At 40.9% G+C, this 57,671-nt stretch carries 42 protein-coding genes and 1 tRNA gene (2 of these 43 cut by a window edge); 21 read left to right on the forward strand and 22 right to left on the reverse strand.

Features of this window, described 5'->3' with window-relative positions:
- The 7 genes from I5M19_RS11215 to I5M19_RS11245 form a co-directional block, all read right to left on the reverse strand.
- A protein-coding gene (locus I5M19_RS11215) for an alpha/beta hydrolase (protein WP_200066423.1) crosses the window boundary here: on the reverse strand, positions 1 to 1,085 show its 5' portion. 55 nt of this gene lie to the left of the window's left edge; only the first 1,085 of its 1,140 coding nucleotides appear in the window; its start codon is at positions 1,083 to 1,085; the stop codon falls past the left edge of the window.
- A complete protein-coding gene (locus tag I5M19_RS11220) occupies positions 1,082 to 2,116 on the reverse strand; it encodes an SAM-dependent methyltransferase (protein WP_200066424.1) in 1,035 nt (344 codons plus the stop codon). The genes I5M19_RS11215 and I5M19_RS11220 overlap by 4 nt, the downstream gene beginning before the upstream one ends.
- Positions 2,117 to 2,234: 118 nt before the next feature.
- Positions 2,235 to 3,029 (reverse strand): DUF1295 domain-containing protein, encoded by a 795-nt coding sequence (locus I5M19_RS11225; protein WP_200066425.1) that lies wholly within the window; start codon positions 3,027 to 3,029, stop codon positions 2,235 to 2,237.
- Complete coding sequence (locus I5M19_RS11230; RefSeq protein WP_200066426.1) at positions 3,022 to 3,357, reverse strand: DUF1475 family protein; 336 nt, start codon at positions 3,355 to 3,357, stop codon at positions 3,022 to 3,024. Before I5M19_RS11230 ends, I5M19_RS11225 begins: the two co-directional genes overlap by 8 nt.
- A complete protein-coding gene (locus I5M19_RS11235) occupies positions 3,357 to 3,893 on the reverse strand; it encodes a peroxiredoxin (RefSeq protein WP_200066427.1) in 537 nt (178 codons plus the stop codon). The genes I5M19_RS11230 and I5M19_RS11235 overlap by 1 nt, the downstream gene beginning before the upstream one ends.
- 139 nt (positions 3,894 to 4,032) lie before the next feature.
- Positions 4,033 to 4,905, reverse strand: a complete 873-nt coding sequence (locus I5M19_RS11240; protein ID WP_200066428.1) for a sugar phosphate isomerase/epimerase family protein — start codon at positions 4,903 to 4,905, stop codon at positions 4,033 to 4,035.
- A gap of 80 nt (positions 4,906 to 4,985) precedes the next feature.
- Positions 4,986 to 6,218, reverse strand: a complete 1,233-nt coding sequence (locus I5M19_RS11245) for a DEAD/DEAH box helicase (RefSeq protein WP_200066429.1) — start codon at positions 6,216 to 6,218, stop codon at positions 4,986 to 4,988.
- A gap of 171 nt (positions 6,219 to 6,389) precedes the next feature.
- Here I5M19_RS11245 and I5M19_RS11250 point away from each other — a divergent pair, with 171 nt between their 5' ends.
- The 8 genes from I5M19_RS11250 (at position 6,390) to I5M19_RS11285 (ending at position 20,411) form a co-directional block, all read left to right on the forward strand.
- Positions 6,390 to 7,397 (forward strand): hypothetical protein, encoded by a 1,008-nt coding sequence (locus tag I5M19_RS11250; RefSeq protein WP_200066430.1) that lies wholly within the window; start codon positions 6,390 to 6,392, stop codon positions 7,395 to 7,397.
- A 142-nt stretch (positions 7,398 to 7,539) separates the two neighbouring features.
- The gene (locus I5M19_RS11255) at positions 7,540 to 8,211 is read left to right on the forward strand and encodes a 3-keto-disaccharide hydrolase (protein ID WP_200066431.1); all 672 of its coding nucleotides are present in this window, start codon (positions 7,540 to 7,542) and stop codon (positions 8,209 to 8,211) included.
- Between the two features lie 46 nt (positions 8,212 to 8,257).
- Positions 8,258 to 9,991 (forward strand): GMC family oxidoreductase, encoded by a 1,734-nt coding sequence (locus I5M19_RS11260; RefSeq protein WP_200066432.1) that lies wholly within the window; start codon positions 8,258 to 8,260, stop codon positions 9,989 to 9,991.
- A 6-nt stretch (positions 9,992 to 9,997) separates the two neighbouring features.
- Entirely contained in the window at positions 9,998 to 10,642 is a 645-nt protein-coding gene (locus tag I5M19_RS11265) for a gluconate 2-dehydrogenase subunit 3 family protein (protein WP_200066433.1), read from the forward strand.
- 321 nt (positions 10,643 to 10,963) lie between these two features.
- Entirely contained in the window at positions 10,964 to 11,707 is a 744-nt protein-coding gene (locus I5M19_RS11270; RefSeq protein ID WP_200066434.1) for a YdcF family protein, read from the forward strand.
- 10 nt (positions 11,708 to 11,717) lie between these two features.
- Complete coding sequence (locus tag I5M19_RS11275) at positions 11,718 to 12,704, forward strand: glycoside hydrolase family 43 protein (RefSeq protein ID WP_200066435.1); 987 nt, start codon at positions 11,718 to 11,720, stop codon at positions 12,702 to 12,704.
- Positions 12,705 to 12,717: 13 nt separating this feature from the next.
- Positions 12,718 to 16,560, forward strand: coding sequence for an NHL domain-containing protein (locus tag I5M19_RS11280; RefSeq protein ID WP_200066436.1), 3,843 nt, complete (start codon positions 12,718 to 12,720; stop codon positions 16,558 to 16,560).
- A gap of 35 nt (positions 16,561 to 16,595) precedes the next feature.
- A complete protein-coding gene (locus I5M19_RS11285) occupies positions 16,596 to 20,411 on the forward strand; it encodes a T9SS type B sorting domain-containing protein (protein WP_214653056.1) in 3,816 nt (1,271 codons plus the stop codon).
- 60 nt (positions 20,412 to 20,471) lie between these two features.
- On the opposite strand, the gene I5M19_RS11290 is transcribed toward I5M19_RS11285, so the two are convergent.
- Positions 20,472 to 21,866, reverse strand: a complete 1,395-nt coding sequence (locus I5M19_RS11290; protein WP_200066438.1) for a Gfo/Idh/MocA family protein — start codon at positions 21,864 to 21,866, stop codon at positions 20,472 to 20,474.
- A 219-nt stretch (positions 21,867 to 22,085) separates the two neighbouring features.
- On the opposite strand from I5M19_RS11290, the gene I5M19_RS11295 reads away from it, so the two are divergent.
- Positions 22,086 to 23,990 carry a beta-N-acetylhexosaminidase gene (locus tag I5M19_RS11295; protein WP_200066439.1) on the forward strand — a complete coding sequence of 635 codons (1,905 nt, stop codon included), beginning with the start codon at positions 22,086 to 22,088 and terminating at the stop codon, positions 23,988 to 23,990.
- Between the two features lie 59 nt (positions 23,991 to 24,049).
- Here the strand turns inward: I5M19_RS11295 and I5M19_RS11300 are convergent, their stop codons facing one another.
- The 4 genes from I5M19_RS11300 to I5M19_RS11315 form a co-directional block, all read right to left on the reverse strand.
- On the reverse strand, positions 24,050 to 24,427 hold the full coding sequence (locus I5M19_RS11300; RefSeq protein ID WP_200066440.1) for a DoxX family membrane protein: 378 nt from the start codon (positions 24,425 to 24,427) through the stop codon (positions 24,050 to 24,052).
- 31 nt (positions 24,428 to 24,458) lie between these two features.
- Positions 24,459 to 25,001, reverse strand: coding sequence for an SRPBCC family protein (locus tag I5M19_RS11305; RefSeq protein ID WP_200066441.1), 543 nt, complete (start codon positions 24,999 to 25,001; stop codon positions 24,459 to 24,461).
- 71 nt (positions 25,002 to 25,072) lie between these two features.
- Positions 25,073 to 25,384 carry a DoxX family protein gene (locus I5M19_RS11310; RefSeq protein WP_200066442.1) on the reverse strand — a complete coding sequence of 104 codons (312 nt, stop codon included), beginning with the start codon at positions 25,382 to 25,384 and terminating at the stop codon, positions 25,073 to 25,075.
- 25 nt (positions 25,385 to 25,409) lie between these two features.
- Positions 25,410 to 25,820: a VOC family protein gene (locus tag I5M19_RS11315; RefSeq protein WP_200066443.1), complete on the reverse strand. Its 411-nt coding sequence runs from the start codon at positions 25,818 to 25,820 to the stop codon at positions 25,410 to 25,412.
- 334 nt (positions 25,821 to 26,154) lie between these two features.
- Between I5M19_RS11315 and I5M19_RS11320 the strand changes: the two genes are divergently transcribed.
- Together I5M19_RS11320 and I5M19_RS11325 are read left to right on the forward strand one after the other, a co-directional pair.
- Positions 26,155 to 27,141, forward strand: coding sequence for a GlxA family transcriptional regulator (locus I5M19_RS11320; protein ID WP_200066444.1), 987 nt, complete (start codon positions 26,155 to 26,157; stop codon positions 27,139 to 27,141).
- A 99-nt stretch (positions 27,142 to 27,240) separates the two neighbouring features.
- On the forward strand, positions 27,241 to 27,888 hold the full coding sequence (locus I5M19_RS11325) for a DUF47 domain-containing protein (protein ID WP_200066445.1): 648 nt from the start codon (positions 27,241 to 27,243) through the stop codon (positions 27,886 to 27,888).
- Here the strand turns inward: I5M19_RS11325 and I5M19_RS11330 are convergent.
- From I5M19_RS11330 to I5M19_RS11340, 3 genes are read right to left on the reverse strand one after another with little or no spacing between them, the layout of a single operon-like run.
- The gene (locus I5M19_RS11330; protein WP_200066446.1) at positions 27,875 to 29,065 is read right to left on the reverse strand and encodes a glycosyltransferase family 4 protein; all 1,191 of its coding nucleotides are present in this window, start codon (positions 29,063 to 29,065) and stop codon (positions 27,875 to 27,877) included. The genes I5M19_RS11325 and I5M19_RS11330 overlap by 14 nt on opposite strands.
- A gap of 31 nt (positions 29,066 to 29,096) precedes the next feature.
- Positions 29,097 to 30,269, reverse strand: a complete 1,173-nt coding sequence (locus tag I5M19_RS11335) for a glycosyltransferase family 4 protein (RefSeq protein ID WP_235985828.1) — start codon at positions 30,267 to 30,269, stop codon at positions 29,097 to 29,099.
- The gene (locus I5M19_RS11340) at positions 30,253 to 30,432 is read right to left on the reverse strand and encodes a hypothetical protein (RefSeq protein WP_200066447.1); all 180 of its coding nucleotides are present in this window, start codon (positions 30,430 to 30,432) and stop codon (positions 30,253 to 30,255) included. Before I5M19_RS11340 ends, I5M19_RS11335 begins: the two co-directional genes overlap by 17 nt.
- Positions 30,433 to 30,596: 164 nt before the next feature.
- Between I5M19_RS11340 and I5M19_RS11345 the strand changes: the two genes are divergently transcribed.
- From I5M19_RS11345 to I5M19_RS11365, 5 genes are all read left to right on the forward strand, one after another.
- Positions 30,597 to 30,965: a hypothetical protein gene (locus tag I5M19_RS11345; protein WP_200066448.1), complete on the forward strand. Its 369-nt coding sequence runs from the start codon at positions 30,597 to 30,599 to the stop codon at positions 30,963 to 30,965.
- Between the two features lie 633 nt (positions 30,966 to 31,598).
- Positions 31,599 to 32,174, forward strand: a complete 576-nt coding sequence (locus I5M19_RS11350; protein ID WP_200066449.1) for an RNA polymerase sigma factor — start codon at positions 31,599 to 31,601, stop codon at positions 32,172 to 32,174.
- Positions 32,175 to 32,235: 61 nt separating this feature from the next.
- Positions 32,236 to 33,435 carry a FecR family protein gene (locus tag I5M19_RS11355; RefSeq protein WP_200066450.1) on the forward strand — a complete coding sequence of 400 codons (1,200 nt, stop codon included), beginning with the start codon at positions 32,236 to 32,238 and terminating at the stop codon, positions 33,433 to 33,435.
- Between the two features lie 250 nt (positions 33,436 to 33,685).
- Positions 33,686 to 37,042 (forward strand): TonB-dependent receptor, encoded by a 3,357-nt coding sequence (locus I5M19_RS11360; protein ID WP_200066451.1) that lies wholly within the window; start codon positions 33,686 to 33,688, stop codon positions 37,040 to 37,042.
- 25 nt (positions 37,043 to 37,067) lie between these two features.
- Positions 37,068 to 38,723 carry a RagB/SusD family nutrient uptake outer membrane protein gene (locus tag I5M19_RS11365; RefSeq protein WP_200066452.1) on the forward strand — a complete coding sequence of 552 codons (1,656 nt, stop codon included), beginning with the start codon at positions 37,068 to 37,070 and terminating at the stop codon, positions 38,721 to 38,723.
- A gap of 289 nt (positions 38,724 to 39,012) precedes the next feature.
- Here I5M19_RS11365 and I5M19_RS11370 read toward each other — a convergent pair.
- Both I5M19_RS11370 and metG read right to left on the reverse strand, forming a co-directional pair.
- Positions 39,013 to 39,084, reverse strand: a tRNA-Arg gene (locus tag I5M19_RS11370).
- Positions 39,085 to 39,167: 83 nt separating this feature from the next.
- Positions 39,168 to 41,237 carry a methionine--tRNA ligase gene (metG, locus tag I5M19_RS11375; RefSeq protein WP_200066453.1) on the reverse strand — a complete coding sequence of 690 codons (2,070 nt, stop codon included), beginning with the start codon at positions 41,235 to 41,237 and terminating at the stop codon, positions 39,168 to 39,170.
- 138 nt (positions 41,238 to 41,375) lie between these two features.
- Between metG and I5M19_RS11380 the strand changes: the two genes are divergently transcribed.
- A complete protein-coding gene (locus I5M19_RS11380; RefSeq protein ID WP_200066454.1) occupies positions 41,376 to 42,302 on the forward strand; it encodes a S66 peptidase family protein in 927 nt (308 codons plus the stop codon).
- 94 nt (positions 42,303 to 42,396) lie between these two features.
- On the opposite strand, the gene I5M19_RS11385 is transcribed toward I5M19_RS11380, so the two are convergent.
- The 4 genes from I5M19_RS11385 to I5M19_RS11400 all read right to left on the reverse strand — a co-directional run bounded on the left by I5M19_RS11385 (position 42,397) and on the right by I5M19_RS11400 (position 48,642).
- The gene (locus I5M19_RS11385; protein WP_200066455.1) at positions 42,397 to 42,756 is read right to left on the reverse strand and encodes a hypothetical protein; all 360 of its coding nucleotides are present in this window, start codon (positions 42,754 to 42,756) and stop codon (positions 42,397 to 42,399) included.
- 147 nt (positions 42,757 to 42,903) lie between these two features.
- Positions 42,904 to 43,866 carry a DUF1735 domain-containing protein gene (locus tag I5M19_RS11390; protein WP_200066456.1) on the reverse strand — a complete coding sequence of 321 codons (963 nt, stop codon included), beginning with the start codon at positions 43,864 to 43,866 and terminating at the stop codon, positions 42,904 to 42,906.
- A 25-nt stretch (positions 43,867 to 43,891) separates the two neighbouring features.
- On the reverse strand, positions 43,892 to 45,517 hold the full coding sequence (locus I5M19_RS11395) for a SusD/RagB family nutrient-binding outer membrane lipoprotein (RefSeq protein WP_200066457.1): 1,626 nt from the start codon (positions 45,515 to 45,517) through the stop codon (positions 43,892 to 43,894).
- Between the two features lie 11 nt (positions 45,518 to 45,528).
- Positions 45,529 to 48,642, reverse strand: coding sequence for a SusC/RagA family TonB-linked outer membrane protein (locus tag I5M19_RS11400; RefSeq protein WP_200066458.1), 3,114 nt, complete (start codon positions 48,640 to 48,642; stop codon positions 45,529 to 45,531).
- A 183-nt stretch (positions 48,643 to 48,825) separates the two neighbouring features.
- On the opposite strand from I5M19_RS11400, the gene I5M19_RS11405 reads away from it, so the two are divergent.
- The 3 genes from I5M19_RS11405 to I5M19_RS11415 all read left to right on the forward strand — a co-directional run bounded on the left by I5M19_RS11405 (position 48,826) and on the right by I5M19_RS11415 (position 53,599).
- Positions 48,826 to 49,161: a PadR family transcriptional regulator gene (locus I5M19_RS11405; protein ID WP_200066459.1), complete on the forward strand. Its 336-nt coding sequence runs from the start codon at positions 48,826 to 48,828 to the stop codon at positions 49,159 to 49,161.
- A 22-nt stretch (positions 49,162 to 49,183) separates the two neighbouring features.
- A complete protein-coding gene (locus I5M19_RS11410; protein ID WP_200066460.1) occupies positions 49,184 to 50,845 on the forward strand; it encodes a PspC domain-containing protein in 1,662 nt (553 codons plus the stop codon).
- Between the two features lie 312 nt (positions 50,846 to 51,157).
- A complete protein-coding gene (locus I5M19_RS11415; RefSeq protein ID WP_200066461.1) occupies positions 51,158 to 53,599 on the forward strand; it encodes an outer membrane beta-barrel family protein in 2,442 nt (813 codons plus the stop codon).
- An 86-nt stretch (positions 53,600 to 53,685) separates the two neighbouring features.
- Here I5M19_RS11415 and I5M19_RS11420 read toward each other — a convergent pair whose 3' ends face one another.
- Positions 53,686 to 56,181, reverse strand: a complete 2,496-nt coding sequence (locus tag I5M19_RS11420) for a M14 family metallopeptidase (protein WP_200066462.1) — start codon at positions 56,179 to 56,181, stop codon at positions 53,686 to 53,688.
- 182 nt (positions 56,182 to 56,363) lie between these two features.
- Between I5M19_RS11420 and recQ the strand changes: the two genes are divergently transcribed.
- Positions 56,364 to 57,671, forward strand: partial view of a DNA helicase RecQ gene (gene recQ, locus I5M19_RS11425; RefSeq protein WP_200066463.1) — the 5' portion only. It continues 825 nt past the right edge of the window; 1,308 of the gene's 2,133 nt are visible here — the first part of the coding sequence; the start codon lies at positions 56,364 to 56,366; its stop codon lies off the right edge, out of view.

The following is a 57,671-nucleotide window of genomic DNA, read 5'->3' on the forward strand; positions in this document are numbered from 1 at the left end:
CCCGGCCCGTTCATATTAAAATCGAAGCCGTGCGTTGCCCAGGGCAACTTAAGCCAATAATGTGGTACATCATAATGCTTTAACTTCGCGTTTAATCTGCGGCTATGTTCCGGAGAAACCAACACATCATTACCACCATGAATAATTAGTGTAGGAACCGTTTCCTGGTTAACAAACTCTAACGGGGAGCAGGCAACATACTTGCCAGGTACTGCGTTGTAAGTTCCGCCAATGTAATCTTCCATCACTTTGCGTGAATCCATAATTAACGGATTGGAAGGAATAGAGTACCCCCAAACCATATCGGCAGGGCCGTAAAAATCCACAACGCCCCTTAATCCCGGAAATTTTTGTGTATATGCAGCAAGCAGCGCTATCTGTGCTCCTGCCGAACGCCCCAGCAACACAAATTTATTGGTATCAATATGCAGTTCATCAGCATGATGTTGTAAATAGCTGATAGCTGCCTCAACATCCTCTATCGGCGCCGGAGTTTGATATTCTGGTGCCAAACGATAATTGATGGCAGCCACATTATATCCCCGTTGGGCCAAGTAGGTATTCAGCTCTGGCAGTTGGCGGCTATCGCCGCTGCTCCATGATCCACCATGTATGACCAGCACACATGGGCGCTTACCCGAAATTTCAGACTGATAAAAATCAAGCGTTAGCGAAGTATCCTGATATTTTACGTAGGTAAATGTTTTAAACGGCCCCTTATCTCCAACAGTAAACAATTTAAAAAAGTTGCCCGGACCTTCTTTAGGTAAAACATCCGGCGAGCTGTTGGCATACATGCTTCTAAAGGCATATAACATATTACTTTTTATATCCCTTGCAATAATTGCCGTTCTCACAATTGGTGACAGGTATAATAAAATAGCCAATACACCCACTAAGTTACCTGCAACACGGTAATGGTTAACCCATACACCCAAAAAAGTTAAAATGGACGTTATAGTTACAAATATGAGCGGGAAATCAGTAACCAACACAGCCAGCAACCATACATAATAAGCCGGCGCCTTAAATACCGAAAGCAGGGAGATCAGGAAAAATATAAAAAGTAATATCAGTCTGGTCATACGCCGGCCTTATGAAATAAATAATGACTTACCATCCACTCATTCCCTTTATTATAGCTCCACAACTCGGCGCAGGCTAAATAAAATAAACGCCAGTACACCCACCACTTTACCGCGTTGGCTTTACTGTAGGTATCTTCAAATATGTGCATTATTTGTTTTTTATGGCTGTCCATATTCTTGAGCCAAGCCTCTGCAGTTTTAGCATAGTGGGTACCGTTTACATGCCAATGCTGCTCCACCAGCAAGTCATCGTTAAAATAAAACATCAGGTCGTCGCTGGGCATAATTCCCCCGGTAAAAAAGTATTTGCTCATCCAGTCTGTCTCATCCTTCACCTCAAACAAGTACGCGTACTCTTTATGGGTAAAAATATGAATAAATAACTTTCCATCGGGTTTCAGAAATGAGGCCACCTTTTTCAAAAGCAACTGGTAATTGCGCATATGTTCAAACATCTCTACTGATACCACCCGGTCAAATTTATCCGAAATTTCAAAAGTATTCATGTCAGCAGTTAGCACGGTTAGGTTATTAATGCTGCGCAACTTTGCCTGTTTATCAATATGCTTTTTTTGCGTGCGGGAGTTAGATACTACCTTAAAATTGCTTTCCGGATATTTTGCGGCCATGTAAAGCGATAAGGAACCCCATCCGCATCCCAGCTCTAACACATCCTGGCCATTTACCAATTCGGCGCGCTGACAGGTAAGCTCCAGCATATCAACTTCAGACGTATCAATGTCCAATACACCGTTTTTCCAGTAACCACTGGAGTACTTCAGGTTTTTGCCTAAACAGTATTCATAAAATTCCGTTGGTACTTCGTAATGCTGTTCGTTTGCATCGGCTGTGTTTACGGCAATTGGCGAAGCTTTTAAGCGGGCTATCAATTTCATCAGATGCGCCTGCTGGGCTTCCACATTGCCCATATCCTCATCTATCAGTCGTTGTCTCAACAGGGTACGTATTCCTCTGCGCAATAAAAAATCGGGGACTTTGTTTTTTTCTACTAATTTATCGTACCACATTCCGGGCTTATATTGTATTATTGGTTTATAAGGGTTAGTTTAAAGTATACGTTTTGATAGCCTCGACGGATTTTTTAATGTTATTTTATAATTCGCGCCCACCACGGTATTCCAACTTCTATTTCTTTTTAGGCAGCGGTATAAACACACTGGTGCTTGCCTGATATTTTTTATACGCCTCCCCTTTTGAACGTACAGATTGCTGCTCGGTAGCGGGTATGCCTGTTACTTTTAATAATAGATATAAAATAACAGCCGGGCTTATTATAGCTAAATAACCATAAGGAGATGCGAGCGCAAAAATGAAATAAGACGTCCACATGAGCCATTCAAAAAAGTAATTGGGATGACGCGAATAATACCACAAGCCTGTGTCACAAACCTTACCTTTGTTTGATGCATTCTTTTTAAAATTGGCCAGTTGTTTATCGGCTATGGCTTCCCCTGTTACACTTAACAGCCACAAAGCTACCCCGGCATATTCCAACACAGATAATTCCGGATCGGTATTGATGGCGCTGATAAAAAAAGGAATAGCTAACAATACATTTGATACCCCCTGCATCTGAAAAAACCAAAAGAACTTTCGTTCGGCGTTGGGTTCCCACTCGTTGCGCAATTGCTTGTAACGGCCTTCTTCTTCATCTAAATGTTTTATGATGCGCACCGCCAAGTGCGTACCCAAGCGCAAGCCGCCCAGTATTACCATACCGCAAATAAACAGCCGGCGGGTTTCAAAACCGGGCGCGAACAAAAGCAGGATTATACCAATAACCGGAAAATTGTACGACCAGAAAATATCTACCACGCCCGCATTTTTTATTTTATGCGCCCATAGCCAAACAAACCCCATAATGCCGCAACAGGCAATTAATGCGTATAATACCAAAGCTAAAAGTGAATGTTCATCCATTGCGTTTGCTAAAAAATTCTTTTAGTCCCTCGTTGGGCTTTAACCTGAAAAGCTGTATCAAAACAAAAGCGCAACTGGCAATACTACCCAGTGCTACTAATAAAATAAGCCATATAATTTTTGCGGGAATACTTCGCTCCTTATAGCAAACCCATATGTATATAACCGATACATTAGCATAAAAATCCCATAGGGTAGCACGCATCCAGGGGATAGAGCCCAGGTAATCCCACTGTTTAAACAGGTTGCTTTGCATGCTGGTGCTTATTACAATATAACAAACCCATACAAAAACGATACTGAAAATTATTTTTAATGTGGTGATCATCAATTCTTTTGCGCTGCCTTAATAAACTTTAAGGCATCATCAGCATGCTCTTTACCCTGTAGCATTGCTGCATGGGTGTATACCACCTTGCCTTTTAAATCTACAACAAACGTTTCACGACCGGGCATGAACATTTTCTTTTTAACACCGAACATATTGTAGACCTTGTTATCCGGATCGCTTAATAATGTGAACGGCAATTTATAATGGTCGGCAAAGCTTTTATGACTTTCAACAGTGCCTCCGTTTATTCCGATAACTTTTGCCCCGGCCTTTGTAAACCCATCAAAGCTATCGCGGAAAGCGCAGGCTTCCTTTGTACAAACCATGCTTTCATCCTTTGGGTAAAAGTAGATCACCAAGATATGCTTGCCGATCTCCTGATTGATATTGAAAAGTTTCCCGTCCTGATCATATAATGAAAATCGGGGCACCATATCACCCGTCTCTATGTGTTTTTGCGCGCTCAGCTTTAAGCTAAAAATACAATTTACCGCCAATATCAACAGCAAATACTTAAATGTTATTTTGTACATGTTTTATATACGTTGATAAGGACAATAAACGATTTAAAACCCAAAAATAAATTTTTTGGTATCCTGCAACTTAGGTATCGGCTTTTTAAACAAAAAAAGGCCGGACGCAAACGCCCGGCCCTTTAGTATCGGCAAATATTTATACCAAATTCTTTTTGATGTAATTATAGCTTTGAGTGATGCTGTCAAACGGATCGCCCGGGCAAATATCCTGTTCGTTAAAGAAGTATTTCATTCCTGCTTTGCCGGCATGGGCAAATATCTTTTTAAAATCAATAACACCATTACCTACCTCGGTAAACATTTGTTTCGGAGTATTATCCATATCCTTAACATGCCATAGCGGGAAACGTCCCGGATAACGGTTAAACATGGTTATAGGATCTTGTTTTGCTTTATACATCCAGTAAATATCCATTTCCATTTTTACCAGGTCAGGATCGGTATGTGTAAGCAGCGCTTCGTACGGAAGCTTGCCATCCTCCTTTATAAATTCAAAATCGTGATTGTGATAGCAAAGCTGTATGCCCGCTTTTTTACATATCTCGCCACCCTTGTTTAACCTTTCGGCAACTTCGCGATAATGACTAATAGGACCCCTTTCGTTATCCAGTAAATAAGCGCATACCATATATTTAAGACCAACTGCTGCGGCATCATCAACTGCTTTTTGCCAATCGTTTGATATGGTGCCCTTGGCATCCAATTTTTCACCAAGCATATAGTGGCTGCTCGGCATAATCAGGCCATTATCTTTTAAAACCTTTGAAAACTCCGCAGGCTCCATTCCGTAAAATTTTTGAGTGCCGGTGTAAGTAGCACCCTCCACAGAGTTAAACCCGATTTTTGCAACTCTTTTTAATGCAGCTATTGGATCGGCCTGCATAGCATCACGCACTGTATACAATTGTAAACCGATGTATTTTTTGTTACGTGCAAAAAGCTGTGGGGCAACTAACAGCCCTGCAGACAGCATAGCCGTATTTTTAAGGAACGAACGTCTGGTAGTCATTTTTTTTGATTTTAATTGGTTTGTGTAAAAGTAACGCATTGACCATATATTAACAACAGACGTCCAATTTTTTTAAAGGTTTAATTTGAAGCGGGTTTGGGTTTGTTGCCTTTGTATCGATTCGGCCTTCTGCGCTTATCGCCATATGCTCCTCCATGCGGGCGCTCCTGCTTAACAGGTTGTATCCCTGCAAGCACTTCCGGCAACTCCTTTTGGCTAATAGGCCTGTCTATTAATTGTTCTATATTTTTCAATCTTTTCAGATCGCGGTCGTTCACAAAGGTAATGGCAGTACCGGTAGTTGCCGCGCGCGCCGTACGACCAATACGGTGTACATAATCTTCCGGGTCGCCGGGCACATCATAGTTAACCACAAGGTCAATTCCTTCTACATCTATTCCTCTTGACAGGGCATCAGTACCAATAATAACCGGCAATAACTTGTTTTTAAATTTAAGCAGTATCTCTTCACGCTCACCCTGCTGCAGATCGGAGTGGAAGGCTTCTGCATGAACATGCGCTGCCTTTAGCTCCTTGTAAAGCGATTTTACGATCTCCTTACGGGATGCAAATATAATGGCGCTTGCATAGGCGCTATCTTTAAGCAGTAATTTTATCAGCGGTGTCTTTTGCTGATCGTGCAGGCGGTAAACTTGCTGATCAATACCGGCTGCAGGCTGCGAAATAGCGATATTTATTTGCTGAGGATCGGTAAGTATCGCTTTTGCCAGGGTACGTATACGTCCGGGCATAGTGGCCGAAAATAAAAGTGTTTGTCTTTTTTTAGGCAGATAACTGATGATCCGCATAATATCGTCCTGAAAGCCCATATCCAGCATACGGTCGGCCTCATCCAATACTAAATGGGTAATATGATTTAACTTAAGTACCCCCGAAGTGAGGTGGGCTATAAGCCTGCCGGGCGTAGCAATAATAATATTTACATTATTTTGAATACCACGTCGTTGTTGCTCATAAGCCATGCCATCGCCGCCGCCAAATACCGCCAGCGAGCTGATGCCTGTAAAATAGGCTAAGCCTTCTACCTGTTGATCTATTTGTTGGGCAAGTTCCCGTGTAGGTGCAAGTACCAGTGCCGATATCTGATGTTTATGAGTGTTACTTATATAATTAAGCACAGGCAGCAAGTATGATGCTGTTTTGCCGGTTCCGGTTTGCGCGCATGCTATCAGGTCTTCACCATTAAGTATAATTGGTATAGTTTTTTCCTGGATGGGTGTTGGAGTAGTATACCCCATACTTAATACGCCCTCGAGTAATTGTTCGTTGAAATTAAAGTCGTGAAATGTCACAATATTGTTAAAGGTGAGCCTGCAATATATAAATTTTTGTTGTTTAAACCTACTTTAAAGCCTTTATGTTTTGCTTACTTGTACTTTTGCCACTACCGCCGCCAGCGTCAAAAACAATTTTTGATTTATTCGCTTATCAACGGTAATTATTTAGAGCTCGCTTAGTTTACTATGATTAAACTTTTAACCAGCGCTGTAAAAACATTTATATGCGCAATAGTTTTACTTTTTTTTACAGCCCTTAATGCACATGCGAGCTCCATAGCCCACCTGCCAAAAGCTGATACTACCGATACGGCACGCATTACCACGCGCACTATTAACCGAAATTTTGATGACATCTTTAAACAGAATCTGAGGCCGTCTTTTTTAGGTAACGAATATTTTCAGCCCGAAAAAACAATGCTCGTGGGCGATATAAATGCCCATTTTATATTATTTGATACACCTGCCTCACGTTTCTTTTTTGATGTTGCCGCACGAATTAAGGTAAGGCTGCTGAGTGAATATGGTGCTCCTGTAAAGTCTCCGAGTTATATGCCCGGCGGCACTCTCTATTTCAGAGCCAACCGCGACATTTATAAGCCGCAGTTTTTATCGCTCTCCTATACGCATCACTCCAATGGTATACGTGGCCCGACTTTAAAAGCTGACGGGAGTTTTAATCGTGACAGCGGCAAATTCAGCACTAATTTTTACTCACTGAATTACACTATAGGTAAACGTACAGATAAGGAAAATATCATTATTAACAGGTTTGCTACAGCCGGCATTGAAGTTCATGCGGGGCTTTTTGGTGTAGGTGTTGCCGAAGGATTAACCGACCACTATGGATTTGTACGGCTGAACGGCAGCTATTTGTTTAACATAGCAAAAAAATATGCTGACCCCATTGACCCGGGTAAAACCGAAAAGGTATTTGATAACTGGCAGCGCATACAATTTGATGTGAGTTACATTGCTGATAAATATAATGATTACGACGCTTTCAATTTAAAAAAACGGTTAAACATTGGGCTAAAATATTATTATCAGTTGCCATTCATGCAAAATGCGTCGGTTGTGGTGGGTGGTGGTTACCGCGGGCAGGACGATTATAATATATTTTTCGAAGATAGTTATGGTTATGTAACCATCGGCATAGCCTCCGGGTTCTCCTTTATTTTCAACAAAAATTAATTTACCGGACCGGATTTTTTCATTCTGTAATATTTTAATTGATATATGTGCGTTAATTTAGTATCATAAAAAATTATGTTACTTTTACCATTGTAACCACATGCAGGTGCCCCCTTGATCTGCTAAAACATTTTAACACTCAATGAAAAAATTGCTATTAGGCATGCTGGCTGTAACAGCATTACACTATTCTTCTTCGGCTCAGACTAAAGGCTGGACAACACTTTTTGACGGAAAAACTACTGATGGCTGGCACGCTTACAACAAGCAGGGAGCAGGTGCATGGTCAGTTGTTGATGGCGCATTGCAACTGGATCCGAACGCCCCTGATCAGGCCGACCTGGTAACCGACAAGGAGTACGAGAATTATGAACTTGCTTTAGACTGGAAGATCGCCGAAGGCGGAAACAGCGGTATTATTTTTGGTGTTCATGAAGATCCGTCGTTAGGTGCCACTTACCTGAGCGGAATAGAAATGCAGGTACTGGATAATGAAAAAGCTGAAGACAATAAAAAAGCGAATCATCTTGCCGGATCGTTATATGACATGAAAGCACCGTCAAAATCAGTTGCCAAACCTGCTGGGGAATGGAACGCGGTTAAAATACGTAAAGATAACGGGCATCTTACTTTTTGGCTTAACGGTTCAAAAATAATTGATGTGCAAATGGGCAGTGCTGAATGGCAGGAGTTGCTGAACAACAGCAAATTCAAAACCTGGAAAGATTTTGCCAAATATCCGAAAGGACATATTGCGCTTCAGGATCACAGCGCAGTTATAGCGTTCCGTAACATCAAACTCAAACAATTATAATAAATTCCCCCCTGATAAACTATTCAGATAACCCGTATAATAATTAATGGAAGATTTGCAGATCAAAAAATCAGGCACAACCTATGATGTAGTTATAGTAGGTTCTGGTGCCGGTGGTGGTATGGCCGGCTATGTTTTGGCCAATGCCGGTGTAAAAGTTTTAATGTTAGAGGCCGGTCCGTTCTTTGACCCGGCAAAAGATTCGCTTCAGCTAAAATGGCCCTGGGAATCGGCACGCAGAGGTGCAAGCACAACCCGTCCCTTTGGCGATTTTGACGCCGCTTATGGTGGCTGGGAAATTGAAGGCGAGCCCTATACAACAAAAGACAATACTGAATTTTACTGGTTTCGCTCACGCATGCTGGGCGGGCGCACCAATCACTGGGGCAGGATATCCTTACGTATGGGGCCACATGATTTTAAAGCCAAAGATGGCCTTACTGATGACTGGCCAATAACCTATGATGAGGTAAAACCTTATTACGACCGTGTTGACCGTATGATAGGTGTTTACGGCACAGTTGAAAACTTAGAGAATGAACCCGATGGTATATTTTTACCACCTCCCAAACCCCGTCTTAATGAACTTTTTATAGTAGACGGTGCTAAAAAATCTGGTGTTAAAATCATACCGGGCCGCGGGTCGATATTAACCGAGGCCTTGCCCGGCAATAAAGACAGGGGCGCATGCTTTTTTTGTGGCCAATGCGGCAGAAGCTGTAAAGTATATGGCGATTTTTCCTCATCATCCTGTTTAGTTATCCCAGCCATTAAAACCGGTAATTTAACAGTAATACCTAATGCTATGGTGCGTGAGGTTCTTACAGATAAAAATGGTTTGGCTACCGGTGTATCTTATGTAAATAAGGACGATATGCAGGAATACCAGGTAAATGCCAAAACTGTAGTACTGGGAGCAAGCGCAGGTGAATCCGCGCGTATATTGCTAAACTCAAAATCTGCAGCGCATCCGGGTGGTTTAGCTAACAGCAGCGGTGTAGTGGGCCATTATATTCACGATTCTACCGGATCGGGCGCGGGTGGCTTTTTACCGCAATTAATGGACCGCAAGCGTTATAATGAAGATGGTGTTGGTAGTGTGCATATCTATTCGCCCTGGTGGCTTGATAATAAGAAACTGGATTTCCCTCGCGGCTACCACATTGAATACGGCGGCGGCATGCACATGCCAAGTTACGGTTTTGGTTTCGGCATGCAATACATGAACGGTGCAGTACCTGCGCGCGATGGCAAAATGAAGGATGCTGGTGGTTATGGCGCATCGTTAAAAGATGATTACCGCCGTTTTTATGGCACACAGGTGGGTATGGCCGGCCGTGGTACCGCCATTGCACGTTACGATAACTATTGTGAGATAGACCCGAATGTGGTTGATAAGTTTGGTATTCCTGTTTTACGTTTCCATTATAAATGGAGTAATGAGGAAATTAAACAGGCTAAACACATGCAGGATACCTTTGAGGAAATATTGCATAATATGGGTGCGATACATGGTGGAAAACAAGGTCCTGAAACCAACTACGGACTGGAAGCTCCCGGCAAGATCATCCATGAGGTAGGTACAGTACGTATGGGCGACGATCCGAAAAAATCGGCGCTTAATAAATGGTGCCAGGCGCACGACTGTAAAAACCTTTTTGTGGTTGACGCGGCTCCGTTTGTACAACAGGGCGATAAAAACGCAACCTGGACCATTCTGGCATTATCCATGCGCACAGCAGAATATATTTTATCACAACGTAAAAAATTAAATGTATAAGGCATCATGAACAGACGCGAATCCCTAAAAGCAATTGGCTTAGGCACCTTATCAACAACGGTATTACTTGGTGCCTGCAATACGCCAGATAAAACTGATAAAACCGCCGCCGATGCGAAACCTGAAGCAGTTCCCGGAAGGCAACCGTATGAAGTGGCCCGTGAAAACAAATTAAAGGCCGATACTTTTTTTACTGATCACGAAATGGCAACTATTGCCGTATTAGCGGATATCATCATTCCGAAAGATGAAAAATCAGGAAGTGCGACAGATGCAAAGGTGCCTGATTTTATTGAATTTATAGTAAAAGATATACCTGATCATCAGTTACCAATGCGCGGTGGTTTACGCTGGCTCGATATGCAATGCCTTAACCGTTATAACAACGCGTTTATAAAATGCACTAAGGCACAGCAATTAGAATTAATTGACCAGATAGCATACCCCACAAAAGCTAAACCCGAAATGCAGCAGGGAGTTGCCTTTTTTAATCGCATGCGCGATTTAACCGCAACCGGCTTTTTTACCAGTGAAATGGGTGTTAAAGATATAGGCTATGCAGGTAATCAACCTAATAAGTGGACCGGTGTACCTCCGGACGTATTAAAAAAATACGGCATGGAACAGTTACAACATGACATGTATAGTTAGCATATAAAAAAGCGCGGGAAAATTTCCCGCGCTTTTGGCTTTAATTTCTGCTATTCCCCCTGAATCTATATTAGGGCAGTTATTTTTTGTTTCTCATTCGCGGGTCGGCTGTACACCAGCACATTTCCAGTTAGTGTGAGCTGCCCGGTTTATAGCCCCGCCCTCAAGGAGTAAACAAAAGTTAACGATCATTTAAACGATAGTATCCATCCGGATTTGCGCCCTATCCCTATTAACGCCCACGTTAATATTTGCATATCATAAGCTAATTCTTCGGAGTATATTAAAAAATGAGTTAAATTGTACCGCTATATATAAGCCATGTACTTTATACTCTCTAAATTGCTTATTGTATTTGTCTCGCCCTTTGCATGGGCGTTTTACTTGCTTATATATGCGCTTGTTACTAAAAATCAAAAAAAAAGGTACAGGATAGTTATGCTATCCGTTGCTATACTGTATTTTTTTGGCATCGGGTTCCCTGTCAGATTGTTCGCCCACGTGTGGGATGTACCTCCCCATCAACCTAAATCTATTAAATACAGCGCGGTGATAGTTTTAGGGGGCTTTGTATCGGAAAGGGAAGATGGCACCGGACATTTTAATGATGCGGAAGACAGATTTATACAGGCTACGCGGTTATTAGCCAATGGAACGGCAAGCCATTTATTATTTACCGGAGGGAACGCAGACTTATTTCCGGATGGTTTTACTGAGGGAGCCTTTGTTAAAAATGAATTAAAAAAGCTTAACTTTCCGGATAGTGTTATAATAATTGAAAGCCACGCCCGTAATACCTTTGAAAATGCGGCGTTTTCAAAAAAAGCACTCGTTAAAGCCAATTTAAAACCGCCTTATTTACTGGTAACATCAGCGTATCATATGAGGCGTTCGTTATTGATATTTAAAAAAGCGGGATTAGCTGTAGATGCTTATCCTTGCGATTATATGGTAAGCAAAGGAACTGTATCTTTATCGGAATTTTTGCCCGGTACCGATGCATTTGGTAAATGGAATACGTATTTTAAAGAAATAATAGGCTATGTTGTGGCCTGGTTTAAATAATTAATAACAAATGAAAAAACACACACTACTTATCTTAATTACAACATTTTGCATAACTGCCTCTTTCGCCCAAAAAAGTAATAGTAAAAAAACATCGGGGAATCCAATTTTTGATGGGTGGTATGCAGACCCGGAGGCGACAGTATTTGGTAAAGAATACTGGGTATATCCCACTTATTCCGCGCCTTATAATCAGCAAGTACATTTTGATGCTTTTTCATCACCTGATCTGGTAAACTGGACCAAACATAATGACGTGCTCGATTCGGCTAATGTTAAATGGGCCAAACGCGCCATGTGGGCGCCTGCCATTGTTAAAAAAGATGGTAAGTATTATTTCTTTTTTGGTGCCAATGACATTCAGAACAATGATGCTGTTGGCGGCATAGGAGTTGCGGTAGCGGATAAGCCGGAAGGGCCGTTCAAAGACTACCTGGGCAAACCTTTAATAGATAAGATTTATAATGGCGCCCAACCGATAGATCAGTTTGTTTTTAAAGATACCGATGGCCAGTATTACATTATTTACGGTGGATGGGGCCACTGCAATATAGCCCGCTTAAAAAGTGATTTTACCGGCATTGTGCCCTTTAAGGATGGTACAATGTACCGTTCAATAACCCCGGAGGGTTATGTAGAGGGGCCGGTAATGTTCATCAGAAAAGGAAAGTATTACTTTATGTGGTCAGAAGGTGGGTGGACCGGCCCTGATTACCGTGTTGCCTATGCCATAGGTGATAATATAAACGGCCCGTTTAAAAAAATAGGCACCATACTTAAGCAAGATCCTACCGTAGCGACAGGTGCTGGGCACCATTCTGTTATACAGGTACCCGGCAAGGACGAATGGTATATCGTTTATCATCGTCGCCCGTTAACGGAGACCGATGCCAATCACCGCGTAACCTGTATTGATAAAATGACCTTTGATGCAAACGGACTTATTAATCCGGTTAAGATAACTAACAAAGGTGTCGCTCCAAAAAAATTGAAATGATGAATCAGGAACGGTGAAAAGGGCCTTAAATATCATTGTATTCCTGCTCCATGTTATAGGGATCAGTGATATTTATGCCCAATCTCCGGTTATTAGCTATCCATCACCACAATCTTATATGGTAGGTACAGCAATATCCCCCCTTGTCCCTGAAAATACAGGCGGAGCCGTACCACCAAATATATTTGCAGACGTTACCACTTTTGCAGGTAACGGAACAACAGGCAAAGCTAATGGGCCGCGAACACAAGCGAGCTTTAATGCACCTCATGATATAAAAATAGATGCTGCCGGCAATTTATATATTGCTGATGCGGGAAATAACCTTATCCGTAAGATCACACCTGACGGCATTGTCAGTACCGTTGCCGGAACCGGAATCGCTGGTTTTGCGGACGGACCGGTCGCGACAGCTACCTTTAACACGCCAAAAGGTATTACAGTTGATAAAAATGGAAATATCTTTGTGGCTGATACCAAAAACCACCTTATACGCAAAATAGATGTCAATGGCATAGTAAGCACCCTTGCAGGTAATCCGGGTGTTAGCGGAGCCAGCAACTCACACGGAAGCTTTGCAACTTTTAATTTACCAACAGGTATAGCAGCAAGCGATATAGGCTGGTTGTTTGTAGCCGACTACGGCAATCAAATGGTACGGCTGGTAGCACCCGATGGCAATGTTAGCACATTAGCCGGCAACGGTACAAAAAGCTGGATTGACGGAAAGGGCGATGCAGCAACGTTTATAAGCCCGAACGCAATCACAGTTGGATCTGATGGTATTATTTATATGGCCGATAATTCCCATATCAGAACAATAGATATTGATGGTAATGTTATTACAATTGCGGGCAGTTTTTTTAATGGAAACTATGATGGCACCGGCAAAGCATCCAGGTTTGATATACCTGCGGGAATCGTAAGAGACGGCGCCGGTGTTTTGTTTATAGGCGATCAAAACAATAACTATATCCGCAGAATGGATCCTGTCGGCGCGGTTAATACAATAGCCGGTTCAACGCGCGGTTCAACAAACGGGGTAGGTACTGCAGCAACTTTTAATGCGCCGGCGGGTGTAGCAATTGATGCCGAAGGCAATTTATATATCGCTGATGAAGGGAATAACCTTATCCGTAAAGTGGTAACAACCGGATATAGCATAAGCCCTGAGCTACCGCCGGGTTTAATTTTCGATAGTAAAACAGGAATAATAAGCGGTACTCCTACCGCAACGATACAGGCTAACAACTACAGCATAACCGCTTATAATACTGCAGGCAGAAGCGTTACCACAGTAAGTATAGAGGTAAGATCAGCAAATTTACTGTCACAAAAAATTACTTTTGGCCCCTTACCTAACAAAACCACCGGCGATCTGGATTTTGATCCAGGCGCCACCACCAGTAACCCTACGATACCTATTACCTATACCAGCAGCGACCTTTCTGTAGCATCAATAGCTAATGGTAAAATTCATATTGTTGGAGCAGGTATTGTTACCATAACTGCAATACAGATGGGGAATATTAACTATAAAGAAGCCGAGCCGGCGTCGCAACAATTAACTGTTATACAAGGCCCCGATCTAAAAAAGCCCGGTGTAACACCAAAGCCTGGCCCACTTACCCTGCCGCTTGATCAGTTTGGGAGTTATACTATTAAACTCGACGATATTGCAACAATTACCCCCGGAGAAAACACACCGCCATTAAGTATTAAAATAAAACCCGCAATAGTAGATTGTAGCAATTTAGGCTTACAAACCATTAAGGTAAGCGCCGGTTACGGCCCCGACCCTGCAGACCCTTTAAACTCGGAATTTAACTATCCCTCAGGTTTATCGTATGATGCGCTGACAGGTAATATTTATATATCCGATCTGGGTAATTTCAGGGTGCGTAAATTTAGTCCGGAAGGGAGGGTAACTACATTAGCCGGTAACGGAATAATTGGCAGTAGTGATGGCACCTCCCTCAATGCCAGTTTTAGCCGCGATCTGTTATCGCTTGCCAATGATGATAGTGGCAATACTTTTGTTTGTGATGTATTAAATATGCTGGTACGAAAAATAACGCCCGATGGCCTGGTAAGCACCTTTGCTACCAATGCTTTAAAAGCGGCCAATTCGGGTAGCTTTTTTGTAGTTCAATCCATCGCCATTGACCGTTTCAACAATATTTTTGTTGCAGATAAATCAAGGATTTTAAAGGTAACCCCCGACGGGAAAACAGTGACCGTATTTGCCGGAAACAGTTTGCAAAAAAATGTGGATGGCGTAGGTGTTGCAGCGGGGTTTAGTGGAATTTTCGGATTGGCATTTGATAAGAACGGCAATTTATTAGTGAGTACCAGCGATAACGACTATGCCAATACTATCCGGAAGATAACACCACTGGGTGTGGTAACTACAGTTTTTCAAACAACTGCATCTGCATTGCGATTTTCAAGTTTGGTTGTGGATAGTAATGGAAATATCTTTGTGGCGTCGGCTTCGCACAAAATATATAAGGTAACAGCCAACGGTGATTTCTCAATATTTGCAGGCAATACCAGCGGATACGCAGACGGCAAGGGGGCAGCAGCCAAATTCAACAATCCGATAGGAATTACCATTGACGGTAATGATAATTTATACATTGCTGACACTGACAACCAACTTATCCGAATGATTACCCCACAGGGAATTGTTACCACCATAGCCGGGAACCACCAAGCCGGCTTTTTTGATAATGCTGCCGAAAGTAATGCCACCACTAAAGAAGTTCATGTAAATATTATCAGTCCTGTTAAATTTATCAGCACATATAGTGATGTCAGCATTCCGGTTGCCGCGGCTTGTCCTGCCACGTTACCTGACTATACTAAGGACGCGGCGGCATCCAGTACCTGCGCAAACAATATTCAGTTTATGCAATCGCCTGCGGCCGGAACAATGTTAGCGACTGACCAGCCCGTTAATGTAACTTTAACTGCTACAGACAACCTTAACCAAACCGCTACGGCTACTTTTAGCGTAACGGCTATTTTAGTGAAGCCGCCAAGTGTTAAAATCACCCAGCAATCCGGTTCGTTGTGCGAGGGATCACCGGTTACTTATATTGCAGAAAGCGAAAATGCAGGCAAAACGCCAACTTATCAATGGAAGATAAACGGAGTAAATAGGTATTCGGGAGGGCCATCATTCCTCGTAACATCAATAAACAACGGCGATAAAATAAGCTGTATAGTAACCAACAATGATGCATGTACACCGGTTGCATCGACGCCATCAAATATTATAACAGCAAATGCGGCAGCCAACATAAGTGCATCGCTACAAATAACCTCTTCGGTAAGTCAGGCAATATGCCCCGGGGTTGAGGTAACATTTACAGCAATACCTGCAAACTTGCAAAGCACCACGGCAGCATCATTCCAATGGAAAGTGAACGGGCAAAATGTGGGTACTAACAATGCCGAATTTACTACTAACCGACTGGCAAGCGGTGACCTTGTTACCTGTGTAATGACAGTGAGTGAAAAATGTATCGCTAACCCGGTAACCCCATCAAACATTATAACGGTTAATGTAAGGTCTGACCTGGAATGTGCTATTAAAATTAATAATACATTTACCCCTAACGGCGATGGCGTAAATGATTATTGGGAAATACCGGAACTTTCTAATTACCCCAATTGTGATTTCTATATTTACAACAGATATGGAAAGGTCGTCTATCACTCCATTGGATATACCAAGGCGTGGGATGGCAATTATAAAGGAAAACTTTTAACGGCCGGAACGTATTATTATGTTATAAACTTAAAGAACGGTGGTACCCCCCTGTCAGGCCCGTTAACCATATTAAGATAAATAAAAGCAGATCTGTGAGAAGTGTGTTACATTATATGCTATTGGTAATTGTTTTATCAACAATAAGAATGGGGTATGCGCAGGCGCCAAGGTTTCGCGATCCATCGCCACAGGTGTATACCATTAATACGCCAATTACACCTTTAGCTCCTGATAATCGAGGTGGTAGTGTACCACCAACCATATTCGGACAGGTTACTACCTTTGCAGGCAACGGCACTACAGGCTTCGTAAATGCAAATGGAAGGAACGCCAGCTTTAACACACCGAGAGATGTAAAAATTGATGCCGCCGGAAATTTGTATGTAGCTGATGCCGGAAATAACGCGATAAGAAAAATTACTCCCGATGGAACAGTAAGCACTTTTGCAGGGAATGGCACTGCAGGTTACGCTGATGGATTGGGCAATACCGCACAATTTTCGAGGCCAACGGGTATGACCATAGATCCGGACGGCAACCTGTTTGTGGTGGATCAGGGTAACCAACTCATTAGAAAGATATCTCCGTTAGGTTTAGTTAGAATATATGCGGGTGTGCCAGGAACAAGGGGAATAACCAATAATACTTTTGATAATCCCATATCTATATCTATTAATAATGCCGGGCTTTTATACGTCACCGATTTTAACAACTTGCGGATAAGAGAGGTTCATGACGGATATATTACTGCATTTGCCGGTGGCGGGCCCTCCGGTAACCTTCCAAGTAATGGTACAGGTCCGCAAGCCAGTTTTTCATCGTTGTGGGGAATAGCCATAGCGCCCGACAATAACTTTTATGTAACAGACAGCCATTATATAAGAAAACTTACCCCCACACCTATAGTAAGTACCTTTGCCGGACAGCCATTGCCAAGCGCATATGATGGCTTTGGCACAAGCGCTACCTTTACCAGTCCGAAAGGCTTAATTTTCGACCAGGCTCAAACTGGTTTTGTTGCCGATGCAGGTAATCAACTCATTCGCAGGATAGACGCTAACTCTTTTATATCCAAAATCGCAGGTGGTACAAGGGGTTCTGCAGATGGCATTGGCGCTGGGGCTTCGTTTAACGATCCGTCAGGTGTTTGTTTTGATAATAATGGAAACCTGTATGTGGCGGATGCAGGAAATAACCTGATAAGAAAAATTTCCTACACGGGATATTCTATTTCACCTGCATTGCCACCAGGCTTAAATTTTGATGCAACAACCGGGATTATAAGTGGTACTCCAACACTGGCATCACCGGCAACTAATTACACTATAGCAGGTTACAACCTTTATGGAAAAAGTGTTTATACCGTAAACATTCAGGTTAACGAAGCCAGCCGCACACCTCAAACCATCACATTTGGGCCATTACCACAAAAAAAACAAACCGACCCGGATTTTGAACCGGGCGCTTACAGTAATACCAATCTTCCTATTACCTATACCACAAGCGATATTAGTGTGGCATCTATTGCTGATGGTAAAATACATATCGTTGGCCCCGGCACGGTAACTATTTATGCAGATCAGAAGGGGGATATAAATCATAGTGACGCACCTACTGTTTCCCAGGTGCTTGTAGTAACCGCTGTACCGCCTGATCTTAAATATCCAACTATCACACCAAAGACAGGACAAATACTATTACCGCTTGATGGAACAGGAAACTATACCGTTAAAGTAAGCGATGTTGCTACCGTTACAGGCGAAACTGATTTACCCGAGCCCATTGTTAAATTAAAAGATAGTACATTTAGTTGTATTGATATAGGCCCGCAGGTTATTACCGTAAGTGCGGGATACGGGCCCGACCCGATAGACCCTTTAACCGCGCAGTTTAATTATCCGTCAAACATCACCTACGATGCTTTCGGTAACTTGTATATATCTGATTTAGGTAATTACCGGGTGAGGAAAATAGCTCCCAATGGAAAGGTTTCAACACTTGCGGGCAGCGGCGCGCCCGGAGATGCGGACGGCAAAAGCCAGGAAGCTCGTTTTAGTCGTGATTTATTATCGATTGCTACCGACTCGCACGGTAATGTCTATGTATGCGATGTGGCCAATTTTAAAGTAAAAAAGATAACCCCGGCCGGTGATGTAAGCACCTTCGCCTATGAAGAACTTAAATTTTTTACCAGCGAACAGGCCTTTGAGGCAAAATCAATCGCCATTGATAAAAACGATAATATATTTGTAGCCGATAATAACATTATTATTAAAGTATCTCCTGATGGCAGCTCGGCGACCCTTTTTGCAGGCAGCGGGCGATTTGATACAGCTGACGGTACGGGCAGCGGCGCCAGTTTTAATGGTATAACAGGTTTGTTTTTTGGTGCAGATGGTATATTGTATGTTAGTTCATCCGATCAGCAATATGTAAATACCATCCGAAAGGTTACACCTGCCGGCGTGGTAACTACTTTGTTCAGACGAACCGACCCGCTTTTAAGATTTACACGCCTGGTGGTTGACAGTAAGGGCAACATTTTTGTAGGATCGGAACAAACAGAGATCTATAAAATAACGCCAGATGGCACATTCTCCATATTTGCGGGTGGCGTAGCAGGCTATGCGGATGGTACAGGTACCGCGGCAAAACTTTATAATCCCGCAGGTATCACTATTGATCCGTCGGATAACCTTTATATAGCGGATATGAATAACCATCGTATCCGGAAGATCACTCCAACAGGCGTGGTAACTACCATAGCAGGCAGCGGGGAAGCAGGTTATTTGGATAATACAGACAAAACCAACACAGCGAGTAAAGATGTAAATATTATTATAACCAGTCCTATTACTATTACCAAAACTTATGCTGCGGCTATTATTCCTTACATTGATGCCTGCCCGGCGGTAGTTCCGGATTATACCGTTGACGCTACAGCCAAAAGCGCATGCAGTACCAATTTTCATTATACGCAAAGCCCGGCAGCGGGTACTGTGATAAATAACGGGCAAACCGTTGCTGTTACGTTAACCGCTAATGACGACCTTAGCATATACGATATGGCATCTGTAACTTTTAACGTAACTGCAATTAAACTGCCTACACCTATCGTAAAAGTTACTCCCGAGTCTCCGGCTTCCTGTGCGGGAGCTTCAATTACTTTTACCGCTGCAGCACAGAATCCCGGTAATAATCCAACTTATGAATGGTCGGTTAACGGGGTTAATGTATATACGGGAGGTCCGCAATTCATGAGCAATACTTTAGCTAATAATGATCAGATCACCTGTATTGTTGTTAACAATGATGGCTGTGCGCCCCTACCTTCGGCGCCGTCAGCACCGGTTACGCTTACGGTAAGTGAAGTAACCGACGCGTCAGTTAATATTTCTGCATCAATAACGGACGCCATCTGCCCCGGCACTCCGATTGATTTTACTGCAACCACACCTAACTCAGCAATAAGCGGTACTACAATTACTTATCAATGGAAAGTGAACGGGATAAATGCAGGGCATAACAGTGCAACATTCAGCAGCAGCACATTAAGTAACGGTGATAATGTTACCTGCACTATAACAGCTAATGGGAATTGTTTGGCTAACCCCACGGTTGAGTCAAACACTATAACTATAAGCGTTTTAACCAACAGCGAATGCGCAATTGTTATACCCAATACCTTTACGCCAAATAACGATGGAATAAATGATTACTGGCAAATACCCATATTGCAAAGCTATCCTAAAAGCACAGTATATATTTATAACCGTTATGGCAAACTTATCTATCAGTCTGTTGGGTATAGCAAACCCTGGGATGGCAACTATCTGGGAAAGGCCTTGCCTGCGGGCACCTATTATTATGTAATTGACACACACATTCGTAACAACGTAATATCAGGCAGCGTAACTATTTTAAGATAAAAACGGCCATAGGTTTAAAAGCCCATGACCGTTAATAAAATGTGTTTTAATTAATGTGTGTTATACTATTTTCATGTTTTCCGCATCCCAGTGTATTACCTTGTTTTCAAAGTAGCTATCGTTACAGGCAAGGCAGGGTGCAGCGGCCCTAAAACCAAATACCGCGTCTTCTACTACCGGCATACCATTCCGTACAGCATCCATAAAATTAGCGAAGTGGTCGTTGGAAGCATTATACCCCTCCGGTGCCCGGTAAGTAAGTCCCGGAATATTAGGTTCCTGCTGGTCGGCCTGCGAATAGCGTTTGTTATAATCATCCATCAGTGCTTTTTGCTGGGCTTCGGTAAACGTGTATAATGAATCCCAACCGCCTATGCCCGGAGCAACCGGCATCTTACTTTTACGGATAGTAAACCCGTCGCCTTCACCACCCAGATCCATCACCCCCTCCGATCCTACAATCTTTGTGGTACTATGATCACCTTCGCCGCTTATAAAATTAACGCGGAGCGTAACCTGAAATGCCGGATGCTCTTTCGTTTCTCCGTAATGGATAACCGCACTCATTACATCTGGCACGTTACGGCCGTCTTTCCAGTACGCCAGGTCGCCAATGGAGTATATTTTTTCAGGCCCTTTGGAACTGGTAATAAAATGTATCCCGCTTAACAGGTGCACAAACAGATCGCCTGCCACGCCTGTACCGTACTCGCGGTAGTTGCGCCATCTGAAAAAACGCTTACTGTCATAATCGTATTTAACAGGTGCGTTAGCCTGAAAACGTGCCCAATCAACTGTTTGTACCGATGCGTCAAAAGGAATAGTATACTGCCAGGCACCCAAAGCGCTTTGGCGGTTAAATGACGCCTCAATGGAATTTATTTGTCCTATCGCGCCGGCCTCGTATAGCTCTTTTGCCTTTTTATATGCAATGCTGCTTACCCGCTGGCTGCCCACCTGAAAAACAGATTTGGTTTGCTTTTGAACCTTGATCTCCTCAAGTCCCTGGCTTATTTTATGCACCATTGGTTTTTCGCTGTAAACGGCCTTGCCTTTGTGCATGGCATCAATTGCTATGGCGCTGTGCCAATTATCGCTGGTGGCAATAATAACCGCATCCACATCTTTACGATCAAGTATCGCACGATGATCGTCGGTAGTAAAAATATCTTTCCCGAAAACCTCCTTGGCACGCTCAAGCCGTCCTTTATACAAGTCGCAACATCCCACCAGTTCAACACCGGGCACAGTTAAGGCAGCACGAGTATCATTAAACCCCATTATCCCCATGCCAATGGTGGCAATGCGGATCTTATCGTTTGGCCCAACACGCTTTTCAGCGCGCAATATTCTTAATTCGTTTTCTTCCCTTGCCGCCAGACTGGTTAGCGACGCGGAAGTAAGTAATACCGAAGTACCCAGATGTTTTAGAAATTTTCTGCGATCAGTTGACATTGTTTTTTAATTAAGATTACTAATTGGTTAAAAATTCAGCTACAGGCATAGCTATCAGGTTTATTATAAGGCAATTTAATAAAAAAAATAGAACGATAGATTTATATTGAGCATCACGAACGTTTTATTTTTATTGAACATAAAAAAACTTTTTAATATAATTTAAAAAGTTTAAATTGCATTCTGTTAGCCTGCATTAAACCACTATAATTTTACTTTATGAAAAAAATATTTTTACTATTTATCGCCTGTTTTTGTATAGCTCCGGCATTTAGCCAAACGGCAAAAAGCGACATCGCTATAATCCCTGAACCGGTGAAGACAACTACTCATTCGGGGCAATTTGTACTCCCAAAAATAGTAACCATACAATCGGGCTCGGGACAGGAAATGAACCCTGTGTTAGATGTTTTGAAACAGAAAATATCAACTGCTACAGGTAGGGCTATCTCTATAAAATCAAAACTCACAACAGCCGCCATTAAGTTAGTACTTACCAAAAAAGCTGATACTTTAATTGGCAACGAGGGGTATTACTTGTCGGTTAAGCCTAAGGGAATTATTATTACGGCCAATAAACCTGCCGGGCTGTTTTATGGTGTACAAACTTTATTGCAGTTGATGCCTAAAGAAATTGAAAGTTTACAGATTGCCAAAAATGTAAAATGGACCGTACCTGCGGTTGATATTACGGATTACCCCAGGTTTAAATGGAGGGGGCTGATGTTTGATGTTGCCCGTCACTTTTTTACCAAGCAGGAAGTAATGCATTACATTGATGATATGGTGCGTTATAAATTCAACTTACTGCATCTGCATTTAACTGACGATGAAGGCTGGAGGGTTGAAATTAAAAGCTTGCCGCGCTTAACTACCGTTGGCGCTTATAATGTTAAAAAGGTTGGACAATTTGGATCCTTCACTCCGCCAAAACCGGATGCGCCACGCACTTATGGTGGTTTTTATACACAGGATGACATACGCGAACTGGTTAAATATGCTAAAGACCGATTTGTAAACATTATGCCCGAGGTTGATGTGCCGGGGCACAGTTTGGCCGCTGTAGTTGCTTATCCTGAGCTATCATGCACGCCCGGCGCAGAAAATTATGTGGTACGGTCAGGAGAGCATATCATGGATTTTAAATCGACAGGTTTAACCGCCCTGGTAGATAACACCTTATGCCCCGCAAATGAAAAAGTTTACGACTTTTTAGATAAGGTAGTAACAGAACTTGCCCAGCTATTCCCTTTCGATTATATACACATGGGTGGCGACGAATGCGCTAAGAATTTTTGGGAGCAAAGCGACGCTGTAAAGGCGCTGATGGCCCGGGAAAATCTTACCACTATGGAACAAGTGCAAAGCTATTTTGAAAAAAGGCTGGAAAAGATAGTAGAATCAAAAGGTAAAAAATTTATGGGCTGGGATGAGATATTGGAAGGTGGCTTAGGCCCCAACGCGGCGGTTATGAGCTGGCGCGGTATAAAAGGCGGTATTGAAGCCGCTAAGTTAGGCCACGAGGTGGTAATGAGCCCTACTACCTTTGCCTATTTGGATTATATGCAGGCCGACAGGATAACAGAACCACACGTTTACGCTACCCTGCGTTTAAGTAAATCGTATCAGTTTGAGCCGGTGCCCGATAGTGTTGATGCAAGTTTAATACTTGGCGGACAAGCCAATTTGTGGACCGAGCAGGTTTACAATTTCAGGCAGGCAGAGTATATGACATGGCCACGCGGATTTGCCATAGCTGAGACGCTTTGGTCGCCAAAAGAAAAGAAAAACTTCGCCACGTTTTTCCCGAAGGTGGAGAAGCAATTTGAAAGATTTAACGAAGCGGAGATCAAATATGCCCCAAGCGTCTATGATCCCATATTTACAGCGGGCATGAATGCCGACAGCTCCCTAAATGTTACCCTGAGTACAGAAGTACCTGGATTAGACATCTATTATAGTTTTGACAACTCCTTTCCGGACAGGTTTTATCCTAAATACACCGGAACTATCACGGTACCCGAGGATGCTACCCAGTTAAGAGTGATAACCTACCGGGGTAAAAAACCAATTGGACGAATGTTAACCATGCCGATAGATGAGTTAAAGAGACGTGTCAGATAAAGACGTGTGATTTAAATTTTAAAGGCTGCACCAAAAAAGTGCAGCCTTTGTTTTAAGTGTTATTTTGCCGCGAACAGCGATATATAATTTTTACGGTAATAATAGGCCAGGAACAGATCGCCTAACAATAAGAACAAACCGGCCGGCAAACCGCTTGGCGACAAATAAGCGTGAAAAAGAACAATATTAATGATAATAGGAAACAACACCACAGCTACTAACGTATTGTAACGACCTATTAAGAGTAAAAAGCCGCCTATTAACTCAATTACCTTTACTAAAGGCATAAGGTAAACAGCAGCTGCCAATCCTTCATTAAAAGTTTTTACACCCCCTTCCATAGGTGGTACAGGCATCAACTTAAATAAATAAGTTATTGAGGCAAAAAGGAATAAAAGCCCCATTAATGTGCGTACAACAATTACTGCAATTTTCATGATAATTTGGTTTTATTTGATAGGTTAAACTCTATATTTTTTCTAAAATTTGCTTAAGCTTGTTTAAACTTAACTCCAGATCGCTGCCAAGCATTTTATCCATATTTATAAATAGCATCATCACGTTCATGGGGTAAGGCATCTTACTTTTAAATCGCCATTTTACGCTGGTTTTATCTGGCGCAACCGTTTCCGTAGCAATGCAGCTATCTGCTATTCCTGAAAATGGCCTTATAAATTCAATGCGTATGTCTATTTGCTTATTATCGGTTATTTTTTGAATTACCTGTTCGCCTTTACCTGCCTGTTTATTTTTACTATCCCAGGCATATGCAAACCCTACGGTGCCGTCAATTCCTCTGTAGTTCTTTTGCATAGCCGGATCAATCATCACCCACTTGCTATAATTATCCTGGTTTTTTATGTACTTAACGTATTCAAATACTACAGCAACAGGCTTATTTATAATCACTTGGCGTTCAATTTCGTATTCATTTTTTGTAATAAGCGCAAGTACCAAAACAAGTAGAATTATTACCGCAATAACCGTTAATATAATAGTTAAAATGTTCATAGCTAAGTATTTTTATAATGTATTATACTTCTTCCACGTAAAATAAACAGCAAACATTACAGCCACCATTATTAACGGCGGCAATAACAAGCCCAAATCATCGCCAACAAAGCTTCGGGATGCAAATGCTCCAATAAAGTTAATAGTAAATCCGGCAAAGGCCCACGCTTTATAGTTTTAAATTGATTTTGAATGATTGCGAGCGCACCTGATATTTTAGCCGCCCCGGTAATTACCATCAGGTGAACAGGATATCCGAGGTGCTGCATTACCTCACGCCCGGTTTTTTCTTTAGCTATACCTGCGGCACCATCCATCAGCATTGCTATAACGAAAAGCGCAGTTAATACCCAATAAATTATTTTTACTCTTTTAGGTCGCATTTTATAAGTACAGTTTATGAATTATTTATTTTTCGTTGGTAAAAGCGCCCCACATTATTCCGAACTTATCAATAAAACTACCCATAGTTCCGGCATAAAATTGCTCAATAGGGTGAAATGTTTTACCACCTGCCGAAAGCTTATTAAATTGTTCATGGAGTTCGCTTATTGAATCACAAATCAGCATCAAAGAGATGGAGTGCCCCTTTACTTCGGGTTCAAGAGAAGGCATTTCAGACCCCAGCAATGTTAGTTCAGCATTCTCCAAACTGGCATGTAAAATATTGTCTTTCAAATGTGGAGGAAACATATCTGCCATGGGCGAATCTTTAACCACCTGGAGCTTCAGCTGTCCTCCTAAACAATCCCGGTAAAACGCCATCGCCTCACGGCAATTTCCATTAGCAAAATGAATGTAAGCGGTAATTTTTGGCATGATGATCTATAGTTTTTCAGATTAGTACTTCACAGTAGTGGCCATTTAGATGTAAAACCTCAATTATTCGCTGAGTACAAAATTGCGCTCCCTCAATTCTCAATATATTGTCGCAATCCTCCAGATCAAAGTTCACCCTGCAAACCGGAAAATCACGCTTTATTAATTCAACAAGAAGCCGTGACCGGTTAATATCTTGAACGTTTGTTTTAAATACTTCAACCATTTTAAAATATTGCCTTACAAATATGCGCCGGACGCAGGCAATCAAAGGGGTGTAATTACGACAATCTAAGGGGTTGATTGCGACGCGCTTTAGCCATATTTTTGATATATGAAACACATATCAGTACTTATACCGCAGGGCGAAACCAGCCTCAGTAATATTGAGGCCACTTATAAAATGTTCACTAAAGTAAATGAAGCTTTAGAGCGTGTAAATAAAGCCCCATTGTTCAAAATTCAACTGATAGGGCTTAACAAATCCACCACTCTTAGTAATGGATTATTTACCATAAAACCGGAACTCACTATAAACGAAGTTTTCCATACTGATTTGATCATTATCCCCGCGGTACATGGCAACGTAAACAAAGTTTTAACTGATAACAGCGACTTTACGCCATGGATAATAAAACAATACCATAACGGTGCCGAAGTAGTATCGTTATGCATCGGCGCTTTTATATTAGCAGCAACCGGTTTATTAAAAGGCCGCAGCTGCACTACACACTGGCTCGCGGCTGATGAGTTCAGTAAGATGTTCCCAGATGTAAACCTGATGCCTTATAAAATAATTACCGATGAGAGCGGCATTTACACCAGCGGCGGAGCATACTCATCATTGAATCTGATACTTTATCTGGTTGAAAAATTTGCAGGTAGGGACATGGCAATTACCTCATCAAAAATATTCGAGATTGATTTTGAACGCAATACGCAATCATTATTTATGATCTTTCACGGGCAAAAAGACCATACCGATGAGGTGATAAAAAAAGCGCAGGAATATATTGAACAGCATTACTCTGATAAAATTACGGTAGATCAGTTAGCTTCTGCATTTGCAATAAGCCGCAGACACCTGGAGCGCAGATTTAAGAAGGCAACTTCAAATACAGTAGTAGAATATATGCAGCGTGTACGTATTGAAGCAGCCAAAATGGGGCTCGAAAAAATGCGCGAAAATGTTAACGAAGTAATGTTTAATGTGGGCTATACCGATACCAAAGCCTTCCGTACCATATTTAAAAAACTGACGGGACTGTCTCCCGTGGAATATCGGAATAAGTATTACAAAGAAGCGATTTCAGTAGCCTGATATGATGTGTCTGCACTTATCTTCTATTACATAAATTAAACGTGACATTACACCTACTTAATACGCCGTTGATAGCTTTACTGCAAATTATAGCTTGTAATGGCGACTTCACTTTTAACCTTCTTTATACCGCAGAATAAGGTTTTCTTCGGCCTGTTCAACCAAGCATCTGCTAACAACATAGAAATGGCCGATATGCTGTATAAAGCAGTAAGTGCGGAAGTACCGCATGAAGAAACATTATTGTTCAACCAGATAAATCGCTTAAAAATTAAGGGTAATGAATTAAAGCATCAGGTTTACCTGGAATCTGCTAAAGCTTTTGTTTCTCCTTTTGAACGTAATGATATGTATGCTTTGGCGTCGTCCATAAACAGTATATGCGATCACATCCATGTATCGTCGCGTCGTATCAGCCTTTACCGGTCAGACTACATCAGCACACCATCTGTAAAAGAGCTTTGCGGCCTGGTTATTGAAACCTGCATGGAACTGGACAAGGCAGTAAGGGGTTTGGACAACCTGATAAATTCAGATTTGATAATAGCATGCTGCAACAAAATCAAACAACTTGAACATTATGCCGACCAGGTTTGTGGAAAAGCAATATCTTCAATTATGATAAACGAAACCAACTCCGTTGAACTTATCAAATACACAGAAATTCTATCGGCTCTTGAAATAACTACCGATAAATGCGAAGATGCGACCCCTGTAATAGAAAGCATTATTATTAAAAACAAATAGTCACCTCTTTATTCATACTAAGCCGCTCAAACCAGGCTAAATATTCGCTTATCATTTTTTTATTACTAAAATTACGTATGTTGTAATCCCTGATATCATCGGATCTAAGTTGATAATAGTCAGGATTGTCTACTAATTTATTGAGGGATGATATCCATACTGCCGCATTACCCGATGGTAATAAAATGCCATTTTTATGGTCATGAATAGCGTCAGTAATGCCCCCAATGGCCGAAGCAAATACCTTTGCACCACATAGCCCGGCTTCCACACACACCAATCCAAATCCTTCAATATCTCCCTTAGCAGCAATATTAGGCATTACAAAACCTTCTGAAATGCTCAATACATTTAACATATCTTCCAATTCCAGCTTACCCATTCGTTTTAAGCGTGTTGCAAATAGCGGATCTGCAGATAGCTTTTCAAGTTCGCCCTCATCCGCAGGGAAACCTAAAAATAGTTCAAGTTTATTTTTGATGAGTGATGGTAATAAATTCATTATCCTTGCGCTCTTGCTTTTTTTATTGCCCACAGGACCAATCAACAGCAATAAAAAATCAGGATGTAATTCTGGCAAAACCTCTTTAATAAACCAGGAGAAACCCTTACGTTTAACCGGCCGGCCTATGGCAACCAATAAACGCCTGGTATTTATATCAATGCCAAATTTATGCTGCAGCATCTTCTGCGTGGTTATACCATCATATGAAGGCTTCATACTCTCATCCACGCCATTATTTACTACCACCACCCGCTTAGCCGCAATGCCTGCATTAATGCAAACCTGAGCGGTAGCATGGCTAACAGCAAACACGATTTCAAATCGGTTAAATTGCGGAACTATGTATTTTTGATAAATTTTATCAGGGAACACTATATCTAAACCATGTACTGTAACGGTTTTTTTTAGATGTTCATAACCTGAGTGCACAAGGCTACAGGACGCTATAAGGGCATCGTTGAAGTGTATGATGGAAATGCCCGGGTTTAATTTACATATGGCATTGATACGCCTGTTAAGTAAACGAAAAAAATTGAATTTGCTTTCTGTGCCATGATAAAGAATGCTGTGTGTTTTTACGTGACGGCCAACGCCATTTATTAGCTCAAAACTCTGCCTTTCCATACCACCAACAGAAGGCGGGTATTTATGACTAACAAATAAAATTTCCATTTTGCAATGGCAAGTTGCTTTACGGAGTAAATTAAACCACAGTTAACATATTCTTAACTGACATTGCGTTTATATCATCAAAATATGTTTCGGCCAGTTTATCCCAGCTAAAACCACTACTATAGGTTAGGCCCTCTTCTATAAATTGCTTTCGCAGATGGTGATGGTTAAGCACGAGTTGTATTTTTTCGAAGTAATCATTTTCATTTTCGGGCTCACATTTAAATCCGTTTACGCCTTGCTCAATAAAATCCTGCGAGCCCCCGCCATCTGCAATTACACAGGGTAAGCCGGATGCCATTGCCTCTAAAACTACATTACCGTATGCTTCGGAAACGGAAGGGAATAAAAACACATCAGCTGAAGCATATAATATTGCAAGTTCGTAATGAGAAATCGTTCCGGTAAATACCGCCTTTTTCATGTGATCTTCACATGCCTTCCGTGCCGTACCGTCACCCACTATCAGGAAATTAACCTTAACGTTCTTTTCCTGAAAAACATCATATATACGGAAAAGCGTTTCCAGGTTTTTCTCCCAAACCAAACGACTTGCGAACATAATAGTAGGTTTGTTGTTCCCCGTTAATTTTTTCATTTTTCTGGCATCTTTCTTTTCCGGCGAAAACAACTTGTTATCTATCCCGCGTTGCCATAATTTCATAACGGAAGGTTTTACACCCCATTCGCATAGTTCCTGTTGTATGCTTTTTGAAGGTATATACACCATATCACATTGGTTGTAAAAGTTTTTATGGCTGTCTGCAAGAATTTGTTTCGCCTTATTAATAAGAAACGGAACGTGTTTCAGATAGTAATTAAGGTAAGAGATAAAATGGGTGTGATAAATTGATATCACCGGCACTCCCCGCTCTTTAGCATAATTCAACCCAAAACTACCTAAAAATGAAGGGGTGGCTATATGTACTATATCCGGAGAAAAAGCCTCGAGTTTATCGTTAAGTTTAGTTTGGGACAGCACAGGCAATGCCATAGTGTAATTCGCATTTATTGGTAACGATACAGAGGGGATCTTCAAGCTCTCAAAATCATCTATCTGATCCGGTCCGGTGCCATAGATAAATAGAAAATCGAATCGAGCTTTATTTATCCGCCTTATTAACTGAAACATTGTCCGTACTGCGCCGTCAAAGTCTTCAATTAACATTTCTGCAAAAAACGCAACTTTAATTTTTTTCATCATTAGATGATATATTGTCGTTATCATGATCCACCGGTTTTATTTCCGATTCAATAACTTCCTTTTCAAACTTTTTTTCATCTCGTTGATTACGTACAACCAGCCATATTACCAAAATGGTTAATGCAAATAATACAATCCCTAAAACCCAATAATTAATTTCCATTTTTAAGTGATTATGCTAAAATTAATATTCAATTATTAAAGCATTATTAATTGAATATTACCCTTTTACAATAACAATTATGTTAACATTTGTTCTGTATGTTAACATAATAATAACATTGAATTAACTTGAACATAACATATCTTTGATATCAAATTGCAGATATGAAAAAACATAAAATAAAAATTTTAGCTAAAACGGCTAAAAAAGAAGCTCAGGAAAACTTAAGGTCAGCTATTGCGTCTGATTTAAAACAGATTACTGAAAAGCTGGGATTAAATGGTAAAAAAACAAACAAAGAAATAGCTAAGAGTGCCAAACATTTAGCTAAAAAGTTAGCTAAGGGTATCAAGATAGATAAAACTGCTTTGATGGAAATTGCTAATGAAAAACCTGCTAAAGCGCCGGCTACCGCCCCGACAGCCGATAAAGCTGAAGAAACACCAAAAGCCGCACCAGCTTCGGCAAATAAGGCAACGAACGCGACAACTCAAAAAACTGCACCGGCAAAACCGGCCGCTGCAAAAAAATAACAGATTAATGGTCCCGGAAAGCGGCTTGTTTGTAATTCAGGCTTGCCGCTTTTTAATTACTTTCACTTCCAGACTAAGCAGTTTACATATACTTCCTTATTATTTTTTGCTTAACAAACAATACCACTCGTCACAACTAAGGTTAATAAAATTAATATTAACAATCCTGTTTTCATTCCGTTCTTTGTTCTGTTCCGCTGGTGTGTATATACAAAACGGAACAAGCGGAACACCCTGTATATCAAATTATTAAACTTTATCTAACTAACAATAATTACACCCTCAACTTTATATAAATTCCACATAAATCTGATTAGCAGTTAATTAAAAAAAATTTAAAAAGTGTTCCGCTTTTTTGTAAAAAGATATTATGAAACCTGTTTATGCCCGCGATATGCTGTTTGTCTTTCGCTTAATATGCTATAAAAATTGATGTCGTGTAACTTTATTGTACCTGAAATATTTATTTGTATTATTTGTTAAAATAAAGATAACTTCAACCTAACTTTTAAACCAATTCTAATCCTTTTTTTTGCACGGTAGGTTAATGTTAACATAAGTTTGTTTTCTTATCGGATCTGCTTAAAAAACGATTGACCATTTTATACTAATTATTGCTCATCTGTTAATTCAATGATAGCTAAAAGCTCTTATTCGGATCAGGAATTGATCGCTTTTTTAAAGGCAGATCAGGCTTTTGCATTTAATGAAATTTATGACAGGTATTGGAAAACTCTTTTCGGAATTTCATATAACCGTTTAAAAGACATACAAGCTGCTGAGGATGTTGTACATGACGTGTTGCTTAGCATCTGGAACAACAGGGACAGGTTGGAAATAATTAATTTAAAAGCCTATCTGGCTACCGCTACAAAATACATGATTTTGCGGAAGCTACGCAAAGAGCAACACCAGATGAGCTATTTACAAGACCTGAAAGGTGTACCTGAGGCGGAAAGCGCCTCACTCGAAGATCGCTTGCATTATAAAAATATCCTCCTGATGCTGGAGGAAGAGATAGACTGTCTTCCTGAAAAATGTAAACTGGTATTCAAATATAGCCGCACTGAAAACTTATCAATCAAAGAAATTGCTGATAAATTAGAGATATCATCCAGCACGGTTGAAAACCACCTTAACAAAGCGCTCGGCAGGCTTCGCCTGGTGCTAAAGCACGCTAACACCACACTCTTCTCTTTTTTTTTATAAATATTTAATTATGGAATAGGTGCTAAGGGCCGGTAAGTACACTTACCTTAAAAGAACACATATGAACCCTGCTGAAAAATTGGCTAATGCCATTGATAATTACCTTAAAGGGACTGCCACACCTGAGGAAACGTCAATGGTTAACGAATGGTATTATTCTTTTAATGATGAAGAAGTAAATATACCCGCTCAATTTAAAGTGCTGCACTCCCGCATTGAGGAAAGACTAAAAAACAGGATATATGCAAGTACCGGTATCAAAGTAAACCACGTAAAGCCTTTTTATCAAACAAAAACCGCGCGTTTTGCTGTAGCAGCATCCATATTGTTATTTATAAGTGTCGGTCTGTATTTTAAATTAAAAACTGCTGCAGTTGACAAGACCAATCCTGCCCAAGTGGCGGCAAATGATGTTAAACCCGGGGGTAACAATGCTGTGCTTACCCTCGCTAATGGCGAAAAGATAAATCTTACCAGCACTAAAGTTGGCTATATAACCCAACAGGTCGGCAGCAAGTTATCAAAAACCAAAGATGGCCTTTTAACCTATAACGCTTCAGGGTCTGTGGCACATGATTCACCTATAAGTTACAATACCATTGAAACTCCAAATGGCGGCCAATATCAGGTCAACCTACCCGATGGAACGAAGGTTTGGCTAAACGCGGCATCTTACCTGAAATACCCTGTTCAGTTTACGGGTAGTACCCGAGAAGTGGAATTAAAAGGCGAAGGCTATTTTGAGGTGGCAAAAGATAAATCGAAACCATTCAGGGTAATTACCGACAAACAAACCATTCAGGTATTAGGAACGCATTTTAACATAAACAGTTATGCCGATGAACAATACGTTACTACCACCTTACTTGAGGGATCGGTAAAGGTATTACCTCAAAAACCTGACAGGGGTAACAAAGCGGCATTGCTGTTAAAGCCCGGCGAGCAGGCATTGATCGACGATCACACCGCACAGGTGAAGGCTGTTAACGTTGATAATTTTGTGGCATGGAAAAACGGCAACTTTATATTCGACGGGGAAGACCTGCACAGTATAATGCGTAAAATATCCCGATGGTATGATGTAAAGATCGAATACAAATATAATCCAAAGGATGCTTTGTTTACCGGTATTGTATCCCGGGCAAAAAGCCTTACCACATTATTACACGCGCTTGAAGCCACCGGCAAGGTACGGTTTAAGATATCCGCCGAACAAAAACTAACTACTGTATATAGTCCTGTAGATAACAACTCTAATTAATTAAAAATAAAGATGAAAAAGCCCACTTAAGCAAACCGTTTGTGGCTAAAAAAACCGGAGTGTTGGAGCACCCCGGTTACAATGTCCGGCCAATCAATATTGTCGCAACAACAAAAATTAATTATCAGCATAGCAATCCTTTAGTTAAAAAGGCCGGCTATGTAAAAACCAAACAACCAAATGTATGAAATTTTACACTTCCACTAAGGCACAGCTTAAAGCTTATCGGCCCGAACAATTTATCCGAATTATGAAGCTCACAACTATTATAATAATAACCTGCCTGCTACAAGTAAGCGCTGCGGGGTACGGACAAAAAATAACATTAAACGAAAAAGATGCTTCCTTATCCTCCGTTATCAGCAAGATCAGGCAACAAAGCGGATATGATTTTTTAGGCGATACCGAATTATTAAAAAAAGCGGGCCCTATTACCGTAAACGTTAAGAACGTTAGTATAACCGATGCCCTAACCGCTTGTTTTAACGGTCAGCCGATAACTTTTTCCATAACCGACAAAATTGTTGTTTTTAAGAGCAAGGCTCCTCCCGAAACCGATGTGGTAAAAACAACTATAGATATCACCGGTACCGTTTTAGATGAAACCGGGCAGCCCCTGCCGGGTGCCACTGTACAGGTAAAAGGCACAAACATTGTTACGGTTACCAATACCAACGGTACATTCTCTTTAAAAAATATAGACGAAGATGCAGTGTTATCGGTATCGTTTATCGGCTTTGCATCGCAAGAGGTTAAAGCAACCGCCATACTGAATATACAGCTAAAGCCATTGGTTAGCAGCTTGAACGATGTTGTAGTGGTTGGCTACGGAACTTTAAAAAAGCAAAATATATCCACCGCTATCTCCAGCGTTTCTTCTAAAACTATTGACAAATTATCAGTTAGCCGTGTAGAGCAAACGCTGCAGGGTACCGTTCCGGGTGTTTTGGTGCTAAACCAGAACGGACAGCCGGGCGATAAACCCATGATACGCATACGCGGAACCGGAACTAATAATGATCCTAATCCGCTTTACATAGTAGATGGCTTTCCGGTTAGCACTATAGAGTATCTTAATCCCGGCGATATTGACCGTATAGATGTTTTAAAAGATGCTGCATCTGCTGCGATATACGGAGCCCGCGGAGCTAACGGAGTTGTTTTAATTACCACAAAAACGGGTAAACCCGGCGCTACAACCCTAAGTTATGATGGGTATTATGGTGTGCAAAATACCTGGCGCAAATTGCCTGTACTAAATGCAACGCAATACGCCACCATGATGAACGAGGGAGCAATAAATGCCAACCCCACCAATCCCCTGCCTTATCCGGATCCGGCATCACTTGGCGAGGGTACCAACTGGCAGGATGCTCTGTTTCAGAAAAACGCCCCGATTTCCAACCATCAGTTTACAGCATCAGGCGGTACCGATAAGGGTACTTATCTGGCCGAATTCTCTTACTTCGATCAGCAGGGTGTAATTGGCGGCGATAATTCTAAATTTGACAGATATACCTTCAGACTAAATGTTGATCAGAAATTGAATAACTTTCTAAAGATCGGCACAAACCTGAATTATATTAACAGTAAACGAAACGCCATATTTGACAACGGCGATCAGGGAGGGCAGGTTTTAGGTAATGCCGTAAATATTGATCCTATCACTCCACTTTACGAAACCGATCCGGCTAAATTAGCAGCATATAATGTAAACGCAGTTACTAACGGCACGCAGGTTTATGGCATATCGCCCTTAGCTACGTTTCCGAACCCGCTGGCGCAGATAGCCATTTTGAACGGCACTAATAAAATTGATAAGCTGATAGGAAATGCATATGCTGAATTAAGTATCTATAAAGATCTTAAGTTCAGAAGCTCATACGGAATGGATCTGGGGAACTATAACAGTTCAAGCTACAGGCCGCCATACTACCTGCTGCCAACCTCCGTGCAAAACTATTCAACGGTAAGTACAAGCTTTGCCAGAGAGTACTCCTGGCAAATAGAAAACGTGCTATCCTATTCACACGATTTTAATAAACACAATATTCAGGTGGTGGCCGGGCAGTCGGCTTTTAAATACACATATGAGAATCTGGGTGGGTCCCGAAACGACCCTGCACCTATTGATCCGAACCTTGCATACCTGGATGTTGCTACTGACATTACTTCCAGCAAAAACAATGGCGGTGCCGATACCAGAACATTAGCCTCATACTTCGGCAGACTGGCATATAATTATGATGATAAGTATTTGCTGTCAGGTGTTATCCGTCGCGATGGTTCTTCGCGTTTTGGCCGCAATCATCCCTATGCAGTGTTTCCGTCGGTTTCCGGTGCCTGGATCGTTTCCAAAGAAGATTTCTTTAAATCATCATTTATTTCCTTTTTAAAATTACGCGCTTCATGGGGTCAGAATGGTAACGAAAGCCTTGGCAGTTCATTCCCATGGGCTTCTACTATTGTTACCGGGAACAACGGTTATACGTTTTTAGATAACGGCACAGAGTACCTGGCCAGTGGTGCATCATTGGGAGCCATAGCCAACCCCGATCTTAAATGGGAGACCAGCGAACAAACGGACTTTGGCATTGATATTAATTTACTGAACGACAAGATATCCATCTCTTCAGACTACTATGTAAAAACCACCAAAGACCTGCTCATCCGCCCAAATATACTTGCGAGTGTAGGCTACTCTGCCCCTTATGTTAATGGCGGAAATGTACAAAACAAAGGGATTGAATTGGGGATAACTTATAACGACAAGATTGGTAAGGATGTTGGCCTTAACCTATCGTTTAACATATCACACAATGTTAATAAAGTTACCCAGATCAATAATACAGCACAGGCTATACCAGGTGCGGGCTACATTAGCTTAGGAAGCATAACACGCATGGCTGTGGGTGAGCCTATAGGCTATTTTTGGGGACAGCGAACTGCGGGGATCTTCCAAACTCAACAGGAAGTGGATGCTTATACATTTACCAATGCTGATGGCACCACCAAAAAGATACAACCGAATGCAAAACCCGGAGATCTTAAATTCATTGATGCGAATGGTGATGGTGTGATTAACGACCTGGACCGTACAAATATCGGCGATCCTAACCCTAAATACATCACCGGCTTTACGGCGAATGTTACTTACAAAAATTTCGACTTCAGCTTTTTTGCTATTGGCATGTTCGGTCAAAAGATCTTCAACGGTAACTACAGGTTTGATAAAACAGTATCCAACTTACCTGCTACCATGCTTGACCATTGGACCCCTGATAACACGGATGCTAAATTCCCGAGATTTATTAGTACCGACCCTAATAAAAACTACGCTACCGTATCTGATCTGCTGCTGGAAAACGGATCATTTGTGCGCGTAAAAAACATCCAGTTAGGCTATTCGCTTCCAACCAATTTAATAAGAAGAGCAAAACTAAGCAGGCTGAGGTTATTTGCAGCTGTGGACAATGCCTTTACCATAACAAAATATACAGGGTTCGATCCGGAGCTTGGGGCAACCAGTCCGTTATCATTAGGAATTGACAGAGGCGTTTACCCGCAATCCAGAACATTCAGGTTCGGCATAAATGCTAAATTATAAGTTGTTCAGTCAAAAGAAAATTTTTATGAAATCAATAAATAAAAAACAGTTCGGCATATTTGCCATTTTACTGCTCATTTTAACAGCGGGGTGTAAAAAATCATTCCTGGAAGTTTCTCCCCCTTCTCAAATTGAGGAGAGCAATTTCTTTAAAACAGAGTTACAGGCCAACCAGGCACTTGCAGGTGTTTACCATGTACTGCAATGGGGTAATATCAATCAAGGGCACACCCCGTTAATGGGCTGGGCCGAAGCTGCATCTGATGATGCATACGCAGGAGGTGGCAGCTCATCTGACGCTGTTGGTGTAAAGGGTCTTGATAATTTTAAAGCAACAGCCGCCGCACCATTTAATGCTAACGACGGCACCTACGGCAGCGTTTGGAGTATATACTTCCAGGGTATTGCACGAGCTAACACTTATTTAGCTAACGTAGACCGTGTAGAGGCAAGCGATGATTTTAAAAACGAAACCGCCGCTGAGGCTAAATTTTTAAGGGCGCATTTTTACTTTGATCTTTTTAAATGGTTTGAAAACGTACCACTGATTACCACACAGCAAACACCTGATGAATATAATCAACCTCAGGCCCCTACTCAGGATGTGCTTAATCAAATAGCTAAGGATTTAACAGATGCCATGGTATACTTACCTAAAAAATCTTTAAAGGCAAATAACGGTCATGCAACTTATTGGGCAGCTTCTGCCTTACTTGCCCGGGTTTATTTATATGGTAAAGGTGTTTACGGCACTGAATTAACCGTAGGCGGAACTACTATTGATGCCGCCAAGATACGTACCAACCTGGATGAAATTATTAACAACGGCGGCTTCAACCTGATACCTTCCTACTCAGATGTTTGGAGAAAAGCCAATGAGATGGGTGTGGAATCGGTATGGGAGGTTGATTGCAGCAGCCTGGCTTATATGACGGGCAGCACCAGCGATCAGTACAAAGCCCAGGGAAACTATAACGTACTATATTTTGGTCCGCGTGGCGTTAACGGCAACCCTTATACAGCAGGCTTTAGCAATGCCATCCCCACAGAGGCATTATACGAGGAATTTGAAACCACCCCGACAGTTGATCCGCGGAGGGCAGCTACTATCCTGGTATTAAAATCGGCAGCTGATGCACCCGGCCTGATTAAAGGCTGGCAGCATACCGGCTACTTCAATAATAAATATAATACCACAAGCGAATATTTAACCAGTTCCGGCCTTTCATCCATTAACTGGGCACAAAACATTCACGTCATTCGTTTTTCAGATGTGTTATTAATGGCCGCCGAGTTAAACATTGGTGTGGACCAGGCAAAGGCGGACGCTTACCTGAACAGAGTGCGTACAAGGGCCGGAATGCCAAACCGTACAGCAACCATTGATAATATAAGGCATGAACGACGCGTAGAGTTTGGCGGGGAAGGTGTACGTTACTGGGATCTGCTACGTTACGGATTGCCGTATGCAAAACAAAAAATTAACGAATCGAGCCTTGTGGGGCCCTATTATAACGGTACAACAACTGTTGGCGGTCCTGTAGTATTTACCGCCGGCGCTAACACACCTGCCAATGGTTATGTAATGGCTTGGGATGACTCCAAGCGGGGGCATTTACCTATACCACCATCGCAGGTAATTCTGTCTAATGGTGTGTTAAAGCAAAACCCCGGCTATTAGCATTCCATTTAATAAACAATACAAACAGCCGTCCCGGGTAGTCCCGGGACGGCTGTTTTGTAATTGATTTATTTTAAACTTTTTACTATTAATTAACAGCTATAAAAACCAAACCAACTAAAGATATTTTCGCTTTGAGTCCGAAATTCAAAGACCTATTCCAATACCAGATGTCCATAAGGTTAAAATTCTTCCACCGCCTAAAGAGTAGTTGAAAAATTTTTAAAAAAAACCCTTTAGATAAATCTAAAGGGTTTTTTTTAATTGTTACCAAGGATGGGTAATTTAGTGGTCCCGACGAGAATCGAACTCATATCTAGAGTTTAGGAAACTCCTATTCTATCCGTTGAACTACGGGACCTGTATATTGCTGCAAATGTGCGAATTTTGATTGAGTTCTTCAAACACATTCGCATATCTGTAGTTTGTAAATTAGTTAGCCGGTTATCGTATTACCGCACCGTTTGGCATGGCATCTGTTGGGGATACAAAACTAAGTTTACCTTCGGCATTTTCAGCCATTAAGATCATTCCCTGCGATACAATGCCTTTTATTTCGCGTGGCTCCAAATTCACTAAAATACTAACCTGTTTACCTATTATATTTTCGGGTTCGTAATGTTCCGCTATGCCTGACACCACCGTGCGCTGGTCGATACCCGTATCAATAGTTAATTTAAGTAGTTTTTTTGTTTTTACCACCTTTTCAGCTGTCAGGATGGTACCTGTGCGGATATCCATTGCAGCAAACGCATCAAAGTTGATATTAGCTTTGGCCGGGATAGTTTTCATTTCAACCGGTACGGCAGCTTGCTTTTTATCCGCAAGTTTTTGTATTTGTAATTCTATTGCCCCGTCCTCTACTTTTTCAAATAATAGTGCGGCTGCATTTAGTTGATGCCCGTTGTTAAATACCATCTCCTGATCAAACATTACCACCTCATCCGGGTATTTAAGCATTCCTAATATCTTTTTAGCCGTATGCGGTAAAAACGGTTGTAGGCAAGTGGCCAAATGGCCTATCAATATCAGGTTGTTGTGCAGGGCGTTTTTAGCAGCTTCAGGATCTGTTTTAATTGTTTTCCAGGGTTCCTGTTCAGTAAGGTATCTATTACCCATCCTGGCTATATCCATCACATTTTGCATAGCTGCGCGAAAACGATAGCTCTCCAGGTTTTTTCCCAGTTCATCATAATAACCGCCAAGCTCTGCATCAAGTGCAGCGTCGGTTAATTTAATGGCATCTGAGGTGCTCTCTACCCTGCCGCCGTAGTATTTATGCATCAGTATCATTACACGGTTCACGTAGTTGCCTAATATAGCTACCAGTTCATTGTTTACACGTGCCTGGTAATCTTTCCAGGTAAATTCACTATCGCTGGTTTCTGGCAGTATGGAGGTAAGCACATAACGCAGCTCATCCTGCTTACCGGGGAACTCCTCCAAATATTCATGCAGCCAAACAGCATGGTTACGCGAAGTAGAAAGCTTATCGCCCTCTAAATTTAAAAACTCATTAGCGGGAACGTTTTGCGGCAGTACATAATCGCCATGTGCCTTCAATATGGCCGGGAATATGATGCAATGAAAAACTATATTATCCTTACCTATAAAATGGATCAAACAGGTGTCATCTGCAGCATCTGGTTGCTTTTTCCAATATTGCTGCCAGTCCTTGCCGCTATCCTGGGCCCATTGTTTGGTGGCTGATATATAACCTATAGGGGCATCCATCCAAACGTAAAGCTTTTTCCCTTTTGCTTCCTGCAGGGGCACATCAATCCCCCAATCCAGATCCCGGGTCATGGAGCGCGGCTGCAAGCCTGATTTTAGCCAGGAGCGGCATTGTCCAAAAACATTTACCTTCCATTCTCCGTCCTTTTCATCTATCCATTTCTCCAGCCAGGGTTGGTATTTATCCAATGGCAAATACCAATGTTTAGTGGGTTTTAAAACAGGTTCTTTTTTACTTAATGTAGATACCGGGTTAATAAGGTCTGTTGGGTTTAACGACGATCCACAGTTTTCGCATTGGTCGCCATAAGCATGTTCGTACCCGCAAACAGGGCAGGTACCGGTAATGTATCTGTCAGCCAAAAACTGATCATATTCCTCATCAAAATACTGTTCAGAATATTTTTCTATGAACTCCCCTTTCTCATACAGATTAAGAAAAAACTCCTGAGAAAGATCGTGATGTATAGCTGATGATGTACGGTGATAAATATCAAATGATATACCGAATTCCTCGAAGCTTCCTTTTATCTGGTTATGATATTTATCAATTATGGCTTGTGGTGTAGTGCCTTCTTTTTTAGCTCGTATGGTGATTGCCGCACCATGTTCGTCGGAACCGCATATATACACCACATCCTTTTTCATTAATCGCAGATAGCGCACAAAAATATCTGCAGGCAAATAGGCTCCTGCCAGGTGGCCAATATGCAACGGTCCGTTTGCATATGGCAAGGCAGAAGTGATGGTGTATCTTTTAAATTTATTAAGTTGCGACATTAAAACAAGTATGTATATTAATTTGCAAAGATAATTTTTTTAACCAAGAATTTTGGGAAACAGTATATAGGCAAAGAGCGTATTACCTTTAATTTTTCGTTAGCTTTAAGCTGATCAGTACACATTTTATAAAAGCACATGTCATTATTAGATCCAACCGATAAAAACATAATACCACCCTATCTTAAAAATGGAGATAAGATAGCTATAACCTGCCCTGCCAAAAAGTTGCCTATCCCCATGACGGATGCCATAAATTTGTTGAATAGCTGGGGGCTTGAGGTTGTTTTGGGGGAAACCGTAACTGCATCGTACCACCAGTTTGCCGGCGATGATGAACTGAGGGCCAAAGATATGCAGCGATTTATTAATGACGACAGCGTTAAAGCCATTATTGCAGCGCGAGGCGGCTATGGAACTATACGAATGGTTGACCTCGTGGATTTTAGCCGCCTTAAAACAAACCCAAAGTGGCTGATCGGCTTTAGCGATATTACTTTATTGCATGCACATATCATAAGCAATTATAATATAGCCTGCATACACGGCCAGATGCCTCTTAACATACCAGACGCTTCTTCAGGTTCTTTAGATACTTTACGCAGGGCCTTATTTGGCGAAGAGCTTTCTTATAAGTTGCAGTTTAATCCATTTAATCGTATAGGAGAATCGACCGGCGTTTTAATTGGTGGAAACCTTTCATTATTAGTCGCTATAAATGGATCTGTTTCTGATATGGATTATAATGATAAAATATTGTTTATTGAAGATGTCGGAGAATACTATTACGCAATCGACAGAATGTTGCGATGCCTTAAACGCTCAGGTAAACTTAAAAGCTTGAAGGGGCTGATCGTTGGCAGCTTCTCGGCATTAAAAGACAACGATATCCCCTTTGGCCAAACCCTGCCCGAGATGGTAATGGATGTAGTAAGAGAATATGATTATCCGGTGTGTTTCGATTTCCCGGCGGGTCATATTGAGGATAACTGCAGCTTGATATTAGGAAAAAAAATAAAGTTATCGGTATCAAATAGTGATGTAACCCTAAATATATATAGTTAGGAATTTGTTTGCATATTAGCTTAAAATATGTTAACTGTTTTTCATTAATATGAAATGAGGCAGACTTGCAAAAATATCTGCCTCATAAGCTATATTAGTAGGAAACCAATCCAGAATATGATTGACTATTATTATTTCCATCATAAAAAATAATAGTAACTCCAACACCGTCATTTGTGGGCCCATAATCCGATCCCCATGTACAGGTATTAGGGATATGATTTTTTAATGTCACAGGTATATTATCTTCCTTCAACGCTGTCACAAACCCTGAAGTTCCTCCGGCATTATCACATGTTGCCTCATAATCATGTCCGTTTAAAATAAAGTATACAATGAAATTACTTATCTCAGACTTAGTTACTTTAGATTCCTTGTTTCCGTCCTCCGCTTTAGAAGGAAAAAATGGCGTAATAATCATTACAAGAGCAATGGATAAAATAAACTTTTTCATAATAATTTCCTTAAAGTTAATATTTAATATATTAAACAATTATAAAGTAATTTTTTAACTATTACAAATATTTTTTCTTTATGATCAATTAATATCGCACAAAAAAACCCGCTCTATATGAGCGGGTTTTTATTAAACTTAATTTAATTAGTCTCTTGGGCCCTGATAGGTCCATGTTTCATTAAATGTAGTTCTTATAGTTGTACCCGGTTGTAATAAGAAGTATTTAACCTTAAATACACAACCCGGAGTTCCAGGAGTTCCTGAAGTTATTTTATTTTCACCTGTAGGGTCAATAGCAGCAGACCTTCCGTTACCTGCAGGCTGACCATAAATATTTACCACACTGGTAATTTTACCGCTATCATCAAAGGTAAATACCGGTGAAAATGAGCCATAGCCAGAAACATTACCGCCACTTTTTATCATGTGAATATAGGTACCGAAGTAAACCGGATCAAATGCCGCAATAGCAGTAGCAGATTGTGTGATCATTTGATAATCATAAGGATAAAAACCTGTAAGTGACGCTGTAGTGTTGTCCACCATTGTTCCGGTCGAGGTCCAGATTCCATCATATTTGTTTTTAGCATTTACAGCAACCAAAATTGTTCCATAATTGCTGCTGATGTTACCTGATGATACAGATGCGATGCGCAAAGGTAAAATATAGCTTTCATTCAAATCAAAGTTGGCCGTTTTAAAAGTTACATCAATAACTGCCTTTCTTTCACCACTTTTTATAGTTACCGATGAAGGTAAAGTATATACCGATGCAGGCATTAATGAATAACTGGTCCCGTTTGCATCATTGTAGGCATCAATGGCCGCAGGGTCAACATCCAGGTTAACTGTGATATCGCTTGGCGCGTTAGAAGGGCCTGAATAATTTACAGCAAACTGTGACGGAACTCCTGCCGGATCAATATCAAATGCCCTGGCATACAAGGTATAACCGCCGCCGCTACCCGACGGATTATCGGTAATGGTTGAAAATTCCACTACTGATGGAGACTTATCCGGATCTAACACCAGATTTTTGTTTTTTAAGCAAGATGACAGCCCTAACAGTGAAACTGACAAAATCGCTAAACTTATATATTTTTTCATATCTTCTATATTTAAACTTTATCTATTAATTAAGATCCCAGAATATACGTGAAGTAAACGCGTCAATACCTGAAGGTGCATTTGTTCCGTTTACAGCATACTCACTTGCAGGGTACAATACTCTAACCGGCAATTTATCTGCACGTGGAGAGATTGATTGTAACGATGCAATTGAAGTGGCAGCGTGACCGGCAGGCACAGGATCAGATTTCGGATAAGTTGTCCTTCTGAAATCAGCCCAGCCTTCGTATGAAGTTATATAATTCATAGCTATCCATTTTTGGGTGATGATAGCTTCTAAACGTTGAGCATCAGTAGTTGCAACACCTATGTTTACAAGATAATTACCTGTATTATCAGCTAAGTAACCATCAACATCATCTTGCACAACCTCACCCGGATATATTGCACCACTTGCATTTCTTAATAAATAATCAAAAGAAGCTGTTATACCTTTATTAAAATTGGTAGCTAATGATCCGGAAGATACTATACCTATAAGGTTACCTTCAGCTTGAAGGAAATAACTTTCAGATGCGAGCATAATTGGCATAGCAGCAGTAGGACCTTTTAAGATACCATAACCATTATGGCTGGAGTTTGTAGCTGTGGAAGCCGAAGTTCCATCGTCCACAAGTGCCAACCATGGGCTACCACTTGGAGATGTAGGAGCATCTGAACCAGTGTAACCTAATTGGTTACCTGTAGTCCCACTTCTGTAAACAAGAATTCGCCTTAAGCCATCAGCTGTTTTTGTTGTATAAAAGCCTACCGCATATTTTGTAGGAACTTCAGCAAGCTGTGAAGCCGTATTAGTTGCACTAAATGCATAAGAGTTCCATGCAGGATTTTGCTTGCCGGCTTGTGCCGCATATCCCGGGTTGATGCTTACGTCAATTGTAGTGAATGGATAAGCATTTAGTGTGGCTTTCTCTGCATTATAAACAGAAGCTAATGCCGGTACGTTTTGAATACGTAATAATAAGCGCAATTTAATGGTGTTCGCAAATGCGATCCAGTTCGACATATCCTTACCACCTTTATCAAGGCTGGTAACGTCTATTTTACCATTCACACCTGACCCTACAGAAATAGTATTATCAGTAGCGGCAATACTAAAGCTTGTTAATGCGGTGTCCAATTGCTTAAAAAGATCGGTGTAAATGTCCTCAGCCTTATCATAACTTGGGGTAAGGTTACCTAAACCTTTAACAGCCTGAGTATATGGAACATCACCATAAACGTCAACTAAACGCTGATAAGCAAAAACACGCATGGTTCTGGCAATAGCGTTAAAGTTTTTGTCATTACCATCTGTGGTACTATTGTTAATTATATACTGATAATCGTTTATGTTCTCGTAACTGTTAGACCATAAATCGGTTTTATCATTTGTGGTATAATTATAGGTTAAATCCGAACCGAAACCGCCGTAGCCACCTGCATTAGCCTGGAAACCACCCACCCAAGCTCCATAATTGTTGAAATTAACAGTGGTTGCAGCCGTAGCCGCCAATGCTTGCGGCAACACCAGGTCAACCGAGGTTGAAGTCGGGTTATTTGGATTTGTTTCATTTACATCCAAAAACTTGTTACATGAGGTTGATGATATCACCAGCCCGCATAAAATTATGTTAAATATCTTTCTCATTTGCTTTTTCATTATAATGTTATAGATAGCGTCGCTCCGAAATAACGGGTTGGCGGAGTTTGACCAAGAGTGGTAATACCAATAGCGTTACCATCAGTAAAGTTATATTCAGGGTCAGTGTAAATGTTCTGGCTCGGAGTCCATAAAAACAAGTTACGACCTTGTACACCTATAGATGCTGCCTTAATTGTGTTTTGGCTGCCTAATAAAGATTTTGGCAAGTCGTATGTAAGCGATATCTCGCGTATTTTCCATGAAGCACCATTATAGATATAGTTAGTTGCTATACCCATATTACGGTTGTTATCTGCAAAAAAGCCTGCACCACCGTCAGAAACGGTAACAGTGTTGTTTGCAACATATTCTCCGGTAGCCGCATCTAAATAAGATGAGTTAGGGAAAACAAAACGCTCACGATTGTAAGTAGTTGTTCTGATAGAAGAACCGGAGAAGTCATATCCACTGGCACCATTGTTATAAATAACAAAACCACCACGATACTCAGCTAAACCTGATAACCTTAAGCTCTTGTACCTAACTTCAGCATTCAATCCTAAACGGTGCTTAGGGTTAGTATTTCCTAATATTTTTACTGTTGGATCAGCAGAAGGATAACCGGTAATCGGGTCAACTATAACACGTCCCTGATCGTCACGTAAATAATCTACACCTTTAAGAACAGGGTATTCTTCACCTTTTATAGCGAAAACCTGTGCTGTACCACCTGTGCTCAGTTGCAATTGATCAAGGTCTTTACTAATTGACACTACCTTGTTATCATTATAAGTATAGTTAGCACCAACTGTTATTTGTAAGCCGGTTGTAGTTTTTACCGGAACTAAGGTTAATGATGTTTCAATACCTTGGTTATCAACACGACCTGTATTGGTTAAGAAACTGCTGAAACCTGTTGCGTTAGATACGCCGGTCGGTACAGTTTGGTTAGTAGTGTTAGTTTTGTAATAAGTAGCACTCGCGCTAATGCGGCTATCGAAGAAGTCAGCGTCAAAACCGGCCTCAATGCCTTTGGTGATCTCCGGTTTCAAATCTGCAGATACTAACCTGCTATCAAGCGTGTAACCAGGACCAGAGGTAAATGGATAACCCGAAGCCTGAACAAATATAGGGTTTAAAGCATATGCACCTATATTAGCCTGCCCTACCTTTGATATGGTACCACGTAATTTCAAACTATTCAACACATGGCTGTCTTTCATGAATTCCAAAACATTTGTTGGAATAAATGCGATATCAGCAGATGGGTAGAAGAATGAACGGTTTTTAGGCGCTAATACAGATAACCAGTCATTACGGCCTGTAACGTGTAAAGTTAAATAATCTTTATAACCTACTTTTAAGTCACCATAAACACCAAGTTGCCTTGTAGTGCCAAAAGACTGTCCACCGGTAACATTCGGGGTGTAACGAGCATCAACATTATATAAGTCGCTTTGTACCAAACCACTTGCAGATACTGTTTGAGCGTTAGCTACATTGTTTCTTAATGAAGCACCCGCAGTGAAATCAATTTTAAAATCTCCGAAGTTATTTAAATAATTAGCCAGGAAATCTGAAGTTAACTGAGTTGCATATGAACTACCATCAGTAACACCACCGGGGATGTCATTTGTTTTTTGACCACTTGTACCAATACTTTTAGTATATGGGGTTAATACAAATTTATTAGTAAATGATTTGTATGATTGATTACTTGTGGTAATACCTATACGACCAGTGAAACTTAATGCATCTATCGGACGATATTTTAACTCTGCTTTACCTAATAAATAATCGTTTCTTACATTTTGACGGTTATTGTCTTTAGTGTAATAAGGGTTTGCATAGTATTCATTATAATAACCGTTAGGGTTTGCAAACGGATTGTTCTGCCAGTCAGCGTAATCGGTTAAACGAACCTGACCTGGAGTTTGTAATATTTGGTCATACATGCTTCCAGTTTGCGTAGTTACATCGTACCTGTTTTGCACATAGTTAACGTTGTAGTTAGCACTTACTTTGTTGCCAAGGTCTCTTGTACCATTTACACGTATAGAAACACGATTATATTTATCACCTGGAGTAGTACCCTTTTGATCTACATATTGAGCAGCAAGGTATAAAGTTGATTTTTCGTCACCACTTGACATAGAGAAATCAGTTTGGTTAGTTACACCAGTATCCCAAAAATCATTTTTGCTGTTTGTAGCGCTGTATGGTACAGTTTGGATAGATCCATCTTCCAATGGTCTGCCTATAATACGTGGTACACCATCAAACGCAGGACCGTATTGCTGATTTTCATACGGTATATAAACTTGAATATCGTTGTTTGAACCCGAACCAAAGCCTGTTTGGTATTTAGGGTAGAAACTGATTTTCTCCAAGCTGGTAGTGTTACCCACTTTAATAACCGCTTCACCGCGTCTGCCTTTTTTAGTGGTAATGATTAACGCACCGTTTGATGCATCAGAACCGTAAAGAGCGGCAGCACCCGGGCCATTCAACACCTGGATGTCCTCGATGTCTTCAGGGTTGATATTACCTAAGATAGAGTTTGGAACGATTACGTTATCCAACACGATCAGCGCCTGGTTATTACCAAGTAATGAACGGTTACCACGTAACACCAAACGAACCTGAGGGTTAACACCGCTACTTACCGTATTTACCTGTAAACCGGCAACTTTACCAGACAAAGCAGAACCCACGTTTATTGCTTTACCTTGAGTAAGAACCTCAGGCTTTACTGTTGTAGACGCATAACCTTGTTCGCGACGTTGAACGTTCAAACCACCCGCAGAAACAACCACCTCATTTAACTGGCGGGTATCTTTAGCAAGAACAGCGTTAACAACACCATCAGATGGGATGGCGAAATCAGAGGTTTGAAAACCCAGGAAAGACACAGTAAGCGTTTTTGCATCTGCGGGCACTGTAAGTGTGAATTTACCATTGGCATCGGTTTGTGTACCGATAGTGGAATTCTTTACCTTAACTGTTACTCCGGGAATGGCCAAGCCGTCTTCCCGGGCAACTACTGTACCGGTAACTGTACGATTTTGTGCATATACCTGTGTTATGCATAACACCAGGAAACACAAACTTACTAGTAGAAGTTTTTTCATGTTTGTTAATAATAAGATCAGTTAATAGTTAATTAATCATAAAAGTAGTGTTACATTATGAATAAATCAAATATATTGAAAAAAAAAGATGCTTTTTATTAAAAATATGTTATTTAAACAAAAAATATAAAATTATAGTACTATGTATTGCATAATACAATCTTAAACATATATCTTTGTATTATGATTGTTGAAAACACCCAAACCCAAATGAGGAAAGGCATACTGGAGTATTGCATACTTTCCATAATAGCAAAGGGCGAAATATATGCATCAGATATTATATCTGAGTTAAAAAAGGCCCGGCTGCTTGTTGTTGAGGGTACCTTATACCCTTTATTAACCCGATTAAAAAACAATGGCCTGCTGGCCTATAACTGGGTGGAATCCACCTCAGGGCCGCCGCGCAAATATTATGTGCTTTCCGAAGAAGGCAAAAATGTATTAGAACAGCTTGACATTACCTGGCAGGAATTATCGTTTGCTGTGCAAACAGCTATAGGCGACAGAAAAAATTAAGCACTTCATAATTATCACCATCATGAATAAAACTATTATCATAAATATAAATGGCACTGTCTTCCATATTGAAGAGGATGCTTACGAAATACTAAAGAATTACATGACTGACGTAAAACGTCATTTCATGAACTCCGCCGATAGCCTGGAGATCACTACGGACATAGAGAACCGCATAGCCGAAATGTTCACCGAAATTTTACTTCGCGAGGGAAAACAGGTTATTGTTGAACAGGATGTGAAAAGTGTGGTTGAACAAATGGGCTCGGTTGCCGATTTTGAATCGGCTGAGGAGGACGGTAAAACGGGCTTTAGTAATAATTTTAACTACAGCGCCGAAAGCAGACGGTTATTCAGGGATCCGGATGATCGTCTGGTAGCGGGGGTGTGTTCAGGCATTGCAAATTACTTTGATATAAACCCCGTGTGGATACGATTAGCGTTCGCGCTTTCATGTGCAATTGCCGGCACAGGTATTATGGTATATATAATTTTATGGATAGTTGTACCAAAGGCGGTTACCCGCGCAGACCGCATGGCCATGAAAGGCCAAAAATTGAACCTGCAGGGATTTAAAACAAATTTTGAACAGGAGATGGGTAGTTTGCACGGTCACTTTTCGGAATTTCAAAAAGAAGCCAGGCCGTTCATATATAAAACCCGGGATTTTGCCGGAGATTTTTTTCAACATTTGGGTACTTTTTTAGGCGGAACCGGTAAAGTATTTGCCAAGCTTTTTGGTATTGCAGTATTAGTAGTATGCTTTGGTTTTATAATTGCTCTTATAGTAGGCATTATCGCTCTTTTAGCTTATGGCAATATGGGCATATATCATATATTCCCCTTTAATATTGTAAGCCATCAAATAAATACCATATTCATCATATGCGCTTTCCTGATGTTGTCAATTCCATTACTGGCGATAATTCTTACTATAATAAGCGCAGTTTTTAACAGCACCGGCATGACCCGCTCGAGCGGAACAACAATGCTAATGGTTTGGATAGTGGCCCTAAGTATGGTTATTTACTATACCGCTAAAGTTAGCGCCGACTTCAGATCCTCTGCTGGTTTTAGTCAAACTATAAACATCGCGCCCTCGGCAGATAGCACCTACCACTTAAAGTTAAATGACATCAAGTATCTAAGTGCTGCAGACAGTGTAAGGCTTAAGATAAGTGATAAGTTTAACGGTAAGATCATTCTGGATGACGATGATGATGATAACATGGATTCGCCAGGTAACATATCAATAGATATAGAAAAATCTGATGTAGCAGGTCCGGTATTAGTAGAGGCATTTAGTGCACGCGGACGCAATTATGATGACGCTTTATTTAATGCCCGTAGTGCTACCTACTTATTTACACAACAGGGTTCCGATTTAAAATTTAGCCGCCGTTTACAAAAGCCTGATGATATGTTATGGCGCGCACAGGATTTGCACCTTACACTAAAAGTGCCGTTAAACTATAAAATAGTGGTTGATGAAGATGTTGACCGCTATGTAAGGGGAGTGAGCGTTTACGATTGTAAAACTATTAATAAAAATGGGGGCGCCTCATCTGCCACGTTTATTATGACCAATAACGGCTTACAATGTAAAGTAGATACATTGGTGTTACCCCAATCCGTATTGCCCGGTAAAACAGATAGCACTACAACTGATAGTGCTGCCGAGTAATAAAACTAATTACCTATGCTATAAGCCTGTGTTTTTACGGGCTTATAGCATATAAGCTCGATTTTTTTATCCAAGGCCGGTAAAGGCAAAAAAAATAAAAATAAACTGTAACCGAAAGGGACATTATTGCATCTTATAATAAATATCGAGATACTATTAACACATAAAACTGAATCACCTATGCACAACATATATATCCTACAACTAATAAACACACCCGGCTAAACGCCACTAACAATAATTTATTTACCGGTATTAAAAAAACGAAGGATCAGCCTTCCGTGGAATTTTATTGCCTAAACTTTTTGATCAATGAAAAAACATCTATATAAAATACTTCTTCTACTTTTATTTGCGGCGGCAATAAATACGGGCACTGCTCAAACTAATCCGTCTAATAATGTTTCCGGCACTTTGCAAACGGAACAGGGAGCTATTGTTGACTATGCCACAGTTACTCTTTTAAATGCGAAAGATTCATCCGTAGTAAAAGGCACACTAACAAATGATGCCGGAATTTATTTTTTTGACCATATCAGCAATGGAAGTTACATTGTGTCGGCAACGACTTTAGGCTATAAAAAAATATATAGCTCTGCATTTATGGTTACCGGCAATACAACCGTACCTACACTAAAAATGCTGACAGATAGCCGGAACCTGCAAACTGTAAACATTGTGAGCACCAAACCTTTAATTGAACGTAAGCTTGACCGCACGGTAATGAATATTGAAAACAGTGTTTTAGCTGCCGGCAATTCGGCACTGGAAATACTGGAACGTGCCCCGGGCGTTACGGTTGATAAGGATGACAACATAAGCTTGAAAGGCAAGCAGGGCGTAACAGTGATGATAAACGACAAATTAACATACATGTCATCAGCTCAGTTGGCTTCTTATTTACGCTCAACAGACGGATCTACCATTCAGTCTATCGAGATCATTACCAACCCGTCTGCAAAGTATGATGCTTCCGGAAATTCTGGTATTATTAATATTAAGCTAAAAAAGAACAGACAAACCGGTACAAACGGCAGCCTAACCGCCGGGGCAGCTTACGGACAAAACTTCAGAGATAATACAAGCCTTACATTAAACCATAAACAAGGGAATTTGAACTTATTTGGTACGTTTAGCCGGGGAGATCAAAAACGAAAAAACATTCTGGATATTGATCGTGTAATTGACAGTGCTTCAACGTTGACTTATTTTAAGCAGCGCACTATTATGTTGAACGAGGTACATTATAATAATTACCGTTTTGGCGCTGATTATAATACATCAGACAAAAATACCCTTGGTTTCGTAGTTAACGGTGATTTCACTAATGAGTACAGTAATAACACTAACACTACACACCTCGGCCTTACTCCTGCTGTCACCGACTCCTATCAAAACACGCTTACCTATATCAAACAAACCTATCGTAACTTTGCTGCCAACCTTAATGATAAGGTACAAATAGACACTAACGGACAGGAGTTAAGCATTGATCTGGATTATTCTATTTTTCATAACAACTCTAATGCTAAGTATGACACCTACTTTTTTCTCCCTGATGGCAGCTCACAGATGGATCCCTTATATATACGTAACCAAACGCCATCAGTTATTACCATATATACCCAAAAGGCCGATTATACTTACCCCTTCAGCAAGAACCTTAAATTAGAAACGGGTATTAAATTAAGTTCTGTAAAAACTGATAATGATCTACAAGCTCAAGTTAATAATGGTAATGTTTTTATAAATGACACCACTCGGACTAACCGTTTCATATATGACGAAAAAGTAAGTGCCGGTTACATCAGCCTGAGTAAAAGTTACAAAAAAACCTCTGTACAAGCCGGGTTACGTGCTGAACGTACCGCATCAACCGGAAACTTGGTGACTAAGAATCAAATGGTTAAGCGTCATTACCTTGATTTCTTTCCCAGTTTATTTATTAATCATGAATTCAGCGACAAGCATGAGTTGAGCTTTAGCTACAGCCGCAGGATAGACAGGCCAGGATATGATAATCTTAACCCTTTCAGGTACTATCTTGATCAATATACTTACGAACAGGGCAACCCTTTCTTAAAGCCGCAATACACCAATTCGTTTGAACTAAGTTACACTTATAATAAAACCATTAATATAACAGCAGGATATAGCCGAACCACGGATGTAAATACGCAGATAATATTAACTGATACTATTAATAAGGCTAATTATCAAACTAACGTTAACCTGCAAACACAAAACTCCTATAATATTAATATAAACTCCCCGTTCACGATAGCCAAATGGTGGACAGGGAACATTAATGCCACCGGCTTTTATCAGGGCTTTAAATCCGATTCGCTATTAGGAGGTAAATTAAATAACGGGCAGGCTGCTTTTCAAGGACGATTAACACAAACCTTTTTGTTCGCGAAAAGCTTTAAAGCCGAAGTTACCGGCAATTATCAGTCGGCCTTAACTTATGGCATATTTAATATCAAGCCCCAGTATTCTGTTGATGCAGGCGTGAGTCATTCCTTTGCTGATAAAAAGATGAATGTGAAATTCGCAGTAACTGACATTTTTAATACACGCAGAAACAGCGTTAGCAGTCACTACCAAAGCGTAAATCTGGAAGTAAGGCAGAAAAATGAAACACGTTTGGCCCGGCTTACCTTTACTTACAATTTTGGTAACAGCAAAATTAAGGTTCGCCAACACCAAACCGGAGCAGACGAGGAAAAACAACGGGTTAAGGGCGGAAACTAAATACTTGTTTAAATCCATAGAAATAAACAAGGCGGCGCATGTATCTATGCGCCGCCTTGTTTATTTAGTAAGTTAGTGCTGTATTGTTATTGCCCTACCATAAACACTGCATTGCTAAACAGCAATTTACCGTTTTCCCAAAAGCTGCGGAAAAGAGGATCATCAGCCATATAAATAACTGAACCCCGGCCCATGGGCTCTACTCCAAACAACATGCCATCTGTTACGTTTTGTTTTGCTTTAACACCAACAAAACCAGCAACAAGAGCATTATTTTTTACAGTTCCCACACTCCAGCCTTCATCGCCTAAAAGTTCATAAATATCATCATTCAATTTTAATGAATAATAATAATCGGGGTAGCCAAAGCCCAGCGGATGTGTATTGTCAAGATTTACCTTATATATAGCACCGGGCATGGATGAACTCAAATAATCAGCGTCACGGTCTGCGTATAGCTTTACTTCGGTTGATGATTCTTTACTATCTTTTTTATCTTCTTTAGTCTTTAACGAAAATCCTTTTTTACCGGCCAAAGTAGCTGCGGCATTTTCAAGCGCTATCAGTCTGCCTCCGTTTTTTATCCATTCTTGGATCTTGTCGGACGGAAAATCCGAATATCTTCCATCCGGAAATATAATCACATCATAATCATCAAGTTTGGCACGGATAATATTCTGATACCTTATTAAGGTAATAGGATAATCAATTTGCTTTTCAAATAAATGCCATACCTCGCCCATCGCTTCTGAATTTACACCATCGCCGGCTATTAATAAAACTTTGGGTGGATGAATAACCCTTACAGCATCAGATCCTAAATCTCGTCCCTTATCTACAAATCCGGAGGTAAGTATAGTAAGCTCGTGGCCCATATCTGCAGCCGTTTGTGTAACTACCTTATCGAAATCATCGCGGTTGTTACCTGTACGGGTTATCAGCAACGATCCCGCCATAAACCTTTTGCCACCCTCCTCAAACGGTTTTTCTGAGTAGCGCACTTTTATTCCTTTTTGTATAAGCGCTCCCAGAAATTTTACATCATTTACAGACTGCCAGGCCGATACATACGCATATGCGTGAGTATTAGTCAATGGTTGTGGTTTTGGCTCATTCCAGCTTGTATTTGTCGGTTTTATAGACTCTTTTAAGCCATATGCTTTTAACCCAAACGCGTAGGGTAACGACCAGGCAGTAATATCGTATGTAGCCGAATCGGCTAAATAGGTTTTAGGCTCAAGTAACACATCCAATAATACCGCCTTAGGCTGATGGGCATTTATAATCAAGTCATTGGGACCGGGTGTATATTGCTCGGTTTTACCTGTAAAATAATTGAACCCTGTTACGCTCTTGTCTGCCACACCAAAGCCGTACTTAATCAAATTTCTGTCGAGCAAGGTTGTTAGGGCTTTTATTTGGGATGCGTTATCGTTTTTTATCACATACGTTTTATATTCACCCGGCGGGTTAGCACGACTATTATCATAAAACTTTTTAAATTCACTAAGCGCTTTAGTAGCATTGGCAGAAACCGCTTCGATGGTACTTAAACCAGTTGCATGGTGATGTGCTATACGGTCAACAAGTGTTAAGGTATCGCCGCTTCGGGTAACAACTGCCAGCCCTCCTCCTATTCCGCCTTGTTCATAGGTCATACCTATTGAGCCATTGTATAAAGGATAGGTGTCGCCATACGACGGATAAAGCAGGTCAAATTCTTGTTTGGTAAAATACATCCAGTCATTCTGATCAAAATATTTAGCATTATTTTTACCGATTATTACCTGAAAATCGCGCTGCCATTGCGTTATAACTTTATGGTAAGGTTCCGCAGCGGGGGCAAAGTAATATGGGGCGTTTACGCCTTGTTCATGGTAATCTACATGTACTTCAGGTAGCCATTGGTTAAACAAAGCCACACGTTGCTGAGTTTCCTTTTGCTGCTGCCATGCCCAGTCGCGGTTAAGATCAAAATAGTAATGATTCACCCGACCTCCCGGCCAGGGTTCGGCATGTTCTCGCGCGGCGGGTGTGGCATCAGCCTGCTCACCTTTAACGGAATTATAAAAATTCACATATCGGTCGCGTCCATCGGGATTAAGACATGGGTCAATAACAACTAGAGTGTTTTTTAACCATGCTTTGGTTTGGGTATTTGAGGGGTCAGCCAAGTCATATAAAGTCCACATGGCAGCCTCGCTTGATGCGGGTTCATTTCCGTGCACATTGTAACTAAACCATAGAATAACCGGCATATTATTTATAGCAGGAGCATCAGGCTCAATTCCGGCAAGTTTTAAATTATTGTGGCGTATCTCTTCTAATCGGTTAATGTTATCATCCGAGGCGATAAACATGGCTAATAAAGGTCTCCCCTCATTAGTTGTGCCGTACTGTTGTAATTTCACATTTTTTGAAACCTGTGCTATGTATTTAAAATATTCGACTATACGGAAATGCGGTGTAAATTGCTCACCGAGTTCATACCCTAAGAATTGGCTTGGCGATTGTATATTTTGTGCAAAAGCGGCCAACACCATAATAACAGCAAATACGCTGAAAAGTAGTTTTTTTATCATGACATTAACAGATATTCTAGTATAAAGCTAATCTAAAATAAAATCAATGTATTTTGGCTAATTTGATAAAATTGATAGACGCAGAGCTTAGCCATTCACATTTAGAAAATATTTTGTTTACATAAATAATCATTTTATGGCAAATACGCTTTAAAACAAAATCCGCACATTTGTAACTACGAATGACACCATCACAAGCACTCCACACATATTTCGGATACACTCAGTTCAGGCATCAGCAGGAAGAAATAATTAAGCATGTACTAAATAAAAATGATGTTTTGGTGTTGATGCCCACCGGCGGCGGCAAATCTCTATGCTATCAGCTACCTGCCATTATGTTAAACGGACTTACCATAGTAATATCGCCGTTAATAGCTTTAATGAAAGATCAGGTGGACAGCATGAATCTTTCGGGTATACCCTCTGCCTATCTTAACTCTTCGCAAAGCCAGGAAGAACAGTATGACGTAACCCTGCAATTAAAACATAATCAACTCAGGTTATTATACATCGCCCCGGAACGCTTATTTAGTGCAGAAAGCACTCTGATGAATTTTTTACAAACGTTAAATGTGGTGCAGATTGCCATTGATGAAGCACATTGCATATCGCAATGGGGGCATGATTTCAGGCCGGAATATTTAATGCTGGCGCAGTTGAAAACACGGTTTCCAAGCGTTCCTGTTATTGCACTTACTGCAACAGCAGATAAGCTAACGCAAAAAGATATACTGGATAAATTAGAACTTAATAAACCAGCTGTTTTTATATCTTCCTTTAACAGAGCAAATATTACCTATCGTGTTCATCCTAAAAAAAACAGCTTAAATCAATTGCTTGCTTTTTTAAACAACCGCAAAGACGACTCGGGTATTATTTATTGTTTGTCCCGAAGATCGACTGAAACATTAGCTGCTACCCTTAAAGATGAGGGCTTTTACGCTGAGGCATATCATGCCGGTCTTAGCAACGAAATTAAAGCGCGCAACCAGGAAGCCTTTTTGCGCGATGAGGTTAAAATAATTGTAGCCACGATAGCCTTTGGTATGGGCATAAATAAATCAAATGTAAGGTATGTGGTACATGTAGACCTGCCGAAGAATATTGAAGGATATTATCAGGAAACAGGAAGGGCAGGCCGCGATGGGCTCCCCTCAGATGCATTGCTGTTATTCTCGCCTGGAGATGCTATCAAACTGAAGAGTTTTGCGACTGTTGATAATAACCAGCAGCAAAGTGCAATTATGCTTAAAAAGTTGGATGACATGGTGAATTACTGCCAACTGCATGCTTGTCGTCGTCAGTTTCTGATGCATTATTTTGACGAACCCTTTCCTGATAATTGCGGATCATGCGATTTCTGCCTCAGCGAATTCGTAAAGTTTGACGGAACACTTATTGCTCAAAAAGTACTTTCAGCAGTTGTGCGCTTAAACGAGCGCTTCGGCAGTAATTATGTTATAGATTTTTTACGCGGATCTAAAAGT

Origin of the sequence: Mucilaginibacter segetis (assembly GCF_016522075.1) — a bacterium.
GTDB lineage: Bacteria > Bacteroidota > Bacteroidia > Sphingobacteriales > Sphingobacteriaceae > Mucilaginibacter > Mucilaginibacter segetis.

Coding starts and splice junctions, on each gene's coding strand:
- I5M19_RS11225 (WP_200066425.1), bottom strand. CDS start 3,029: ATGGATGAACATTCACTTTTAGCTTTGGTATTATACGCATTAATTGCC.
- I5M19_RS11355 (WP_200066450.1), top strand. CDS start 32,236: ATGAACCCTGCTGAAAAATTGGCTAATGCCATTGATAATTACCTTAAA.
- I5M19_RS11395 (WP_200066457.1), bottom strand. CDS start 45,517: ATGAGAAAGATATTTAACATAATTTTATGCGGGCTGGTGATATCATCA.
- I5M19_RS11310 (WP_200066442.1), bottom strand. CDS start 25,384: ATGCGACCTAAAAGAGTAAAAATAATTTATTGGGTATTAACTGCGCTT.
- I5M19_RS11365 (WP_200066452.1), top strand. CDS start 37,068: ATGAAATCAATAAATAAAAAACAGTTCGGCATATTTGCCATTTTACTG.
- I5M19_RS11350 (WP_200066449.1), top strand. CDS start 31,599: ATGATAGCTAAAAGCTCTTATTCGGATCAGGAATTGATCGCTTTTTTA.
- I5M19_RS11385 (WP_200066455.1), bottom strand. CDS start 42,756: ATGAAAAAGTTTATTTTATCCATTGCTCTTGTAATGATTATTACGCCA.
- I5M19_RS11320 (WP_200066444.1), top strand. CDS start 26,155: ATGAAACACATATCAGTACTTATACCGCAGGGCGAAACCAGCCTCAGT.
- I5M19_RS11315 (WP_200066443.1), bottom strand. CDS start 25,820: ATGCCAAAAATTACCGCTTACATTCATTTTGCTAATGGAAATTGCCGT.
- I5M19_RS11250 (WP_200066430.1), top strand. CDS start 6,390: ATGATTAAACTTTTAACCAGCGCTGTAAAAACATTTATATGCGCAATA.
- I5M19_RS11265 (WP_200066433.1), top strand. CDS start 9,998: ATGAACAGACGCGAATCCCTAAAAGCAATTGGCTTAGGCACCTTATCA.
- I5M19_RS11300 (WP_200066440.1), bottom strand. CDS start 24,427: ATGAAAATTGCAGTAATTGTTGTACGCACATTAATGGGGCTTTTATTC.
- I5M19_RS11230 (WP_200066426.1), bottom strand. CDS start 3,357: ATGATCACCACATTAAAAATAATTTTCAGTATCGTTTTTGTATGGGTT.
- I5M19_RS11390 (WP_200066456.1), bottom strand. CDS start 43,866: ATGAAAAAATATATAAGTTTAGCGATTTTGTCAGTTTCACTGTTAGGG.
- I5M19_RS11330 (WP_200066446.1), bottom strand. CDS start 29,065: ATGGAAATTTTATTTGTTAGTCATAAATACCCGCCTTCTGTTGGTGGT.
- I5M19_RS11285 (WP_214653056.1), top strand. CDS start 16,596: ATGCTATTGGTAATTGTTTTATCAACAATAAGAATGGGGTATGCGCAG.
- I5M19_RS11255 (WP_200066431.1), top strand. CDS start 7,540: ATGAAAAAATTGCTATTAGGCATGCTGGCTGTAACAGCATTACACTAT.
- I5M19_RS11325 (WP_200066445.1), top strand. CDS start 27,241: ATGGCGACTTCACTTTTAACCTTCTTTATACCGCAGAATAAGGTTTTC.
- I5M19_RS11335 (WP_235985828.1), bottom strand. CDS start 30,269: ATGATGAAAAAAATTAAAGTTGCGTTTTTTGCAGAAATGTTAATTGAA.
- I5M19_RS11235 (WP_200066427.1), bottom strand. CDS start 3,893: ATGTACAAAATAACATTTAAGTATTTGCTGTTGATATTGGCGGTAAAT.
- I5M19_RS11345 (WP_200066448.1), top strand. CDS start 30,597: ATGAAAAAACATAAAATAAAAATTTTAGCTAAAACGGCTAAAAAAGAA.
- I5M19_RS11400 (WP_200066458.1), bottom strand. CDS start 48,642: ATGAAAAAACTTCTACTAGTAAGTTTGTGTTTCCTGGTGTTATGCATA.
- I5M19_RS11340 (WP_200066447.1), bottom strand. CDS start 30,432: ATGGAAATTAATTATTGGGTTTTAGGGATTGTATTATTTGCATTAACC.
- I5M19_RS11295 (WP_200066439.1), top strand. CDS start 22,086: ATGAAAAAAATATTTTTACTATTTATCGCCTGTTTTTGTATAGCTCCG.
- metG (WP_200066453.1), bottom strand. CDS start 41,237: ATGTCGCAACTTAATAAATTTAAAAGATACACCATCACTTCTGCCTTG.
- I5M19_RS11220 (WP_200066424.1), bottom strand. CDS start 2,116: ATGTGGTACGATAAATTAGTAGAAAAAAACAAAGTCCCCGATTTTTTA.
- I5M19_RS11360 (WP_200066451.1), top strand. CDS start 33,686: ATGAAGCTCACAACTATTATAATAATAACCTGCCTGCTACAAGTAAGC.
- I5M19_RS11305 (WP_200066441.1), bottom strand. CDS start 25,001: ATGAACATTTTAACTATTATATTAACGGTTATTGCGGTAATAATTCTA.
- I5M19_RS11415 (WP_200066461.1), top strand. CDS start 51,158: ATGAAAAAACATCTATATAAAATACTTCTTCTACTTTTATTTGCGGCG.
- I5M19_RS11380 (WP_200066454.1), top strand. CDS start 41,376: ATGTCATTATTAGATCCAACCGATAAAAACATAATACCACCCTATCTT.
- I5M19_RS11260 (WP_200066432.1), top strand. CDS start 8,258: ATGGAAGATTTGCAGATCAAAAAATCAGGCACAACCTATGATGTAGTT.
- I5M19_RS11290 (WP_200066438.1), bottom strand. CDS start 21,866: ATGTCAACTGATCGCAGAAAATTTCTAAAACATCTGGGTACTTCGGTA.
- I5M19_RS11420 (WP_200066462.1), bottom strand. CDS start 56,181: ATGATAAAAAAACTACTTTTCAGCGTATTTGCTGTTATTATGGTGTTG.
- I5M19_RS11405 (WP_200066459.1), top strand. CDS start 48,826: ATGATTGTTGAAAACACCCAAACCCAAATGAGGAAAGGCATACTGGAG.
- I5M19_RS11410 (WP_200066460.1), top strand. CDS start 49,184: ATGAATAAAACTATTATCATAAATATAAATGGCACTGTCTTCCATATT.
- I5M19_RS11275 (WP_200066435.1), top strand. CDS start 11,718: ATGAAAAAACACACACTACTTATCTTAATTACAACATTTTGCATAACT.
- I5M19_RS11240 (WP_200066428.1), bottom strand. CDS start 4,905: ATGACTACCAGACGTTCGTTCCTTAAAAATACGGCTATGCTGTCTGCA.
- I5M19_RS11270 (WP_200066434.1), top strand. CDS start 10,964: ATGTACTTTATACTCTCTAAATTGCTTATTGTATTTGTCTCGCCCTTT.